The following is a 57,671-nucleotide window of genomic DNA, read 5'->3' on the forward strand; positions in this document are numbered from 1 at the left end:
TACCTTATCGTAGAACTCATTGCAGGCGTCTGCATAGTTTTCCGGTTCTTGGTAGTCAAGCACCAATTTGCCTGATTGACGGGCGTATTCGATGATGGATTCATCTACTTTTTCACTGTTCTGAATTATTCCGTCGGAATAATCAACAGCAAGTTTGCAAAGAGTAGCGTAATCTACCGGTTCTTTCAAATCGCCTAAGTCTTTCTTTGAAAGACCTTTCAGCATCAACTTTGTTGCAAAGTCGTCGCTAAGCGTATTCTTGAAGTCGTCTTCATAAACAGAGAAAACTACCTTGGCATCGCGGAAAGAAGGTTCATCCTTGTAGGCCTTCTTAATATAAAGAGGAGCCAAAGCCGTCATCCAACCATGACAATGGATAACATCCGGACACCAGCGAAGCTTTTTCACAGTTTCCAGTACACCACGTGCATAGAAAATGGCACGGCTGTCATTATCGTCGTATTCCACGCCATTTTCGTCCGCTGTCTGCATACGGTTTTGGAAATAGTCATCGTTGTCGATGAAATATACCTGCATGCGTGCGGATTGGATGGAAGCAACTTTTATAATCAGTGGGTGGTCAGTATCGTCGATAATCAGGTTCATACCGGAGAGGCGAATCACTTCATGCAGCTGGTTTCTGCGCTCGTTGATATTTCCCCATTTGGGCATAAATGTTCTGATTTCACGGCCTTTTTCTTGTATCGCCTGTGGAAGGTTTCTACCTATATTGGCCATTTCGGATTCTGAAACGTAAGGTGTAATCTCTTGAGTAATAAATAAAACTTTATTCGCCTTTGTCATAATAACGATAGTTCACTATAATATTCTGCAAAGATACGAAAAAAAAGACACATTAAATAAGATATTCTTTCTTTATGTGGCAAATATTAGTTTATTTTGCAGAGTTTTTGCAAACGAGTAAAACATAAACCAATTGACGAAAATGAAAATAGTGCACACTATCAAGGACTTACAGGCGGAATTGACTGCCCTGAGAGCCCAAGGTAAAACGGTGGGACTGGTTCCTACAATGGGTGCTTTGCATACGGGACATGCATCTCTGGTAAAGCGCAGCGTAAGTGAGAATGGTGTAACTGTAGTGAGTGTTTTTGTAAATCCCACACAGTTTAACGATAAGAACGACTTAGAGAAATATCCGCGTACGTTGGATGCTGATTGCAGCTTATTGGAAGAATGTGGGGCTGCATTTGTATTTGCTCCTTCCGTAAGTGAAATGTATCCCGAACCGGATACCCGCCAATTCAGCTATGCTCCATTGGATACGGTGATGGAAGGTGCGTTTCGTCCGGGACATTTCAACGGTGTTTGCCAGATTGTCAGCAAGTTGTTTGATGCTGTGCAGCCGGATAAGGCATATTTCGGCGAGAAGGATTTCCAGCAGTTGGCGATTATTCGTGAGATGGTTCGCCAACTGGGATATAAGTTGGAAATCGTAGGCTGTCCGATTGTACGCGAAGAGGACGGACTGGCATTGAGCAGCCGGAATAAGCGTTTATCTGCACAAGAACGTGAAAATGCTTTAAATATTTCACGGACATTATTTAAAAGTCGTAACTTTGCAGCCACTCACACAGTGGGCGAAACGCAAAAGATGGTGGAAGATGCGATTGAAGCCGCTCCGGGTTTGCGCTTGGAGTATTTTGAAATCGTAGACGGAAATACATTGCAGAAGATAAATAGCTGGGAAGATACTTCTTATGTAGTAGGATGCATCACCGTATTCTGCGGAGAAGTCCGGCTGATTGATAACATTAAATATAAAGAATAACTAAAAAAGACGAAACCTTATGATGATTGAAGTGTTGAAGTCGAAAATTCATTGCGCACGCGTCACAGAAGCGAATCTGAACTACATGGGTAGCATCACGATTGATGAAGACCTGCTGGATGCTGCGAACATGATTCCGGGAGAAAAAGTGTATATCGCTGATAATAACAATGGCGAACGCTTTGAAACCTACATTATCAAAGGTGAACGCGGTTCGGGCAAGATTTGCCTGAACGGTGCTGCTGCCCGTAAGGTGCAACCGGATGATATTGTCATTATCATGTCCTACGCATTGATGGATTTTGAGGAAGCCAAGTCGTTTAAGCCGGCTGTTATTTTTCCCGATCCTGCGACGAACAAAGTAGTAAAGTAAGAAAGTATCTCTGATGTTTTAATAATAAGAAAATCCCCGTTTACTCGATGTAGACGGGGATTTTCTTATTTGTCTTTGGACTGAAAATCAGCCCGTGTATCGCTTTACTTCGCTTGTAATTGCTCATTCATGGCAGCAGCAGCCTTGCGGCCGTCTCCCATAGCGAGAATGACAGTAGCTCCACCGCGAACGATATCGCCACCCGCGTAAATCATAGGAATAGAAGACTCCATGTTGTCATTGACAGTAATCGTTCCTCTGCGTCCTACTTCCAATCCCTTGATGGAGCTTGGAACAATCGGGTTGGGAGATACCCCGACGCTTACGATTGCCAAATCAATATCAATCGTTTCCGTCGCACCGGGAATGGCCACGGGACTACGACGTCCGGAAGCATCCGGTTCGCCTAATTCCATCTTTTGCAGAATGACCTGTTTAACGCAACCTTGTTCGTCAGCGATATATTCGATAGGATTATGCAATGTCAGGAATTCGATTCCCTCTTCCTTGGCATGTTTCACTTCTTCGATACGTGCGGGCATTTCTTCTTCCGAACGGCGGTAGATAATCATGGCACGTTCAGCTCCCAGGCGTTTAGCCGTACGAACGGAGTCCATAGCAGTGTTACCACCGCCAATCACAGCTACGTTCTTACCGAAAGCTACCGGAGTATCAGAGTCTTCGCTGGCAGCATCCATCAAGTTGACGCGGGTGAGATATTCATTGGAAGACATGATATTGATAGAGTTTTCTCCGGGGATATTCATAAAGTTGGGCAGACCGGCGCCGGAAGCCACGAATATACCTTTGAAACCTTCTTCTTTCAGGTCTTCTACGCTGATAGTCTTTCCTACGATGCAGTCTTTGACGAAGTTGACTCCCATCTTGGCGAGGTTGTCAATCTCTACATCTACAATCTTATTAGGCAAACGGAATTCAGGGATACCATATTTCAATACACCGCCAATTTCGTGCAGCGCTTCGAATACGGTTACATCATATCCAAACTTTGCCATATCACCGGCAAATGCCAATCCGGCAGGTCCCGAACCGATAACAGCTATTTTGATGCCATTCTTATCTGCGATAACAGGAACGGAAATCTGTCCACTTTCGCGTTCGTAATCGGCTGCAAAGCGTTCGAGGTAACCGATAGCTACCGGTTGCTCTTTCATCTTCAGATGAATACATTTGGATTCACACTGTTTTTCCTGCGGACAAACACGGCCGCAAACAGCCGGAAGTGCACTTGTCTCTTTCAGTGTCTTGGCAGCTTCGAGAAATTCTCCACGTTCAATGTTCTTGATGAAACGGGGAATGTCTATACCTACCGGACAGCCTTCCATGCATCCCGGATTGGCACAATCCAAGCAGCGTTTAGCTTCTGTAACCGCTTGCTCTGCTGTCAAGCCTTGGTTTACTTCCTCTTTGCGGCTATGTGAACGGTATTCCGCGTCAAGTTCGTTCATCTCGACACGGGGAATAGCCGTACGTTCTTTCGCTTTCATTGATTTACGCAATTCCTGTCTCCAGGCAGCGTTGCGACTCTTTTCGTCGATTTCCTTGGTAGCTTCACATTCGGGCTGTAACTTATTCATTTCTTCGCGCTCGATTTTCTTGAACGCACCCATGCGTTTCAGCATTTCGTCGAAATCTACCTGGTGACCGTCAAATTCAGGACCGTCTACACAAACGAATCTAGTCTTTCCGCCTACGGTGATGCGGCAGGCGCCACACATACCCGTTCCGTCCACCATGATGGTATTTAACGAAACATCAGTCGGAATCTCATATTTTTTAGTCAGCAAACAGACGAATTTCATCATGATGGCGGGACCGATAGCGAAGCATTTATCAACCTTCTCACGTTTGATAACTTCTTCCACACCTTCCGTCACCAAACCTTTGCGGCCGTATGAACCGTCGTCTGTCATAATGATAACTTCGTCAGAGCTTTCGCGCATTTCTTTCTCCAGGATGATAAGGTCTTTGTTACGTCCTGCCAGTACGGTAATCACACGGTTGCCGGCAGCCTTCAAGGCCTGTACGATGGGGAGCATCGGAGCTACACCTACACCACCACCAGCGCAGACTACTGTTCCGAATTTCTCAATGTGTGTAGCTTGTCCGAGCGGACCTACTACGTCGGTAATATAGTCACCCTCATTCAGTTCACAAAGGCGGGTAGAAGAAAGCCCGACTTCCTGTATAACCAAAGTAATAGTGCCCTTCTTCAAATCGGAACCAGCGATAGTCAAAGGCATACGTTCTCCCTTTTCGCCTACACGTACAATGACGAAGTGTCCGGCCTTACGGGATTTAGCAATTAGAGGAGCTTCAATTTCAAATTTGAATACTTTCTCAGAAAAGCGTTCTTTGCTAATGATTTTGTTCATTATCTAATTAATTTGTTGGTTTTATTACGTAACTGCTAGCAGAATGTTATAAATTTCGGCAAAGATACGGCTTATTTACGAAAAACAAAAAGAAAAGCCACTCTTTTGATGAGTGGCTCTCCATATATGAGTGATTATCCCTGTTTATTTCGTTCTGATTTTGTATCCGGCTACTCCGTAATATAGGATAAACAGGAAACAGGGGAGACACAGCCAGTAAGCCTGTTGCGGAGTGGCTACGTCTTTCAGCCAACCATAAAGGGTGGGAACAACAGCGCCACCAAACATAGCCATAATTAATAATGATGAACCTGCCTTGGTAAATTTGCCAAGGTCTGCCATTGCTAGCGGCCATAAAGCCGGCCACATCAATGAGCATCCCAAAGCCATAAACGAAATGAAATAGATAGAAATATGGCTCGGAGTGAGTACTACCAGCAATGAACCGATAATAGCCAAAATGGAGCAAATCTTCAAGGCTGTTGCCTGACTAAGATATTTCGGGATAAAGATAATACCGCAGATGTAACCGATAACAATGCCGATAGGAGCAATCCATGCATAATTGGCAGCACCTTCGAGTCCGAGTTCTTTAGCGTAATCGACCAACGTTCCTAATGAAACTGTTTCAACGCCTACATAAAGGAATAAAGCCAGACAGCCTAACAGCAAATGTGGAAACTGAAATACGGACGTTTTCCTGGCAGCATAGGAGCTAGCGTCGGTTTTTTCGTCACTTTCATCTTCTCCTGCAGCTTTCACTTCGGGTAGCGGCGCGAAGAAAGCCATGATGCCCAAAGCAACAAAAGCACAAATGATGATGATAAACGGCTTGTTCAAGTCTTCGATACCAATCAAGCTGACATCTTTGCCTAACAGCCATACGATGAAGATGGCAGGAATAGGCCACGCCAGTTTGTTACAGATACCCATTATACTGATACGTTTTGCAGCACTGTCCAATGGTCCTAAGATGGTGATATAAGGATTGACTGCTGCTTGCAGATACGCATTGGCGGCTCCACTAATGAAAGATGCCAACAGGAATAATGGGAAACTCTCCTGAGATGCCGACAAGATGAACAGGTAAAATGCCACAGCAAAAATAAAGAAAGACAGTGACATGGTGCGTTTGTAACCAATCGCCTTGATAGTAAGTCCGGCAGGATAGCCGAATACCAAAAATGGGATAAAGGTTGCGGCAATAATAAGATAAGAAGCGGTATTCGATATTCCCAGTGATTTTTGTAATACGGGAACTAACAACGAATTAATACCTAATGCGAAACCAATCGCGAAGAACATAATGCCGATGAATGTCAAAGGCAGTACGAAACTCTTTGTGTTTTTTGTCATGGGGGTAAATGTGTTAAAAGGTTATGTAAAAAACTCCTGTAAGAAGAGGAACTTCCTGATTCTTACAAGAGTGAAAATTTCTTTTTTTTAGTCTATGATGTCGAAACCGCAGTACGGAACCAATGCTTTCGGAATTCTGATGCCTTCCGGAGTTTGGTTGTTTTCGAGTAAAGCGGCAACGATACGTGGCAATGCCAGTGCCGAACCGTTCAATGTGTGGCAAAGTTCGGTTTTCTTGTCTGCATTGCGATAACGACATTTCAGACGGTTCGCCTGATAAGTATCAAAATTAGATACGGAGCTTACTTCCAGCCAACGTTTCTGTGCTTCGGAATATACTTCGAAGTCAAAGCAGAGCGCAGCGGTAAAACTCATATCGCCGCCACAAAGACGAAGGATACGATACGGAAGTTCCAGTTTCTGCAACAGACCTTCTACATGATTTAGCATTTCCTGGTGAGACTGCTTGGAATGTTCCGGCTTGTCGATACGGACTAATTCTACTTTAGAAAATTCGTGCAGACGATTCAGACCACGTACATCCTTACCATAAGAACCGGCTTCGCGACGGAAACATTGCGTATATGCACAGTTCATAATCGGCAATTGTTTATCTTCCAGGATTACATCACGATAGATGTTTGTAACGGGAACTTCTGCTGTCGGAATCAGATATAAGTCATCTACTTCGCAATGATACATCTGTCCTTCTTTGTCGGGAAGCTGTCCTGTACCATAACCGGAAGCGGCGTTGACAACTGTCGGTGGCATGATTTCAGTATATCCTGATTTGCGTGCTTCGTCCAGGAAGAAATTGATAAGTGCACGTTGAAGTTGCGCGCCTTTACCTTTATATACGGGGAAGCCCGCACCTGTGATTTTAACTCCCAGGTCAAAGTCGATTAAGTCATATTTCTTAGCCAGTTCCCAGTGGGGGAGTGCGTCTTTGGGAAGTTCGGTTTCCATACCCCCCATTTTTTCTACGACGTTGTCATCGGCGCCTATACCTTCGGGCACTTCGTCATAAGGAACATTAGGGATTGTATAAAGTACATTCTGCATCTCAGTAGCAGCCTGTGTCATAACGGCGTCCAGTTCCTTGTTGCCTTCTTTCAGTTCGGCGACGCGGGCGCGTGCAGATTCAGCTTCTTCTTTCTTGCCTTCTTTCATTAATTGTCCGATAGTGCGCGAAAGCGAGTTAACCTCTGCCAGGTTTTTATCTAATAGGTTTTGTGTGCTACGTCTCTTGTCGTTTAGAGCGATCACTTGATCGATTGTTTCTTTTGCATTTTTGAAATGCTTCTTTTCCAGTCCGCGGAGTACCGCCTCTGTGTTTTCTGTAATTTGTTTAATGGTAAGCATATTTATACTTTTTATGAAAAACCGTTTTTGAGTCTACAAAGATAGATAAATAAAACAAATGATATTACATATATGCTATATTTTGGCAATAATAAGGATGGAAAAAATGAAAAATATTGCAGAAGTGTAATATGTAAATGTTAAAAGAGTGTATGCTTATCGAGTAATGAAGGTGATTGTGATAAAAAAGAAAGATAAAAAAGTAGAAGGGTAAAAAAGAAAGGAGATGCAATCCTTTGGATTACATCTCCTTCTCTTAAATATTTTCAGTTGTGCAATTATGCTTCAGTTGCAGGAATGATAGAAACAGATCTTTTGTCTCCTTTGCCTACTTTGAAGTTAACTGTACCATCTACTAAAGCGAAAAGAGTGTGGTCTTTGCCCATTCCCATGTTTTCACCCGGGTGGAATTCAGTACCTCTTTGACGAACGATGATGTTACCTGCTTTGCAAGCTTCGCCACCAAATATCTTAACGCCTAATCTCTTACTTTGTGATTCGCGGCCGTTCTTAGAACTACCGACACCTTTTTTATGTGCCATTTCTTCTTACTTTTTAAAATGATTAAGCTACTACTTCTGTAATTGTTAATTCAGTAAACTGTTGACGGTGACCGTTCAGTTTTCTGTGACCTTTTCTTCTTTTCTTGTGGAAGATAAGAACTTTGTCGCCTTTAACCAAGTTTGAAACAACCTGGCAAACAACTTTCGCGCCTTCTACAGTAGGAACACCTACAGTTACGTTTCCGTCTTTGTCTACCAAAAGAACTTTTTCAAATTCTACTGTTGCGCCGTTTTCTGCACCTTCAATGTGGTGAACGAACAATTTCTGACCAGCTTCTGCTTTAAACTGCTGACCGTTAATTTCTACAATTGCGTACATCTTATATATAATGTATAAGTTAGCTCCGGCGGGTGGTCTTTAATCACTTAAAGAGCTCTTTATCGAACCCGTTGCGGAATAATCGGGCACAAAAGTACTATTTTTATTCAATCCAAACAAATGTTTCCGCTCTTTTTTTAATTGTTTTGGAATACTTCTCCCTCTTCCTAGGGTTTAAAATGCATTTTCTCTTTCAACCTATCACCTGATGGTTCAAATCATTCATTTATAATACTTTGACTGGTGATAGGTTGTGTTTATAACCTATCACCTCATCTATCACCTATCACCCGTTCTTTCATCTCTCCTAATAGACCTGTCGATCGATTGCTTATGAGTTTCTACTTCTTCATGGCTAGGTGTCGAATGTTTCATTACTTGGAACAAAGTGTTTCATGCCTTGAAACTATTAGTTCCAAGTAATGAAACATTTAGTTGCAAGGCTTTGAAACTCTAGTTTCAAGCGTTAGAAACTAAAGTGTCTAGGCGGGGAAACTAAAGTTTCTTGCTTTTGGAACTCTAGTTTCAACCAATGGAACTGAAGTTTCAGCGTAGGAAACTGTAATTTGAGTGTAGTCTTGCGACTTTTCCTAATGCACGGGGTGTTGATTGTCCTATATCTAAGTCAAGAAAAAGGCTATGTTTTATCTTTGTACAGTGTGATTGTTTTAAAAAAAGATAGTATATTTGCAATACCTAACATTCTACCTCGCAAGCGGTGAATCTGCTTCAGATTCGGTAGCAGGCATTTTTATGTCTGCTGCTGTTTGGTGATATGCGGTTTCGTACCCCCGTGGGGAGCATCAATGTGCCCCCAGCTTGCGAGAGTGTTAGGTAACGGGTCAGGCGGAACCGCTCTTTTTTTCTGCCTATTTAATACCTTATTATTATGGATACAGAACACACAATGTGTCCCAAAGCCAATCCGACAGATACTGTCGTTGACCAATCTGCTGAATCTCTTTTGATAGACTCTATTTCGTCAGAAGAGATGACCGCTCTAAAGGCTTATTTTGAACGTTTAGCTCAAGAAATGCTTTCCTCTTCCCGATGTAAACTTAACTCGGGCGATGATTTACCCCACTATCTTTTTCGTAAACTAGAAAAATCAAAAGCATTATTTTCTAGCTTGGAACTTCCGTGGGAGCGTTATATTCCGATACTTTATCAGGCTTTTTCGCTCTATTTCATCCATATGAACGAACCGAATACCCGATTGAAAGCACTGAAACTTACTTCAGAACTGATGTCCGCCGTGGTTCTCTTATCACAATCCGGTCGATTGATAAACCAATTAACTACTTTTTGCCATGAAGAGTCCGAAATGTTGAAGAAGTGGATGGATGAAAATAAGAAGTAATTCATCTAATCCACTTTTTGGGTATTGCTATATCATTTATTGGATGTAAACAGGTCATTTATCAGCTGTTAATACTTGGCTTCTCAGCTATTAATACTTGGGATGTCAGCTATTAATAGCTGAGATGATAACAGTTAATATCCTGTAAATCTGATTTCTATTGTTCTAAAATCATGCTAAGGAGGATTTGTGGTATATGGGGGCAAAAGTTGCTCCCATAGCTGCTCTCATGGTTGCTCTCATTACTGAAACATTGATGAATAAAGGGATTCAGGCAAAATGTGGGAGCATGGGAGCAAAATCGCTATAAACTTTTTTTCGTAAGTGCAGGAGAGTCGAATTGTAGTCTATATCAGTCCATAAGCCAGTTACGGAAAGTTAGTGCGAGATTTATAGATGCTGGGTATAGAAGATAATGAAGAAGAGAACTCAAACGAGAAAACAAGTAAGATGTTTGTTATTATGGAGTAGAAACATTATTTTTGTATTCTATAATGTTTTAGATATGGAATTTGTAGATCGGATAGAAGAACAAAAACGTCTCCAAAAAGCGTTGAACGGTGAGAAAGCTGCATTTGTCGTTGTATATGGCAGACGCAGGTTAGGAAAGTCTACCTTGATAAAAAGAGTGCTGACTCCAAATGATGTGTACTATATGGCCGACCAAACGGAACGTGCGCATCAAATCAGCTTGCTTGCCAAAGAAATCGGCATGGTAATGCCGGATTTTGATAAGGTGGTATATCCCGATTGGGAAGCATTACTGACTGCTCTTAACCATCGGACTCAGGAGCGCTTTTCACTCTGTTTGGATGAGTTTCCATATCTGGTTAAGAGTTCTCCCGAACTTCCTGCCCTGTTGCAAAGATTGATAGATTCTCGTAGCCTGAAATATAACTTGATTATTTGCGGTTCTTCCCAACAATTAATGCAAGGGTTAATACTTGATGGTAGTGCCCCGCTGTACGGACGTGCAGACCAAATGCTAAAACTATCTCCTATACATATTAAATATTTACAGGAAGTATTGCATTCGGATGCCGTGAGTACGGTGGAAGAATATGCTGTGTGGGGAGGTGTACCCCGTTATTGGGAACTGCGGTTGCAGGATGACGGCTTGCAGGAGTCGATAGCTTACAATATTCTCAATCCGTTGGGTACACTGTACGAAGAACCAATCCGTCTGTTTATGGATGATATGCGGGATGTGATTCAGGCATCGACCCTTCTCTCTGTGATTGGGAGCGGCGCCAACAGATTATCGGAAATTGCCGCACGCCTGGAAAAGCCGGCTACTCATTTGTCCGGCCCATTAGAGAAACTGCGCCAACTGGATTTCATCGAACGGGAGATTCCTTTCGGTGAGAACCCCAAGAATAGTAAGAAGAGCCTGTATAAAGTAAGTGATCCGTTTATGGATTTCTATTTTCACTTTGTGGTTCCCAACCGTTCGCTGATAGAACTCGGACGTTCCGGTTTTGTGACGGATGTTATCCGTTCGCAATTCTCCCGTTATGTATCTGCCTGGTGGGAAAAGCTATGCCGCCAGGCTGTCAGTGGCGGAATGATCGGCGGAGAGATGTACAACATTGCCGGGCGTTGGTGGGGCAATGTATCGAGGGATGAGGCTATCGAACTGGATGTAGTGGCGCAGAGTATGGATGGCAAAAGGCTCTTGGTAGGGGAATGTAAATGGACGGAAGGGGAAGACGCGGACAGGCTGATCTATGAACTGACTGCCAAAGCCCGGAAACTCCCTTTCCTGAAAGAACAGGAAATAGTTCCGGTATTATTCTTGAAACAAAAGCCGCTTCGTGAAAGTGACGCTTTGGTGATGACACCCCAGCAAGTTATTGATGCCATCGGTTAAATAATAAATTGAAGTTTCGCAAGTGGCTCAACTTGTATCTGAGGCCTTGTCAACTATCAATTCTAAAGCAATTTATTTACTTGTTGGGAGTGTAGGTATAATTATAATAAGTCGGACAAATTGCTCATAATCATCCGATGCGGATAAGCTCGAAGTTCTTCTGCGGTAGTCATCCCGTTGAGTACTCCTGCAAAATCCACTCCTGCATTCCGGGCAGTTTCCGCGTCTACGGTGCTGTCTCAGAGTGTCATAAAAAAATCATGCTAAGGAGAATTTGTGGTATATGGGAGCAACATTTGCTCCCATAGCTGCTCTCATGGTTGCTATCATTACTGAAACATTGATAAATAAAGGGATTCAGGTAAAATGTGGGAGCATGGGAGCAAAATCGCTATAAACTTTTTTTTTCGTTTAGAATTATATTGAAGGCATATTCTAAGCTCAATGATAAGGATAGCATCCAAAGAACGGATGATTATCCAATAGAGAGTGAGCCTAATTTTTTACCTATGTCTTGTATTGCTGAATTTAATATATCAAGTTCAGATTCTTTGAGACAGTAAATTTTTCCCCTAACAGGACTTCCGTTAATGCGTTGACTAAGCCATGATGCACTTTTTCCGAAATAGTTCTTTGCAATGTATTTTAATGATACTATTTCACTGATTTCTTTAACTTGTGCTTTAATAGATAACATGCGCTCAAGTTTTGCATCAACTATCTTAATTTCGTTTTCAATGCAGTCTAATTCTCCATTCATATATTTAATAATGAATTCTCTTTCTTTAGAGCTATTATACTTAGCTCTAATTTCTCTAGCTTTCTCCAAACTGGCATCGTCTTTCAATGCACTCATTTCTTTCAATTCTTTCAATAGTTCTTCCATATGATTCATAATTTATCCCTTTCTACAAGGGGGGGATTATTTAATCTTTCAGTAACAGTTCTCTCTTTTTTATTAATTCTGTGAGTTGTTCAAGCAGTTCATCCGTCCTGGGATTTGGATTAATACCTAAGACTTCGCACCTATCTCTATATTGCTTAATGGCGTACTTGATTCTAAAAATCTGAAAATTGATCTCCTCAAGTTCACCTTTCTGATTCTCCATTTTTCGTGTTTTTAATGATATTCTTGTTCCTTTTGACCATACAAATATACGCATAAACATTTCTTTATGCAAGATAACGCATAAAGAAATGTTTATGTAATAACTCTTTTTATAAATTCCTGTTATGAGAAATGAGTCAGATAGATGAAGGGTGAACTAAATCTCCAAGATTTTCCATAATCACCCGATGCGGATAAGCTCGAAGTTCTTCTGCGGTAGTCATCCCGTTGAGTACTCCTGCAAAATCCACTCCTGCATTCCGGGCAGTTTCCGCATCTACGGTGCTATCTCCGATATACAATGTTTCTTGTGGCGTACTTCCCAAATGTTCCAAAGCAAACCGTACCCCTTCCGGTGAAGGTTTCGCAGCTTTTACATCTTCTCCGCCTACTATAATATCAAGGAAATCTTTTGGCAGATATTCTTCGAGGAAGCTCAATATCCGAAAGCGATATTTGGTAGAGATGATTCCAATGCGGGCACCCCGTTGCTTCAACTCTTTTAGGGTGGATAATGTGTCGGGGAAGAGACGTGTGTTTACATTCATATGAACATCGGCTTCTTTTCTGTATTCCTGTCGGAAGGCTTCAAGTTGTGCCGGGTCGGTAACTCCGGTGAGAATACTGAAAGATTCTTCCAGTGTTTTTCCAATAGTGCGTTTGATAGCTTCATCGGTGACGGTTAAATACTGGTGGCGGGTGAGCACAATTCTGAAACACTTAACGATACCACGTGACGAATCGGCTAATGTGTAGTCGAAATCGAATAAATAGGTTTTGTAATTCATTGGGAAAACTTTTCAGCAAAAGTACTAAATACTTTTCTTATTTTACTGGTTCTACTCTTATTTCACAGGTTCTACCGTATATCCTTGCTTTTTTAGTAGGTTTAATAATCCTTTATTGCTGGGAAGATGCAGGGCGCCGACAGCAACAAGAGTCGGAGCGGCCTTCATGATAGCCGGTAGTTTTCCTGCCCATGCCTTGTTGCGGTTATAAATCAAGGCATCTTCTTCACCGGGAGTCGAGTCGCATTGGTTGCCTTTGCGTTCTTCGCTGAGTCGAAGCATTTCATTTAAATCCTGTTTCATGTAAGCGTTGGTGAGTTTCTTCAGGTTTTCCACTTCAGAGTCGATGTTATTAAGCGTACACATCAACAGTTGTGCCTGACGTTGTAGTGAATAGCCGTTGAATAGTAGGTTGAATTGGAACTCCGCAGTTTCCAGGCCGTCTACTTTCTTACCGTTCTGCGTAGCTTGAGACTGGAAGAAGGTGTCGAGTTGTTCCTGTGGATTGAATTTGCCAATATGTTTCACGTAAGCCACCACTACTACATTGTTCAACAGAAAGGCAGGTTTTAGTTTGGGGGCTGTGCTTAAATCTATCATTAGGTTTTCTTTGCAGAATTTATTGGCAGTTGCAAAATCTTCCGGTGACAGGAGGGTGGTTAGCGTGCTGTCATTGGCAATCATCATGGCTTGCTGCATCTTCTGCATGGTAGCCGGCGATTGCATTTCGGACATTTTTATCTCCCCATATACCTGTTGAGTTTCATTCAGTGCTTTTTTGAGTCCGGCAATGCTGTCCATGATGCTATATGGTGCCAGGTGATGTGTACCTATAATATAGGAAGGTTGGTTTATTCCGTTACCTGATACTTTCCATAAAAGCTGTGCATTTGCGCTGAACGCTACACAGATAAATATTACTGCTCCAATAAATGACTTCATAATGTGTGGTTATTTAGAGTTGATGATTGGGTGATTAACGCATTCTTCCACCGCTTATCCAATGCCTGCTGTAATAATCTTCGCCCAGCCGGCTGACGATTACTCCTTTGCTAGTGCTGGAATGAATGAACTTCCCGTTCTTCAGATAGATGCCTACATGGGCTACTTTCTTTTTGGAACGGTTGCTGCTGAAGAATACCAAGTCACCTTCTTTGAGGTTACGTTTGGCTATTTTATTGCTTTTGTCTTTCAGTTCTTCCGAGTTTCGCGGCACTTGGATACGATAAACTTTCCGGTATATTTGATAGACCATGCCTGAACAGTCAGTTCCTCTTTTTGAGTCTCCGCCACCACGATAAGGAGTGCCTATCCAGTCGGCAGCTTCCAGGTAGAGTTTATGGTTATCTTCAAGATTAATATCTACGCCTAATAGGATAGAAGCCCGTGCCAATCCCTGGTAATCCAAACGAGGGGCGGACGTGCGGCAGGAGCTAAGAATGGCGGTCAGTCCTACCAGTAAGAATATTAGTTTGAATTTTGCTTTCATCATCTGTACTTAACTTATAAACAGCAAAAGTAATTCATAAATAGTAAATCGTAACTTGTAAATAGTAACTCCCCTTACTCTTCCACATTGAAATAAGCTTCGAGCTCTTTCTCTGCTGAATTATCCTCATTGATAATGTCACGGATGATAATCCCGTATTCCAACAAAGCAATTCGCGGACATACATCTACCGTATGATTCAGATTATGGCTGGAAATGATAACCGTTGCCTGGTGTTCTTCATTATACTTTTTGAGCAGATGCTTAATGATAGATTGCGAACTTGGGTCGAGGAAATTGAAAGGTTCGTCCAATATCAATAATTGCGGATAATGAAGCATGGCGGAGATGATGCCGATTTTTTGCTTGTTACCCGCAGAGTAGTTGCGGATTAGCTTCTTGTTTCCGATTACTTCTCCGTTCATGAAACGTTCGAAAGGAACGAGACGTTCGTCCACTTCTTCTTTCTTCAATCCGTACATCTTTCCGATGAAATAGAAATATTCTTCCGGGGTAAGATAGTCAATCAGAAAACCATCGTCGATAAAAGCACCGGTAAAGGCTTTCCAGTCTTCACTTTGGCTGACGTCGATGTCGTTTATAATCACTTTTCCATCGTCCGCTTTCAGTAAATCCAGCATCAATCGGAAGAGAGTCGTTTTACCTGCACCGTTGTTTCCTACCAATCCGAGCATATCGCCTTGATTGATTTCGTAGTGTTCTATGTCTACGGCAACCTTCTCACCGAAATTCTTTTTAAGTTTGTCAATGGTAATCATGATTTTCAATGTTTATATAGTTAATGCCCATGAATCTATTGGCGACTGTCTCTGAAACCTTCCATGTTTTCATACCGGCGTTTCATAAAGCGACGATATACATTCTTTATCCATAAGGGAGACGTCAGGGTAAATCCAAGACCGATAGCCAACAGGATAATATAAGTAACTGTTTCGCCTAAAAGTGCATTTAATATACTGTATAAGATAAGCGGCACACCGAAGGCTCCAAAGTTAACCAACATTTGTATGGCGCTGTTGGTTTGGCGGCTGGTCACTTTTTCGTTCAGCGTTACTGTCTGTTTATTGTAAACCGCCAGTTGGAAGAAACAAAAATAGATGAAGCCGATGGTATAGAAAAACCAGGCGAAAGCGCCTAGTAGTGTTAGCTTATTCATGACAATAGCAGGAATCATTAATATAAAAGGAATGATTTCGGCGATACTGTATGTGTAATATTTAGCTTTCAGCAGGCTCATTATGGATTCTTTGCGAGACATCAAGCCGTCAATGTAGTTCCCTTCGAACGACATAATCTGCGAAAGGATAATCATGCCGAACACGGCGAAGTTATAAACACAGATAAAAGAAGTCATGAAGTTGCCGTCGTAGACACTGGAGAAACTAAGTGCGACGGAGAAGGCTACGACTACAATACCGACGCTGCGTAGCGAACCTTTGCATCGGCGATTACGTAAAAGCATTTTCAGTTCCAGTCTCATGTATTCGCCAACTTCTCCGTAACGTTCGAAGAATTTATATTCGGATACATGTTTGATTTGGCTATCATCTACTTTTGCTAACTCTGCATAGATAAGCCCGGACATAATCTTGCGGTTAATCAGCCATAAAATGACGATGACAAGTATAGTGCCGAGAAAATAAAGAATGTTTCCCTGGATATATCCATCGCCCAAGTCCATAAAGAAATAGAAGAGCGGGCTATCTTTGGGAATAAAAAGAAGGCAGCCTATTCCACCGTAGAAAGCGATGGGCAATAGAAGCCACCAAATACGTTCGTTGATGAGTGTGCGGCACAATAAGTACCAGTAATTGTTAGCAAGAATCAGCAGCAAGATACCGATAAGATAGGTGATGACACCGAGAACGCCAAAGTACTTGGTAATGGTAATGAAGGAAAAAGGGACAAAGAGAAACAACCAGAACAGGTTGAACAGGCTAAGTCCGGAGCGGATAAGTAAGAAGTCGATGACACGATTTCGTTTAACCGGCAGCAAGAGGTAAGGTTTTACCTCTTGCGTCGGTGTTTTTTGAAACGGAACACGCATCAGGAAGTCGAGTGCCAGGATAAATATCAGGACGACAGCGTTCATTACATGATATGGTTCCCGGTTGGGAACCATATCTGAAAATCCGAACGCGAACGTCGTACCGAAGAATATCAGGTAACCAGCCCAAAATGCGCCCATGACATAACCGAGTATTTTAGCTACTTTGTTCTTTTCATACATCGGATGCCGTTTGGCGGCGAGCCTTCCATGTTTGCGTAGTTCGTTGAGTATCATCATTCTGTTGATATACTAGAGGAATATTATTTGCTTTCTTCCGGCATGGTCATAATGACTTGAATTTCGTTGTTCTGTTTCAGCAGTTTGGCAAGGAAATCCTGGACTTCTTTGGCTGTGATGCTGTTAATCAACTTTTCATAGTCTTTTGTATTGTCGACACCGGTATAGAAGAATTCGTCCAGATTATTGAGCCAGTAGCCGTTTTCTTTCTGAGCGTCCTTGTACTTCTTCAACATATATTCTTTAATCTTCTGCATATGTTCGGCAGACGGGCCTTCTTTAGCCATCTTGTTCAACTGTTCCACAACAACGGCAGACAATTTTTCTGTCTTGGCAGGGTCAGTCTGGAATACAATCTGAAGAGCAAGTTCTTCTTTCGGATATTTGCTAAGACTTCCGTTACAGTTCACGCCGTATGTACCGCCTTCTTTTTCACGGATTTCTGCTGTGTAAACCATATCCAAAGCCTGGTCGAGGAAGCTAAGCAGGATGTTGTTGCGCAAGTCATATTTGCAAGTGCCGCTGTAAAGGAACATGATGGTAGCCATCGGAGTTTCCTGTTTCTTGGCAAATTCATTCTTATATTGTCCTTTGCGGATATACATCTTGTTATCCTTGAAAGTCTCTTTACGGTTGATAGAAGGCAGGCTTCCCAAATATTTGGCAATGGCCGGTTTCATGGATTCCAAGTCTACATTTCCTACCAAGTAGAAAGTGAAGTCGCTTGCATCTTTGAAGCGGTCTTTGTACATTTCGAGAATACGGTCGTAGTTGATTTGGTCTACCATATCTTCTTTCATTCGGATAGCACGCGGGTGGTTGCCGTACAATGCGCTGGTCACTGTGTCGCTGAACGCTCTCATCGGGTTGGCGTCTGCATTCTGAAGTTCTGCTTTCAGACGATTCTTGTAAGATTCGAATGCTTCGTTGTCCTTACGCGGAGAAGTGAATGTCAGGTAAGTAAGCTGCATCATAGTCTCGAAATCTTTCGGAGAACAGCTACCGGAGATAGTTTCAGTCGTATTACCGATACCTGAACCCACAGACGCGCGTTTTCCGGCAAGAGCTTTACCCAGTTCTACTTTGCTGAAGTTACCGATTCCACCTACGAGGGCTACACCGTTTAATTGAGAAATATTGATGATTTCTTCATTCGGGAATACGCTGGTACCACCGAAACTTACACCCTTCATCACAATTTGGTCAGCTTTGAAGTCAGTCGGTTTCACATATACCGTCACGCCGTTGGAAAGCACTAACTTAGTAGTACCGTAGATTTCTCCGGCTTTTTCAGATACGATTTTTCCACCTTTAATATCTTCGGAGATAAGCGGTTCGTTGGAAACCTTATCTTCATAGGGTTTCAGGTCGAATGTCTTCATCTCTTTCAGTAAAGCAGCGATTTCTTCCTTAGTAGGATATTTCACGCCTTCTTTGTCAGGGCCGGCAAGCAGAACCACTTGGTTGTTGTCCGTGATTAGCTGTTGCATGAGTTGGTTGACACCTTCTACCGGGATATTCGGAGCCATTTGTTTGGAAAGCATATATTCAAAGTCGATGCCCGGAATCGGTTCTTTATCGAGGAAGTTGTTCACATATTCGTCAACGTATGCGGCGCTCTTCGTTTTTTCACGTTCGTTGTAAGCGGATTCTACACTTTGCAGATAGTTAGCGCGTGCGCGGTCATATTCAGTAGCTGTAAATCCGAAACGGCGTGCGCGTTCGGCTTCTTCCAATACGGTTTTCATAGCCAGGTCGATACCGTCTATTTTACTGCTTGCGCTAAGGCTGAATGCTTCTTTAGTCTTGGCAAGGAAGTAGTTTCCATATCCTACACCTGCACTGGTGAAAGGAGGGTTGGCTGTCTGACGAATTTCGTTCAAACGGTTGTTCAGCATATTCATAGCCATGCTAAGCATATATTGGGTAGCATAGTATGCAATGGTATTCTTCATTGAATCGGGAGTAGCATCTTGTTTGAAGAAGATGTTTACGGAAGGATTCTTCACCTCTTTGTCAGTACCGATGTAGATAAGCGGTTCCTGGTTGTCAGGCACCGGATAGTAGATACGTTCGGCAGGATTTACCGGAGCTTTTACGTCTGCAAAAACTTTCTTCAGTTTAGCTTCAATCTCGTCTACGTTGATGTCGCCGACAATCACAATACCTTGCAGGTCTGTGCGATACCATTTTGAATAATAATCGCGAATGTCCTGATAAGGGAAGTTGTTGATTACGTCGATGCTTCCGATAGGCATACAGTCGGAATATTTGGCATCCGGATACATGGTAGTCTGCGCGTCTGTCATGATACGGAGCATACCGCTGTTACGGCTTCTCCATTCTTCACGGATAACACCACGTTCTTTGTCGATTTCCTTGTCGGCAAGGTTGATGGCATTAGACCAGTCGTGAAGGATAAGCAGGCAGGAGTCTACGACGTTGACATTCTCTGTCGGTACGTTGCTGATATTATAAACTGTCTGGTCGACGCCGGTATATGCATTCAGGTTCGTTCCGAACTTGATACCTTTGGTTTCGCACCAGGGCACGATACCCAATCCGGTGTCGTCACCCGGGAAATGTTTTGTTCCGTTGAAAGCCATGTGCTCCAGGAAGTGAGCCAAACCGCGTTGTTGCGGTTCTTCGAGAATAGAACCTACTTTCTGGGCGATGTAGAATTCTACCCGTTTCTCCGGGAGTGCGTTGTGTCGGATGTAGTAAGTAAGCCCGTTGTCCAGCTTGCCGATACGGACATTCTTGTCCACGGGCAATTGTTGCATGGGTTGTGCAAGGACGGACTGGAAATTGCAGCATATAACAAGAACTGCAATAAATAATCCACGTAATAAATGTTTCATGTTCTATTTAATTTAAATAAATGTTTCTGAGTAATTTGTCGTTGTATTTGGTTGCAAATCACAAATAGACAGGAAAAAACGTTATTTTATAGCTTCACGTATGCGTACTAACTTAGTAAGCAGGCCTTCCAACAGGTCTAATTTGAGCATATTGGCACCATCGCTCTTGGCTACGGCAGGATTTTCATGTGTCTCGATGAAGATTCCGTCAACGCCTACGGCTACGCCTGCCTTGGCAACGGTTTCTATCAGTTGAGGCATTCCGCCGGTCACTCCGCTGGTTTGGTTGGGTTGTTGCAATGAGTGAGTGACATCCAAAATAACAGGATAACCGAATGTCTGCATTTCGGGGATACCGCGATAGTCGACTACTAAATCCTGATAACCGAAAGTTGTTCCGCGTTCGGTTAGCATCACTTGTTTATTTCCTGCTTCCACCACTTTGTCGGCAGCAAACTGCATCGCCAGTGGGGAGAGGAATTGTCCTTTCTTGATGTTAATCGTCTTTCCGGTCTTGGCGGCTGCAACCAGCAAATCTGTTTGGCGGCAAAGGAAAGCCGGAATCTGAAGAATATCCACATATTCGGCTGCCATTTCAGCTTCTTCCGCACTGTGAATATCGGATACGGTAGGAACTCCGAAGGTATCGCGTACTTTTTGCAGTACTTTCAGCGCTTTTTCGTCGCCGATACCTGTAAACGAATCCAGGCGCGAACGGTTTGCTTTGCGGTAAGACCCTTTGAATACATAAGGAATCTGCAATGCTTCGGTGATTTTCACCACTCGTTCGGCAATACGCATTGCCATCTCTTCGCCTTCTATTACACATGGGCCAGCCAACAGAAAGAAGTTGCCGGCAGGATTGTTTTTAAGTTCTATCATTTTTTGATACTATTATAAGTTTATTTCTTTAGGCACGGATTACACGGCTCTTGCTGTTTCAGATTAACTAGAAACCGTGTAATCCGCGTAATCCGTGCCTTAAATTATCAGTTGGGAATAATAAGCGTAGTCTTTTCCGGTAGCACGCCCACTTCCAGGGGGAAATGCTTCGGCAATAAGCGTCCGTCCAAATCCACAGAAGCATTTTGTGCCCGGAGTACTTTCACTTTCTTCGTCCGGTAGCTTTTCACTACTTTGTGATTCAGGATTCTTCCCTGAATCAGCATCCACAGACCGGAGATGATTTGAAGAAATTCAGGACGGTAGATTACGGAAACGTCCAGCCATCCATTGTAGGGAACGGCACTCGGAGTCTGTCCCCAGCCCCAGGCACTGCCCACACATACCGTCATGATACGTCCGCGGATATGTTCGTCATTGATGCGTAGGTGCATCCTGTATAGTTTCCGTTCAAATATAAGTGAGAACAGGGCAGCGACATACGACAGGAATTTCACTCCCCAAAAACGTTTCGTCTGGTCGGTGATTTTCACGATTCGCGCACCCAGTCCGATATTGACGGCATTGAGGAAGTAACGACGCTGATGCTCTTTTCCATCATAGAAATTACAGTATCCTACGTCTATTTTCTTCAACCGGTGATTGATGATGCAGTCTACCGCAGGTTTATATTCAGTGCTGAGTCCCCAGTATCTGGCGAAGTCGTTTCCAATGCCGTTCGGGATAAAACCGAGAGCGATATCATTTTTGTCTTCGGCATCGGATAGCATAATACCGTTGATGGCATCGTTCAAAGCCCCATCACCGCCCACAACGACAATCGTGCGATAGCCATTGTTTGCTAAAATCTTGGCGAGACGTTCTACTGAGCCGAAACCTTCGGATTGCACATAGTCATAGTCAACACCTTTGCTGTCCATGTACTCCTTGATTTCTTTCCAGCGCTTCTTTACCTTTCGGGTACCGGCTTTCGGGTTATAAATCACACCCCATTTCTTCGGTTCTACACTCATATCCGTATTTCTATCCTACTGTATTAAAAATCTCACTATAAATTACTGACAAAGATACTAATTCCCTTCCAGTTTTTCTTTTACAAAGGCTATCTTTTCTTCCATCGGCAGTTCGGCACTCACCCAATGGATGGTAAATCCTCTTCTTTCCATACCGCGAAACCAGGTCATTTGCCGTTTGGCAAACTGATGGATGGCTATTTCCAAACCGCTGAACATCTCTTCATAAGTCATTTTACCTATGACATAAAGAGTCAGATATTTGTATTCCAGCCCGTAGTATATCAAATCATCCGGCGCGATGCCTTGTTCAATCAATCGCCGTACTTCGTCCACCATGCCTTCATCCAAGCGTTGCTTCAGTCTCCGGGTAATCTTCTCACGCCGCAACTCCCGGTCAATATCGACACCGATAATAAGGCTGTTCAACTCCGGAAACTCCCGTTTGGGCACCGGATTGGCAGCATAATATTCCTCAATCTCTATCGCACGGATGGCACGTTTCACAGTATCTACGTCGGTAGAGTTGTGCAAGGCTTTATATTGACCCAATATTTCCGTCAATTCTTCGAGCGAATGATTCGCCAAACGATCTCGTAATTCCGGATTCTCAGGTACAGGCATGAGCTTGTATCCTTTCAGAACGGATTCGAGATACATACCTGTCCCTCCACATAAAACGGGGAGACAGCCTTTTTGTTTGATTGATTCGTAAGAAATCAGGAAATCGCGCTGATATTCAAATACATTGTATTTATATCCGGGCTCGGCAATATCAATCAGATGATAAGGGATTGTGCGCCCGTTTACCGTATAATCAGCCAGGTCTTTTCCTGTACCGAGGTCCATTCCCCTATATATCTGACGGGAATCGGCACTGATAATTTCCGTGTTGAGTTCATAGGCCAAGGCAGCGGCAAAGGGAGTTTTACCCGAGGCTGTGGGCCCGAGTATGGCGATTAAATCATAGTCCGGCATAGCTTCATTCTTTTATATCTGCAAAATTACGAAATATTTTTTACCCGCTTGACATTCAATTGCTTTTTTATCAAGATTAGGGGGCTGGAAATTTGCAGAACTATGTTATGTTTTAAACAGCTATTAATTAATCGTCTGTACTATCCGGCATACTTTTCCGTTCTTATCCACCCCCTCTATGATTATATCTTCCGGTGCAGTACTGTCCGGAGTATAATATTCGATGGTTGCTTTTCCTTCTGTATTCAGTTGCAGTGACGGATTCCAATAGATAGTACTTCGCAAGTCCGAACGTTGTGCATCCTTCTTTTCGGGAGTATCATACGTAGGCTGATAGAATTCAACAGAATCACTATAGCCCAAAGGAGTATATGTAATGATACCTTGTGCAGGTCTTGCAGGAAGGTCTTTCCCGGTTTTTAAGGTGATAACGATGGCGCCGGCCGAACCGCGGGAACCTAATATTGCCGCATCTGCTCCACGAAGAAGACTCAGACTTGACATATCGCTGGTTTGTATCATAGACAATATCTCGTTGTCGTCTTCGTAGACAACATCGTCAATAACAATGACAGGTTGTTCGGGATTGTTCCGGATATGTATTTCGTTTCCATTGGTCACACTGACTCCCGGAAGTCTGCTGACTGCATCAAAAGCTGTATGCGCTCCGTAGTTTTCGAGCTTATCTCCCTCGATAGTGTAGGTGTTGATTCCACCGGTATAAATACTTTCAGAACGGGGCTTGGCACGGCTTCCTGTGATAAGCACTTCTTTCAGATTGTACACTCTCATTCCGCCTTCCATATAATACTGGTCGCGGGTGTTGAGTAAATAGTCTTCCATAAAGGTTGCTGCTCCGTCACGGAAAGGGGATTTGTGGGAGGCCACAGGATATTTGGGAGTGTCGATTTCTATATCTACTCCGGCAAATCCTCTTTTGGTACGTGCCTGAACTAGGAAAGTTGTACTGTCTCTGAAAGATGTATTCACGATGAATTCTCCTTTCTCGTCCGTAGTAGTGGTGGCGATGATGTTCTGTTTGGGAGCTAACACACAAATCGGTCCTTTTTTCACATTGCTTCCGAAGAAACCTTTGATTCGTCCGCTGATGGTTTGCCCATTTTCCATGTAATTGGTGAGGTTTAATGAAGGGACAGTCAGTACGTTCTTGATGTGATGTCTGCGCCATCCGTGAGTCATCATCAAGAAGTCCAGTGTGCGTAAGGTTCTAAGGTCCTGACGAAGAAAATAAAATCCGGGGTTTTCTACATAGCCTTTCAAATCGGAAGTCAGCAGAAGATTTGATACGATATTATCTGCAAGAGAATCAGGCTGGATGCTTCTTCTGTCGGTGATACTGATAGAGAAACTACCTTCTATGGGGGTGCCGTTAGTATCTTTTGCGGAAATTTGAAGAGATACTTTTTCTCTTTTTCCGTATGCAGGTCTGTCGGGAAGGATTTGCCATTGATGAGGATTCCGGTCGGGCACAAAGACTAGCCGTTCACTGAGTGCATTACCTTGTTGGTCGATTAGCATAAAATGGGTAATGCCTGCATTGAACAGGCTATCATTCATTCTGCCGAAAGTCCTGTCAGCGCTGATGGGTTGAAGAATAGCCAGTCTGCCACGGGTGTGTGCTATCAAAAATAGCTTTTGAGGCCATTCGGTAGCTTCTGTCTTCTGAATTTCATAGCGTATCTCTTTTTTGTAGTGCGTCATGGAAAGTCCGATGCCTTTGGATTCTACAGCAGGCAGGTCGAATCGCTTGCTGATGCCGTCATCAGTCTTGACGATCACATAATAGGAATTTCCATTGATTGGATTTAACGTAAAAACTCCCATGCCATCATGTTCCGAACGGAGGGCGGTTAATGTATCTCCTTTGGCGTCGTACAGGAAGCCTTCTATTTCTTTCGAAAAACCGTCTGTGCCCTGAACTTTAAAAGCTATATTCTGATGAGTGACAGCCAGTAAAGCGCCACCTTCCGGGAAGAATTTGATGTCGAAGTCTTTGTTGAATGAAGGCAGGTAGAAAGTCTTTTTATAAATATATTGCGGGTCGTCAAATTCGACTTCGAACTGACGGGTTGCGGCAGGCTTTAGATCCGGTAGGGAGATAGAAATCAGCCCGTTTTCGTCTGTCTTTCTTTTACCCTTATCTTTTACTTTTCCATTCTCGATGTAGCGATAACGGACGGTCGTATTTTTAAAGGCTTCCTGGGTATTGCTCGTAAATTTAACTTTAGCGGTATAATGTGTCTCATCTTCCTGTTGGTATTCAATAGTTGAAACGATGGTATTGTCGATTGAATTACCAATTTTCAGATTATGTGAATAAAAGAATTCCGGTTCTTGGTTGAGCATCCAGTTGCTGTATGCCCGTAGATAATAATCCCCGGCAGGAAGAGTAGGAGGAAGCGTGAAAGCATTTTGAAAGCCTAGAGAATCCCGGCGGATTTTTCTCCGTTCCACGAGAGAGTCGGAACGATTGATTAGTTCAGTAATGATAAAGTTGCTTTGCGTATTATCCTGATGCGTAGCTGCATTTACCAAATATCCTTTGAACCATATTTTCTCTCCGGCTCCGTAGAAGGGCTTGTCGAGATGCAAGTATAACTTTTCCTGAGGAATTTGCTCCAATATCTTGAAGTGAGCAATAATCGTATCCTGCATATTTTGCGCGGATGCGGATAACGAGGAGAAGCACAATAACATTCCGATAAGGAAAGCCATTGAACTTTTATCCATAAAAAACGTAGTTTTGCTTTTCATATGCTATATGTCTTTGTGAAAACTGCGTAAAAATACCACTTATTTCGAAATCGCAAAAAAGATTTGTCGAAACAATACTGAATGTGTATGATATTACAAGCTTTAGCGAGTATTTTACATTTATGATTTATGCATCCATATGGAAAGAACCTTTCTCTTGACTGCCAATATATTGACAACCGATACGACGATAAACAGCAGGATTCCCATGCTGACAGCCACCCATAACGTTCCTGTTTCCAGTTGCGGGAAAAGTAACCGGATGCTGTCTATGTAATAACCGCGTAGCCAGCAAACTAATCCGATGGACAGGACGAGTACGATAACATTTAGTCCAACTGTGAGTAGCTGGTAAGGCAATGCCACTCTGTTGGGGCTGTATCCGATTAGCAACAGGCTTTCCAGCTTGGTCGTATTTTTTTGTAGCAGTAAGAAAATACTAAGCATCAGGATATAGAATGAAAGGATACTGATAAATAAACCTACTCCCAGTACGATGCCTACAATAAGACGGAGAAAATAAGTTGTTTTTCCGGCATCCAGTTTTCCGTCTTCCGTTTCGTATCCTTTCTTTTGAAAATAACTGGCGATGGAAGAATCTGCCGGATTACTGACTTCAATAATCAACCGGGCAGGCTGCGCTTCCGCGTTCGGGGCAAAGTTTTCATTGGCCCATTTCATGAAAGATTGAGGAACGAGAATCGTATTCAGACGATTGGAGAAACCGACAATGTTTCCTTTGTACTGTTCTACCCGTCCGTTGCCACGCATTATAATATCCATTTGGATAAGCCCCATCAATCCTTCCGATAGTTTGGGCAGGCTGCGGCTTTGGGCAAAACCGAAATTATAAAGATTCAGATAGTTGCGCGGGATGATAATGGGGATGGTATGGGTTTCTTCGTCGAAATGCCATTTGTCGAGTTTGATATCGACAAATTCGTCGGGAACGGATTCGAAAAACATATCAGTGGAAAGATGAATACCTGCTTCCCGCATTCCCAGTCCTGCAGAGACTTTGAATTGAGACGGTGTGAAAGCTCCTATTGTTTGGGTGAATGGCTGTTTTTTCAAGTCTGCGATGTCTTCGGAAGTGAACGTATTGTTCTTTCCTGCAAAAGAGCCGAGAGTACTGATTTTCTTTGTAGCTATGATGAAATCCTGTTTCATAAAGCTATCTCCTTCGGTAAATACAGGAATGACATCTTTATAAAACTGCACACTGAGCAATACAATCATCATTCCGAACAGATTGGCTAAAAAGAAACCGGCCAGTTGACCGATACTGATATGTTGGCGGAGAAGTTTCCAGACAAGAGCAGACATTTTATTTACGATTTTACAAGTTACAATTCTAGGTACTAATGCTTATATTAAATTCGTCACAGCTGTAGGATATGATGATAAGGCAGCTCTATATGTTTACCGATAGAAGTTGCGATTACTCCGGATTCTTGCTTTTCGACTTCGGCAATGATGAGCTCACCCATGATACGACTATTGTCATCATCCAAATGACTGATAGGCTCATCCAAAAAAAGAAAATCGAACGGTTGGCAGAGTGAGCGGATAAAGGCGACACGCTGTTGCTGTCCGAAAGATAGTTTACCGGCTTTGACGTTTATCTTATCTGCGATACCCAGTTGCTCGAAGAATGCTAGGATTTCCTTTTTCTTCTTGCAGCCGGTAAGGTTATTCTTTAGTTGCACATTCTCAAGAGCGGTAAGTTCGGTGAAGATGCGTAAATCTTGAAAAAGCATACTCAATGAATGCTTACGCAGGTCGACCCATTGCTTCACGGAATATGCTTTGATATTGGTTTCATCGAAATTGATAATCCCCTGATAGTCGTTGCGATAGCCATAGATATAGCTGCACAACGAAGATTTTCCGGTACCGGAAGCGGCTTCAATCAAGTACATTTCTCCTTTCCGGAAGAAAAGATCCTGATGCCATACATCTGAAGTCACCGAATTACGGTCAGCAAACACTTGGGGAAGTGTTTGCTGTAGGTGAATACTATTCATACCGTTTGTTTACAGATTATTACATGCCGGCAAATTGCTTGGCAAAGTCTACAATTTGTTTGAGGGCATTCACGTCTTTGTCTTTCAGGCAGAGGTCGATTTCGCTGACTTCCCCTTCCGAACTCATAGACATATAAGATACTTTGTTTGCCAATTCCAGATAGGTCTTCACTTCTTTACCACCGAAACCTGCCAACATTTTAACAACCGGAAGTTCAATTATTGCTTCGGCGTTGATAGCAAGGAAAACAGTTTTCCCCTTCATATCCGATGCGTAAGGAGCTTCCTTGATAGACTTGTCTGCTGCCTTACCTACGTTTTTGTAGAGTAATTCATCGTTGGTTGCATACATTTGTTTGTCTTTGATTCCGAAGAATACATTCATACCTCTTGTTTTGTAGACATACTCGTCTTTGCCAAGTACCAGAATGTCTTCTCCTCTTTTCAAGCCCAGAGATTGCTTGTTCTTATAGATAGCTTCGAGTGCATTTCCGTTCTTTACATCTGCGTATAGCATAAATGTCGGAGCGCTGTTCATGGTTACGTTAATCAGCCCGGCAGAAATATCGCCGTTGAACGAACTGAACAGTTCTTTCACTTCATCTGCTTTAGCGATAGATATCGTGTTACGGAATTCCTTGTTTTCGCTTAACAGGCTATAAAGTCCTTCTCCTTTTACGCCTACATTGAAGAACATCAGTGTAGAAGCAGGGAAGTATTTGACAAAAGTGCCATTGGCTTTTCCAAATGACTCCATTTGCTTTTTTAACAGTGCTTTTACAGCTTCGTTTTCTGTATAGTTTTCACTCTTGAGGGCAATCTTTCCTTTTTCAAAATTCAATCCGCCTACGATAGTAATATCTTCCGGTTTCACTTCAGTAGGTAAGCCCATGCTCATCTGACTGCGGTAGGTTGCAGGGATAGCTGTCAGAGAAGCAAAGAAGTTAATGTCACTTTTCTGTTTTTCCATTTTTTGGAAAGCGCCGGATTTCACGATACTATTGTCTGCTGTCTGTTTCATCAGGGCAGTGATGCCTTCTTTGGCTTTATCTGTTTGTGAAGTGCCGTTTACAGTGACAATTATTACAGTAGAGCTGTTGAAAGCAAGCAGACTACCGTTCATTGTTGTGAAGCTGTAACCATCGGCTTCGCTGACCGGCTGGCAGATTTGTTCTTTAGCCATCACATCCAGTGAAGCATGCAGGTTATCCTCGTTGCTCACTTTACCTACGACGGCAGGATATGGGAAAGAAGATGAAGAGAATGCATAGAACGGGGATTCTACATCAATACCCGATTCACCGGGATTCTTCATCACTTTTTCCAATTGTTGGAAAGTAGCAGCATTCATTCCGCTTTTCAGCGCTTCCAATACTTTTTGTTTGGCAGCTTCATTCTCTTTATCATCCAGTCCTGCTTTGGCGGCAAGAGACTTGAGGTTGATAGAAGCGACTACCGAGGCATCAGCCGGTATCACGTTAGTGTACTCTGATGTCTTGGAACATGCAGCCAGGAAAACAATCAGTACTGCCAGTACCGAGAGTCGTGAAATCATTTTCTTTGCCATACTTATGTTATTTAAAAGTTGTATAATCATTGATTCTGACGGTTTCTACAGTTATTGGTTTTGCAGATTCAGCGTGTGGCAGGCTACCAATGCCGCTGTTTCTGTACGAAGCCGTGACTTGCCCAGGCTGATGGGAACAAATCCCTGCCCGATGGCTTTCTTCACTTCCTCTTCACTGAAGTCTCCTTCGGGGCCTATCAGTACGAGTGCGTCTTCTCCGGGTTTCAGGATATTCTTCAACATCGGTTTCTCGCCTTCATAACAATGGGCGATGAACTTTTGTCCCTTGAAATCCCGGGTGATAAACTTATCGAAATCTGTCATTTCATTCAGCTTGGGCAACCGGACTTTGAGTGATTGCTTGATTGCCGAAATGAGAATTTTCTCGATTCGTTCGGTCTTGATGACTTTGCGTTCCGAGAAACGGCAGTTGAGGAAAGTTAATTCGTCAAACCCTATTTCGGTGGCTTTCTCTGCAAACCATTCGTTACGATCCATATTCTTGGTCGGTGCCATGGCGATATGGAGATGACAGGGCCAAAGCGGTTCCTGAAATATCGTTTCCTTGATGGACACCTGGCAACGTTTGTTGGTTGCAGCCGTAATTTCTGCTTTATAGAAATTTCCCTTGCCGTCGGTGAGGGTGATTTCATCTCCGATACTTAACCGTAGGACACGGGTGCAATGCTGCGCCTCCTCTTCGGGAAGTTCCTTGCTCTTTTGTATATCGGGAGTATAAAATACGTGCATAATAATAGTTACTGATTTTTATTTCTTGAATTGATTTGATCCCGTATCTGTGCGGCCAGTTCGTAGTTCTCATCTTTGATAGCCTGCTGCAATGCCTCTTCGAGAGAGATGGAAGTAGGAGCGGAAGAACTGTGTTCTTCTTCGGATGCTTCGTCATCATCTGTTTCTTCGGAGCGATTTCTTTCTTCGGCAGACATCCTCAGGCATTCCTGTTCAAGGATAGATTCATAAATTAGAATTGGGCAGTCTGCACGCACTGCCAGGGCTACTGCATCCGAGGTGCGTGCGTCGATACGTATGATTTCCTCTTCTTTTTTAAGGTAAATATAGGAGTAAAAAATACCATCTTTAGCTTTGTAGATTAACACACGTATCAGGCTCGCTCCCAATACAGTGAGACTTGTGGTGAACAGATCGTGTGTCAATGGGCGGGGTGTCTTGATTCCTTTCAGATACAAAGCGGTTGCTTGGGCTTCCGCCGGTCCGATGATGATCGGCAATTGCCGTTCACCGTCCACTTCGCCTAATAGCATAGCAAATGCGCCTACTTGCGCCTGGCTGTTTGTGATATTTATAACTTGTAATTCTACCTTTTTGTCCATTGTTTTTCTTACTTAATTTGTTTGACCCTCTCGCTGGTGCTTGTACTTAAATACCAAGGCAAACAGAATACCTATGACGAGTGCATACGCTGCGAATATCAGCCATATGTCTGTCCATTCACGACTTATCAGTTTACCGTCGGCATATACGGAGTATGCATCTACTACAGCACCGCTGGCATATCCGCCGATGATTGCTCCCAATCCGTTGGTCATCATGAAGAATAACCCCTGCGCACTGGCGCGAGTGGACGAACTGGTTTCCTGTTCAACAAACAACGAACCGGAAATGTTGAAGAAATCAAAGGCCATGCCGTAAACGATCATGGAAAGGATAAGCATCCACAGTCCGCTGCCCGGGTCTCCGAAGCCGAACAAAGCAAAGCGGAATACCCATGCGAACATACTGATTAACATTACTTGCTTGATACCGAAATGTCTCAAAAAGAAAGGTATGGCGAGAATGAACAGTGTTTCGGACATTTGTGAAATGGATAACAGGATTACGGAATGTTTCACCCCAAAGGATTCTGCAAATTCCGGAATACTGGCAAAGCTACCCAAAAAGAGATCGCCGTACGTATTAGTAATCTGTAACGCTGCCCCCAAAAGCATAGAGAAAAGGAAGAAAATAGCCATTTTCTTTCTCTTGAACAGCACCAATGCATCCAATCCGAAAGCGGAAAGCAAGGATTTGTTTTCCGACTTAGTAGGCCGGCAAGCCGGGAGGGTGAAAGAATAGAATCCGAGTAGTAATGCAGATGCGGCACCTACATAAAGCTGCGCACTCGAATTTTTGAATCCGGTAAGATCTACCGCCCACATGGCACAGATGAAACCGATTGTTCCCCATACACGGATAGGCGGGAAATCTTTGATAAGGTCGCACTTATATTGTTCCAGGGAATTGTATGATACAGTGTTGGCTAGTGATAAAGTTGGCATATATACCAACAGGTTGAGCAGCATAGCCCAGTACATTTGATCGTAAGTGGTTGCTGTAGAAGCATAAAAGAGACAAGCTGCTCCCGCAATATGGCAAAGTCCGTATAAACGTTCCGCATTAAACCATTTATCGGCAATAATACCGATAATACCGGGCATCACCAATGAAGCGATACCCATAGTGGCAAAAATGGCTCCGATCTGCCCACCTTCGAAGTGGAGTTCTCTACCCATATAACCACCTAGAGATATTAACCATGACCCCCATACAAAGAATTGCAGGAAGTTCATAATAATCAAACGAACTTTTATACTCATGACTTTTTTAATTTGTGTTTCTCTTTTATTGATAATAGATGCAAATATAATATTTTCATTGAATAGGTGGACAAGTAATTCGATAAAAAGGGGATAAAAAAGGGATAAATGCGAAGAAACGGAGAGATTTGCAGTCGAAAAAGTGAGAGGTGGGGGTATAAAAAAAGAAGGCTATCTATCCCAGACAGCCAATCTTTGTTAACCTTAAATCTAATACCATGAAAAACACAGTGCAAAGATAAGAGGTTTTATGTTATACAACATAATGTTTTGCTATAAATCTTTTGTTTGTTAACTCTAATTAACTTTGATGCTTCCGGTTTTCTGTTAATGCATCCCTGTCTAACCACGGCAAAATGCTCTTTTATCCGAATGGAAACCCGGCTCCAGCGCCTCGCTGGTCGCTGGTCACTGGTTGCTGAGGCTATTCTACGTAAAGAACAAGACCTTTTAGGTATTCACCTTCGGGATGGTAGATGTTTACCGGGTGGTCGGCGGGTTGAGTTAATTGGTGTAGGATGCGTACGCTGCGTCCTGACATGGCGGCTGCGGTAAATACAGCAGTGCGGAAATTATCCTTGCTTACTACTTGTGAGCAAGAGAAAGTGAACAGGATGCCGCCCGGCTTGATTTTCTCGAATGCTTTGGCATTCAATTTCCTATATCCTTGCAATGCATTTCGCAACGCATCTTTATGTTTTGCGAAGGCAGGCGGGTCGAGGATGATTAAGTCATACTGGTCGCCCATGCGGTCAAGATACTTGAAGGCGTCTTCGGCAAAAGCTTCGTGGCGAGGATCGCCTGGGAAGTTCAGCTCCACATTCTTATTCGTTAAATCAATAGCCTTGGCAGAACTGTCAACAGAGTGAACGAGCTTTGCACCACCGCGCATGGCATAGAATGAGAACCCGCCGGTGTAGCAGAACATATTCAATACCGAACTGTCTTTCGAATAACGTTCCAGTAAAGAGCGGTTTTCGCGCTGGTCTACAAAGAATCCCGTTTTCTGACCCTTCAGCCAGTCCACATGAAACTTCAGACCATACTCTTGTGCGATATTATCACTGCTTCCACCTTTCAGAAAACCGTTTTCGGGGAAAAGGTCAGCTTTAAAGGGAAGTGTTGTTTCTGATTTATAATAGATATTTTCAATCTTATCACCCATCACTTCGGATAAGGCTTCGGCGATTGCCATACGGTCTACGTGCATTCCTGCCGAATGTGCCTGCATGACAGCGGTCTTGGCATAAACATCAATTACCAATCCGGGGAGATTATCCCCTTCGCCATGTACAAGACGATACGTGTTGTTGGTCGGATTCGTAGCGATGCCGATGCTGCAACGCATGTCATACGCTATTTCCAGTTTACGTTTCCAAAAATCGTGGTCGATAGGTTCCTGACGGAAAGAAAGTACACGTACGGCAATACTTCCGATTTGGAAATGCCCTTCGGCGATAAATTCTTTTTTTGAGGTGTATACTTCTACTACTTCACCTTCTTCGGGTTCTCCGTCGAAACGGGAGATTGCACCGGAGAAAATCCAGGGGTGAAATCTTTTGAGAGACTCTTCTTTGCCGGGTTTGAGGTATACTTTATGCATGTTTTTAGTGATTATTTTTTTAGTGATAAGTGATTAATCATTTGGCGAAAGTCTGTTGAGGGCATTCTTCCTTTTCTTCGGGAGCTATTTCGTAATTGCCCGTTTGCTTCAGTTCCTGCAATAGGTTGTAGATGTTAAGGCAAGCCCAGGCGTCGGTAGCAGCATATTGCTTTTGTCCGTCGCTTAACACATCGGCTTCCCAATTGGACAGGCGTTGTGATTTGGAAATCTTTTCCTTGAACAGGATTGCGTAAATCTTTTGCAGGCTTTTGTCCTGAATGCCGAACTGACGTACATAATCTTGCAACTCAATGCAACTCTGCTGGTTGAAAGGCGCACGCTTGTGCAACATCATAAAGTCGTCTTTTAGTGAAAGACCAACTTTAATCACACCCGGATTTTCCAATAAGTCGACTAGTGGCTGTGTTAATCCGGTCATGTTGAGACGAAACAAAAAACAACATTCCTCGGACGAAACCTGAAGGAGTGCAACTTTATGCGATTGTCCTTTGGTGAAGGAAGGGCGCGTTTCGCTATCAATACCTATCACAGGTCTGGATTGCAGATAAGCAACTGCTTTTTCCGTTTCCGCTTCCGATTGGATAACATGGATTCGTCCCGGAAAAACAGTTTTCGGGAGTTCCTTTAATTCATCTTTATCTATGGTTCTTCTTACAATCATTTTTATTTATTCATCGTGGTGACAATGGCAACCGTCTTCGTGACAGTGGCAATCGTCATCGTGGCAATGGCAGTTGTCTTCTTCACAACAATTGTCGTCATCGCTTGGTTCGTAAAATCCTTCTTCATTGTCCCCTTCCTCTTCTTCTTCCTCCTGCTGGTTGTACTTCACGTCGTGGAGTGCGCGCAGTGTGTTTACCAGCTTCTGTCCCCATAACATTCCGAAGTTCTCCTGGCAAAGAGCCAATGAATCGTTCATCGTTTCGTTCAATCCCAGTTGGAAAACGAAGATAAAATCCTTGATATCCTGATAAATATCCGCCAAGTCTTCCGAAATGGACTTTTTGATAGGCTGGTCGCTATAAACCATATCTTGTACGAATACGTCCAGGTAATCATCTTTGTCGCCCATCATTTCCGCAAGGTTGATGCGCAGAATCTCGTAGATTTCCTCTGTTACATACGTTTCGAGTACTTCATCCCCGATAGTCTCACATTTCGGGAGCATAGATGCTTTGAGATAGAGTAGGGGAAGTATTTTCAGGGATGTATCAACGAAGTCGTTACGCTTCATGCGTTCGGCACGTTCGAGGAACGCGCAAAATTCGGCGGCTACCGTTACGAACTCAATTACATTCTTATCAAATATCGTTTGGCTTTCTTTTTCCATAATCAGCATTGATTTGAAACGCAAAGGTAAGAAAAAGGATTGAATGAGCGTAGCGCTCGTTATTTTTTTATTATTTTTGCAGCTTAGATTGTGATTCCAGTTTTATAAAAAGAATAAAAGACTCATGGCAAAGAAGAAATTAGATAAGGAGACAGAACGCACTCCCTCTTCCCCAAGTAAATTTGTTGCAATATTTAAGAACGAAACCGTTCATTTTGTCATCGGACTGATGTTGGTCATCTTTTCCGTTTATTTATTGCTGGCTTTTTCCTCGTTCTTTTTCACGGGGGCAGCCGACCAAAGTATTATCGACAGTGGAAATCCGGCTGATCTGTCGGTCGTCGATAATCATGTGAAGAACTATGCAGGCTCACGTGGAGCACAGTTGGCCAGTTATCTGATTAATGACTGTTTCGGTATCTCTTCTTTCTTTATCCTCGTCTTTTTGGCGGTGGCGGGATTGAAGCTGATGCGTGTGCGTATCGTCCGCCTGTGGAAATGGTTTATCGGATGTACCTTATTGTTGGTTTGGTTTTCCGTATTCTTCGGATTTGCTTTTATGGATCATTATCAGGATTCTTTCATCTATTTGGGCGGTATGCATGGATACAATGTCAGCCGATGGTTGATTTCGCAGGTAGGTGTGCCCGGAGTATGGATGATTCTGTTGATAACAGCCATCTGCTTCTTTATATATATCAGTGCACGCACGGTTATCTGGTTGCGCAAACTCTTCGCCTTAAGTTTCCTGAAACGTAAGAAGAAAGAAGAAGAGGAAACATCTCCGGTCGGAAATGACGATCCGGAATTTACAACTTCTCAACCGCAGGAAGTCGAATTTAATCTGAAACGGACTTATAAGCAGACGCCGCCGGCGCCTGTGATGGATATACAAGCTGAAGAACCCGAAGAAGAAGATTATCCGGTGAACCAACCGGAAGCGGAAGGGCCTTCTTCTCCATCTGATGAAAGTGAAGGAGTAACTATGGTGTTTGAGCCGACTGCTTCCAATTCAGTTCCGTCAGTACCGAAAGAAGCTGCCGAGGAAGAAGAGCCCGGCTTTCAAGTGGAGCCGGCAGCTACGGAAGAAGAATATCAGGGACCGGAAATGGAGCCTTACAATCCGACCAAGGATTTGGAAAACTACCGGTTCCCTACTATCGACCTGATGAAACATTTCGAAAATGACGACCCGACGATTGATATGGATGAGCAGAATGCGAATAAAGACCGTATCATCAATACATTGCGTAGCTTCGGAATTGAAATCAGCACGATTAAAGCGACCGTTGGTCCTACGGTAACTCTGTATGAGATTACACCGGAACAGGGTGTGCGTATCTCCAAGATTCGCGGATTGGAAGATGATATCGCATTAAGCCTTTCTGCTGACGGTATTCGTATTATTGCTCCTATACCAGGTAAAGGAACCATTGGTATTGAGGTGCCGAACAAAAATCCGAAAATCGTTTCCGGTCAAAGTGTTATCGGAAGTAAGAAATTCCAGGAATCCAAATATGATTTGCCTATTGTATTGGGTAAGACGATTACAAACGAAGTCTTTATGTTCGACCTTTGTAAAATGCCGCACGTGTTGGTGGCAGGTGCAACCGGTCAGGGTAAGTCTGTTGGGTTGAATGCGATTATTACCTCCTTATTATATAAGAAACATCCGGCTGAACTGAAGTTTGTCCTGGTTGACCCGAAGAAAGTAGAATTCAGTATCTATTCGGTAATTGAAAATCATTTCCTTGCCAAACTTCCCGACGGTGGCGAACCGATTATTACAGACGTAACCAAAGTGGTGCAAACCCTGAATTCGGTTTGTGTGGAGATGGATACCCGTTATGACCTCTTGAAGATGGCACACGTGCGTAATGTCAAGGAATATAATGAGAAATTTGTCAACCGCCGTTTGAATCCCGAAAAAGGACATAAGTTTATGCCGTATATCGTAGTCGTTATCGACGAGTTCGGTGATTTGATTATGACGGCCGGCAAAGAAGTGGAACTCCCGATTGCCCGTATTGCCCAGTTGGCGCGTGCGGTCGGCATCCATATGATTATCGCTACACAGCGTCCGACTACGAATATCATCACGGGTACGATTAAAGCCAACTTCCCGGCTCGTATCGCCTTCCGTGTATCTGCAATGATGGACTCCCGTACCATCCTTGACCGTCCGGGTGCAAACCGATTGATTGGTAAGGGAGATATGCTCTTCTTGCAGGGAGCCGATCCGGTACGTGTGCAGTGTGCCTTTATCGACACACCGGAAGTGGAGGAAATTACGAAATTTATTGCCCGTCAACAGAGTTATCCTACCCCGTTCTTCTTGCCCGAGTATGTGAGTGAAGATAGCAGCAGTGAAGTAGGGGATATTGATATGGGACGTCTTGACCCGCTGTTTGAAGACGCTGCGCGGTTGGTGGTTATTCATCAACAAGGTTCTACTTCATTGATTCAACGTAAATTTGCAATCGGATACAACCGTGCCGGTCGTATTATGGATCAATTGGAAAAGGCCGGTATCGTAGGTCCTACTCAAGGAAGCAAGGCGCGTGATGTTTTGTGTATCGACGACAATGACCTTGAAATGCGTTTGAACAATTTGCAATAACCGTACGTTTATTAATCAAATGAGAAAGTACATTTTTAGTGTTTTAATAGCTTTACTGTCATTGCCTGTGATTGCTCAACAACAGCAGTCGCAGGCTAAAGCTGTTCTTGACAGGACGGCCGAGGCATTTCGGAAAGCAGGCGGTGTGAAAGCCGATTTTACTGTAAAGGCTGTGACGAATGGTTTGACGGAAGGGTCAGAGAATGGAACTATCCAACTGAAAGGGGAAAAGTTCGTTTTGAAAACTACCGATATGGTGACCTGGTTTGATGGAAAAACTCAGTGGAGCTATGTGGTAAAGAATGATGAAGTGAATGTCAGCAATCCGACTCAAGAGGAATTGCAGCAGATTAATCCCTATACGTTCCTTTATATGTATCAGAAAGGATTCTCTTACAAACTGGGAACAACGAAAACGTTTCGGGGAAAAGCGGTTTGGGAAGTCATTCTGACGGCTAAGGATAAGAAGCAGGAATTGGAACGCGTCACTCTTTTTGTGACGAAAGATACTTATGAACCTCTGTATATTCTGCTCCAACAACGCGGCCAGCAGACACGTAATGAAATCACCGTTACGAGTTATCAGCCCCGTCAGAATTATGCGGATAGTGTTTTTACCTTTGACAGAAAGCAGTATCCAAGTGCGGAGATTATAGATTTGAGATAAAATGTTATTGAATAACAAAACAATAAAGGTATAATAAAATGGCAGAAATAGAAAAAGTTAAGTGCCTGATTATAGGCTCAGGACCTGCCGGATACACGGCAGCGATTTATGCAGGACGTGCCAACTTATGTCCGGTGCTTTATGAAGGATTACAACCCGGTGGTCAGTTGACAACGACTACGGATGTAGAGAACTTCCCCGGTTATCCGGAAGGAATCAGCGGTCCGCAGTTAATGGAAGATTTGCGTGCTCAGGCTAGTCGTTTTGGAACGGATGTACGTTTCGGTATCGCAACGGCGGCAGATCTGAGCAAGGCTCCTTATAAGATAACGATTGACGGTGAAAAAGAAATTGAAACGGAATCATTGATTATCGCTACCGGAGCTACCGCAAAGTACTTGGGGTTGGAAGATGAAAAGAAATATGCCGGAATGGGTGTAAGCGCTTGCGCTACTTGTGACGGATTCTTTTATCGTAAAAAAATCGTAGCTGTTGTCGGTGGTGGTGACACTGCTTGTGAAGAAGCGATTTATCTTGCGGGCTTGGCATCAAAAGTATATCTGATTGTTCGTAAGTCTTTCCTGCGTGCGTCGAAGATTATGCAGGAACGTGTGATGAAGCATGAGAAGATTGAAGTTCTTTTCGAACATAACGCTGTAGGTTTATATGGTGACAATGGAGTAGAAGGTGTGAACCTGGTGAAACGTTGGGGTGAATCTGACGAAGAACGTTATAGCTTGCCTATCGACGGTTTCTTCCTTGCTATTGGTCATAAACCGAATGCTGATATATTCAAAGATTATATTGATACGGACGAAGTGGGTTATATTATCACAGATGGTGATAGTCCACGTACAAAAGTGCCCGGGGTCTTTGCAGCAGGTGATGTTGCCGATCCGCATTATCGTCAGGCTATTACTGCTGCAGGAAGTGGATGTAAGGCCGCTATTGAGGCTGAACGTTATCTTTCTGCAAAAGGAGTTATCTAAAAAGAAATCATCGGATAACTTTTCCGGTTATTATTAAATAGAAGGAGAGTAGATTCTGAGAGTCTTCTCCTGCAAGAATCGCTTAAATCTTCCCTAATGAGTGTGCTTTGGCTCATGAACTTGGGGGGAGATTTAGGCGATTTTATTGTAAGTCTCTTCGCTAATCGTCTTATATGTGCTTTTGTTAACCGCAGGTCGCATACTGGGAAGTATGCGGTTAGTATCCATGCAAATTATTCTTATCCTATATTATTTTTACAAGTAAATAGAGCTTTGATGAAAAGATTGATGTGTCTAATCTCCTATTTATTAGTTTGTTTTGACTTATTATGGTTTGTTTAATCTGAATGTCTCATATTAATATTATAATTTGTATTGATAAATTATCTATGATTATCTTTGCTTCCTTCCTTGAATTTTAACATATAATTTATTGCATATTTGCTTATAGTATGTATATTTGTGGCGTTAAGCCTTGATAATAGGCGCAAGGCGAAAATTTTAATTAATTTCGAATGTGTTGTTGATGCTACTGTTGGCTGTGGTGTTCTTGGTTTTTGTGTGGTTTTGGATTATTGCATGTAAATATAATAGAATATTGTTTGTTTATAACTTTTAATTTTAAATTTATTACTTAATGAAAACAAATCTGAATCGCAAAGGTTTCTGCCTGCTTTTTAGCTTTTTGTTACTTGCAAGTGGTGGGAGTGTATATGCATCCGACTCTCATACTGTCAGTCAAGTACAAGGCAATGTAATCAGTGTTTCCGGTACTGTAAAAGATACCAAAGGAGAAGCTCTGATTGGTGTAAGTGTAGTAGTGAAAGGTTCTACTAATGGTACGGTAACTGACCTGAATGGAAAATTCTCTTTAAAAGTTTCCATGGGTGATGTTCTTGAATTCTCGTATATTGGCTATGCCAGTCAGTCTGTGACGGTAGCTAATGCTAATCCTTTAAACATTGTATTGGATGAAGACACCGAAGTACTGGAAGAAGTTGTGGTAACTGCTTTGGGTATCAAGCGTGCTGAAAAGGCGTTGACGTATAACGTTCAGCAGGTAAAAGGCGATGAACTGACCGCCGTAAAGAGTTCCAACTTCATGAGCTCATTGGCTGGTAAGGCTGCCGGTGTGCAGATTAATAACAGTTCATCCGGTCCCGGTAGTGGCGTAAAAGTAGTGATGCGTGGCGCTAAGTCTATCAGTCAGAATAACAATGCGCTGTATGTGATTGATGGTATTCCGATGTACAATGTCAATACGTCAAGTAGTGGAGATTCAATGAACTCACGTGGTAGTACGGAGTCCATTGCCGACATTAATCCGGATGATATTGAAAGTATGTCGTTATTGACCGGTCCTTCCGCTGCTGCCCTTTATGGCTACGAAGGTGCTAATGGAGTAGTGCTCATTACTACCAAAAAAGGACGTAGTGGTAAGACTAGCCTAAGCTACAGCTTGAGCGCTACATTCAGTAACCCTCTGATGATGCCCGAGTTTCAGAACAAGTATGGTAACATGACTGGTGAGTCGGACAGTTGGGGTAATCCTACGGACTATCGCTATGATCCTTCCGGATTCTTCAACACAGGAACGAATATCACTAACTCTGTAGCCCTCTCTACCGGTAATGACAAGAGTCAAAGTTATTTCTCTGTGGCTGCCACGAATGCTACGGGTATCTTGCCCAATAATGATTATGACCGCTACAACTTTACATTCCGTAATACTGCCAACTTCCTGAACGATAAGTTTATCTTAGACACCAGTGCCAACTATATCATTCAGAATGACAAGAATATGATTTCTCAGGGATCTTACATGTCTCCGTTCCCAGCTCTTTATCTGTTTCCCCGTGGTGAAAGCTTTGACGATGTCGCCACTTACGAACATTTCGATCCGTTGACAGGTGCAACAACGCAGTTCTGGCCTTATGGTCAAATGGGACTCGACCAGCAAAACCCATACTGGACAATGAACCGCATGAACCGTGAGACGGAAAGAAGACGTTATAAACTGGCTGCCAGTCTGAAATATAACATCATGGAGGGACTGAATGTGCAGGGACGTGTCAGCATTGACAATACAGAAAACATCTTTACTGAAAAATTCTATGCCGGAACATTGGCTACATTCTCCGGGGCAAAAGGGCACTATAAAGAAGATATCCGTCTCTATCGTCAAACTTATGCCGATGTGATGGCTAATTTTAATAAGACGTTCGGAGACTTTAATATCGTAGCCAACGTTGGTGCCTCTATCAAGGACACCCGTATGAAATCCAGTGTAATAACCGGAAATTTGGAACTTGTGACTAATCATTTTACGATTGAGAATCTTTCACGTACCAATAATTATAAAGTAGAAGCTGATGGTTCGAAACGACAGACACAGTCTGTTTTCGCTAATGCAGAAATCGGTTGGAGAAGCTTTCTTTATTTAAGTCTTACAGGGCGTTCGGATTGGGATTCTGCATTTGCGTTTTCCGACAGAGGGACTAAACCTTTCTTCTATCCCTCAATAGGTCTTTCCAGTATTCTGAGTGAAGTCATCAAACTGCCTGATTGGTTCACATTCTTGAAGGCTCGTGTATCTTATACTTCTGTGGGTAACTCATACGATCCGTATATGACTAAAGTACGTTATGAATACGATCCGCAGAATCATGCATATAAGGTGATGTCGCACTATCCGAACTCTGACCTGAAGCCGGAAAAAACCAATTCTTTCGAAGCAGGTTTGAATATGCGTTTCTTTGACAACTCGCTGAACTTTAACGTCACCTACTATAACTCGGACACTAAGAATCAAACATTCTATGCGCCACTTCCTGCAAGTTCCGGTTTTAAGGACGTGGCTATTCAGGCAGGTAGCGTACAAAACCAGGGTATCGAAATGACACTGGGCTATGACAATGATTGGAAAGATTTCGGCTGGAATTCTAACTTGACATTTACATACAATAAAAACAAGATCAAATCATTGGCAAATGGCGTGAAGAATCCTTATACTGGCGAGCAGATTCAGATGGACTTTGTTGAAAAGGCGCGTCTGGGTAGCGGAAATGCTCCGACATTACGCTTGGTAGAAGGTGGTTCTATGGGTGACATTTATACCAACCGCGACTTCAAGCGCGATAACAATGGTTATATCAGCCAGGATGCTAAAACAGGTCTGCCCACTATGGTTGAAACAGAACATCGTAAGATAGGTTCCGTGCTGCCTAAGGTTAATATGGGTTGGAGAAACTCATTCACATACAAAGGTTTCCGCCTGAACGTATTGTTGAGTGGACGTTTTGGTGGCAACGTAGTTTCCGGCACGCAGGCGTTCCTCGATCGTTTTGGTGTATCAGAGTATAGTGCGAAGTTACGTGATGCCGGTGGTGTAGTGATTAACGGACGAACCATTACCGCCAAGGATTATTTGGGCATTGTGGCAGCAGGTTCTGGTGAAAGCGATTTCTATGTATATGACGCTACCAACATTCGTTTGCAGGAAGTAAGTCTGGAATACACTATTTCCAGAAAGAAACTGCATAATATTGCTGACGTTACGTTGGGTTTAATTGGAAGCAACCTTGCCATGATTTACTGTAAGGCTCCGTTCGACCCCGAACAGGTGGCATCGTCTACCAGCACATTTTATACAGGTGTGGATTATTTCATGCAGCCTAGCTTAAGAAACATAGGTTTCAGTCTAAAAGTACAATTCTAAAAAAGGAAAGAATTATGAGAAAAATCAATATAATCAAGACTGTAAATGCAGTAACCTTCGCGTCATCACTGTTACTTGCTTCATGTACAGGAAACTTTGATGATTTAAACACGCATCCCACAGATGTTTATGATGACCAGATGACCGAGATAGAGAAGGTCGGTTCGGTATTTCCCGTGATGACTTATCTGCTGAATCCGCAGCAGGAAAACAATAGCCAGATGACCGAGCAGATGGTGGGTTCACAGTATGGCGGTTATTTCACATGTACCAATAAGTGGAACGGTACTAACTTCAGTTCGTTCAATCCTCAGCTTAACTGGGTAGATACTCCTTTCAAGGATCTGTTTACGGATTTCTATCCCAACTTCCTGAAAGTGAAAGACCAGACTGGAGCTTCCGGAGCAATTTATGCCTGGGCTTCCATTATTCGTGTAGGCGTGATGCTTCGCGTAGCCGACACGTATGGTCCTATCCCTTACTCACAAATGGGGCAGGGTGAATTTGCCGTAGCTTATGATGATGTGAAAACACTTTATCATAACATGATTGCCGACTTGACAAAGAGCATCGAAGTTCTCTCCGGTGTAAGCGGAACCTCAACCACATATGCAGACTATGATGTCATGTATCAGGGAGACTTCAGTAAATGGGTGAAATATGCCAACTCGTTGAAGCTACGTATGGCAGTGCGCATCGCCGGTGTGGATACGGAATATGCCAAACAAGTGATGGCTGAAGCTATTTTGGGTGGCGTGATTGAGTCCAATAGCGATAACGCTTATCTGAAGACTACCAATAACCCGTTCCGTCTGGCTTCTCAAAGTTGGGGTGACTTGACTCTTAATGCTACGATTTCCGCCTATATGAATGGCTATAATGACCCTCGTATCGGCAAATACATGACAACGTCCAAACAGAATTACTGTGGTGCACGTATGGGTAACAACAGTGATAGTTTCAAGAATAATTATGGTCAACCGGAAATTTATGGATCAGGTGCGAATTATTCAAAACCTGCATTTGAAAGCAACTCACCGATGCCTGTATTCTATGCTGCTGAAACTTATTTTCTGAAAGCCGAAGCTGCTTTGCAAGGCTGGATTTCCGGCGGAGAAGCTGCCGCTAAGGGGTATTATGAACAAGGCATCCAGACCTCTATGGAGCAATATGGTGTGAGTATAGGTAATTATCTGTCGAGTACAGACAAACCGACTGGATTCGCTGATGAGATAAATAGTGGCGATAATTATACATTTACAGAGGCCACAGCTTCCGTATCTTGGGAAGATGGAAGCAACAAACTTCAGAAAATCATTACTCAGAAGTGGATTGCCAACTATCCGATCGGTTTCGAAGCCTGGAATGACTTCCGCCGTACGGGTTATCCGGAAATGGTTCCGCCAAAGAATAATTTAAGTTCAGCCGGTTATATCGGAACAATTGATAACAAACGTATGGTGCGCCGGTTGCCTTATCCTTCTACGGAAAAGGACAGCAACTCTGCTAATGTAGAAGCGGCAATCTCTATGCTGGGTGGACCAGACAATGGTAACACAGATTTGTGGTGGGCTAAATAGAACTAATCTTTTATAATTATTTCAAGAGTATGAAAATGAAAAATATCAAAACTATAGGATTTGCATTTGTGGCTGCGCTGTCTATTGCAAGCTGTACGGATGTAGAATCTATCAATGACGTTGACTTGAACGGAACTGTCAAGACGGATGAATACTATGCCGCTTTGCGCGAGTGGAAACAGACACCGGGGTTGCCACAGGTGTTTGTATGGTTCGACAGTTGGACAGGTGTTACACCTACGGGTGAAACTAGCTTGCGTGGATTGCCCGACTCAGTAACAATTGCCTCCAACTGGGGTGGACACCCGAAATTTGACCTGACTCCGGAGAGAAGGGCCGACATGGAATATGTACAGAAAGTGAAAGGTACAAAAGTTGTGGTAACGTTGTTCTCACAGAGCATTGGTGATGACCTTCCGGATAAAGAGATTTATCATACGGCAGGTACCAGCCGGGATCCTGAAGTGGTACGCCCTGCCATCAAGGCTTACGCGGAAGACCTTTATAGAGCTTGTCTGGAATGTGGCTATGATGGTTATGACTGGGACTATGAACCCGGAGGAGGAATGGGAGCCGGTCAGCTTTGGGCTAACAAAGTACAAAGAACCGTCTTTGTAGAGGAACTTTCTTATTGGTTCGGACACGGTGCTATGGATCCTAATCGGGATCGGGGTGACCGTCCTATGCCGGAAAAACGTCTTCTTTTCTTGATTGACGGTGAAATTGGTGTTCGTACCGGTATGGATAAAGAATGGCTCTCCTACTATGTAGACTATTTTGTTCTACAGGCTTATGGCGGAATGTCTGATTGGAGAATGGAAGGAGTGTTTGACGATATGGATGACTGGATTCAACAGGGAATCATCACTCCTGATGAAATTGTTCGAAGAACCATCGTAACCGAGAACTTTGAGTCTTATGCCAGTACCGGTGGAGGTTTTCTGACTACAATGGCTAACTATATTTATAAAGGAACGTATAATGTGAAGGGAGAGACGGTTAACATCGACCAGCAAATTGGCGGTTGTGGTCTCTATCGTTGTGGATTCGATTACAATCAGGGCAAGGGAGATTATGACGGTTCTCCGGAATACTATTTCTTGCGTCGGGGCATCACTACTCTCTATAGCATCTACTATGATCGTCTGAATGGCACCGCCAATGACAGCGAGGAAAAATAATAACGGTTAAACGAATCTTATAAGCATAAAAGTTATGAAATATATCTATTTGTCAAGTCTTATAATTGCAATGTCGGCATTCCTGTTTATGGGATGCGACAATGCAGATTACAAAGCGCAGGGAAATAGCCTGTACATTGCAGATGCCGCCGGTACCGCCAAGGCTACAACAATCACTATGGATGGTGGTGCGGATATCAACGTTACAGTGCGCCTGGCTCAGAAGCTCGGGGAAGATGTAGAAGTGGAAATCGGATTTACTCCGGAAATACTTACAGGCTATAATGCCAACAATGGTACGGAGTATGAAGCACTGCCTGCGGAACACTTGCCACAGGGGGCTACGGTTACTATTCCTGCCGGTGAAATTAGTGCCACTTTCCAGTTGCATATAGATGACTTTACTACAAATGGCATCACTTATGCCGTTCCTTTGACATTGGGTAATGTGATAAAAGGTAATGTTACAAAGTCTGCTGCACAGGGTAGGTTTATCTATGTACTATCCAAGCCGTTGAATGTTTCTGTTCCTGTGATGAAACCCGTTGGTTCAGATAAGGCGGAAACGGATCCGGAAAAGGATTGGGGCGCTGCTGTAGAAACCTATACATTGGAAGCATGGGTACGCATGAGCTATCTCAGTAGGAATAATCAGGCAATATTCAATGTTCGTGCCAATAATGAACTTTATATTCGTTTTGGTGATGCCAACTCTCCTTACAATTATTTGCAGGTTAAAGCGCACGGTGACGGTGGAACGGATACGGCAAGAGACTGGAATATTAATGAATGGTATCATGTAGCCATTGTATATAACGGTAGTGAACTTATTATTTATCGCAACGGAATACGCATAGCGGGAAAACAAGTTCCTGTACCGAAGGGTGGAATGATAATCAATGGTTTGCAGATGATTAGCAGTGGCTCTTCATGGTTCCGTGCTGAATGCGCTATGAGCCAGGTGCGTTTGTGGAACTATGCCCGTTCGGAAGCTGAAATTCAAAATAATATGTTCTTCGAAGTAAACCCGAAAAATCCGAACCTGATTGGTCTTTGGCCGTTGGATGAGGGTGACGGCAACACGTTCAAAGACGCTACCGGACAAGGACGCGATATGACTGCGGGTGCAGGTCTTATCAGACGTTGGGAACATAATGTTCGCTTCGATAAAAAATAAAGGACTTTTTTGCATAATAATGTGGATTAGGTATTGGTAAATACACAAAGGAAGCCCCGGTTTATTCAAGTATCCGTAAGAATACGAGGTAATGCTGGGGCTATTTTTGTGCTCTTCAAAGTGATGGCTTTACCTACATTTCCAATATATTGATTATCATGATAGATAACTGTAACCAGGTAGAAGAAAAATTTTCAGTGTTTTTTTTAGAAAACTATTCTAAAATAAGAAAATACGCTTATGGATTACTAAAATCAGAGTGTGATGCAGAAGATGTAGCACAGGAAGTTTTTATCAAACTTTGGGAACAACAAGAAGTGTGGGTGAATAATGAGAGGAAACTCGATGCCTATCTTTTGGTTATGACTAGAAATATCGCTTTGAACATTCTCAAACACCAACGGATAAAACAGGAATACCGTGACCGCTTTGTACAAGAGTTTACATCATATGAACGAGCGGATAATGATAACTTTTGGGCGGATATATGCCGGCGGGAGATACTGCAGAATATCCGTATCAAGCTGGAAACTCTCCCGAAGCGAAGAAGGATTATATTTAAGCTCAGTCGTTTTAAAGGGAAAAGCCATAGAGAGATAGCATCCAGAATGAACATTTCCATCCATACAGTAGAACGGCAAATATATCTGACACAAATAAAACTAAGAGAAGTTTTGCTACTCGTTTAACTCCAGGTAAAGTTTGTTTTTCTAGTGTTACAAAAAAGAGACTGACCTCATATTTATCGAGACAGTCTCTTTTTTATTTATTGATTAGCTTTGCTTAATAAGCTTCAATTTCATCCATCCACAATTCGGCAGGAATGATTGCCGGACCATTGTTCTTTTCAAAATCAATGCCGTTGCGCAACTTGCCACCATTCTGTATTTTCACTTTCAGGAACGTAGCCTGTGCCGGTTCAAATTCGATAGAATCAGTGAAAGCAATTCTTCCGGTTTGCGGATAATCATGTTTCAGTTCTTTCTGTGCTACCTGTATATAATGTTTTCCGTCAGCTGAAACTTCTACGGCAACTCCGCCGGCAGGAAGCATCCTCATAGCAGGATTGAATAAAGAACCGAAGACAACTTTGTTTACTTGTGTCGGCTGATTCAGATTAACAATGAATTCCAGATCTTTGCCTTCAGTGATGGCGAAACTGCTCCACGTATTATAAGAAGCATTGTTACCCCGTTTACCATTCGTTAATCCGAAGGTAGTCTTGTCAGCTCCCATCACATCATTCTCATCGAATATATCGCCCGTCCATCCCATCTTATAATTGACAGTAAACGGTTTTCCCGCTAATAAATTACCATACAATGGCTTGTGGGTGACTTTATCCAACATCTTTCCATCCTTGAAAGCAGCAGCTTTCAAATCAATATTCCCTTCGAGTACGAAAGGCTGTTCGTACAGAGTGGAAGTTGAAGTCGGTTCGCTGCCATCCGTAGTGTACCGGATTTCAGCATTCGGGTAGAAAGATTCCAATAATACCATTAATGGACCGTTTTCGTCTGCATGCGTATTTACGTTTACATTGAAGAAGTTGAGACAAGGCTTTGTATCCAACACTTCCAAACGTTCAAATTCGGTAACCATACGTTTGCAAAAATCTTTCCAGTCCTTGTTGGCATCCAGTGTCCAGCCTGTTTCTGCAATAGCCATAGCACGTGGGAAAGCCTGATAATCCGTACGGTCGGAGGTTTTCATATACTCTCTCCAAAGATTTCCCTGCATACCAATCACATGTTTCTTCACCAACTCGTCAGCATCGTCCGGGACAGGGTTATAGCTATATGTCTTTTTCAGAGTCGTATATCCGCCGATGGTAGTCGGGGCGATGGCCGGGTCTTCCTGGTAGAAATCCAGATAAGCATACGGCATCGGAGTCATAATGGCATTATGTCCCGCTTTGGCAGCGTTCAAACCACCTTCTACACCACGCCATGACATTACGGTAGCATTCGGTGCCAAACCACCTTCCAGTATTTCATCCCAACCGATGATGTTACGTCCTTTGCCGTTCAGGTATTTCTCCATGCGGGTAACGAAGTAACTTTGCAGTTTGTCTTCTTTACTATGCTTCACTCCGTCCACTTTGCTCGGAGTCACATCGTCCTTCAAACCTAACTGGCGGATTAACTGCTGGCAGAAAGCACTGTTCTTCCAGGCAGTCTTGGGACATTCGTCACCACCGATATGAATGTATTCGCTGGGGAACAACTCAACTACTTCATCCATCACCCCTTCGAAAAACTTGAAAGTCGTTTCGCTTGGACAGAATACTTGTTCGAATACGCCCCATGTAGGAGATACTTTATACGTCTGTGTAGAATCACAAGACAACTCAGGATAGGAAGCAAGGGCAGCCAACGCATGTCCCGGCATTTCTATTTCGGGAATAACATTGATATATTTGCTTGCTGCATAAGCTACTACCTCTTTGATTTGCTCCTGCGTATAATATCCACCATGCTCCTCTCCATCAAAAACTTGCGGATAGTTCACAAAATAATAGTCTACCAACGTCTTTTCACGCTTGGAGCCTATTTCCGTCAACTTCGGATATTTCTTGATTTCGATTCTCCAACCCTGGTCGTCTGTCAGATGCCAGTGGAAAGTATTCATCTTGTTCATGGCCAGAAGGTCGATGAACTTATAAATATAGTCTATCGGTACATAATGACGGCAAACGTCCAACATCAGTCCGCGATAAACAAAACGGGGAGCATCTTCTATCTCTACGGCAGGAACCGACCAGTTGGCTTTTTTATCCAGTTGTTTACCGTAGACAGCGGTAGGAAGAAGTTGGAAAAGAGTTTGCACTCCATAGAAAAATCCATTCGGTTGAGAGGCGGTCACTGTGATGAGATTGGGGGTAACAGACAGTTTATAGCCTTCTTGGGGCATACCTTCCTGGATAACGAAACAAATAGCTTGTTTGCCGTCTGCGCTATCAGCTTCTTTCAAAGAAATTCCTGCTGTCAGCTTCAACTGTTCGGCCAAACTATTGGCAATGTTTTTCACTTCGGGAACATCGTGTGGAACAACCAATTTTACTTTGTTATTCAACTCGAAACGCCCTTCCTTCGGGAGCATTTGATTGGGCTTGGGAACGATGTTGTACTCGTTCGCCACTTCTTTTGTCTTTTGGCAACTGGGGGTCATCATAAGCAAAGACAAAAGAAGAAGAGAAATACTTTTCTTCATGGTCAATAATGTGTGTTAAGTTATAAATAGAATTGACACGACAAATGTACTCGTTTAAATGATAAGTTCCAATAATATAGGAAATAAAAAAGCCGGGACAATGCCCGGCTTTTAGTGAGAGGTTCAGAGTTTTTTTTACGTTTTGTGTTTTTATTTAAGAAGTTGTTCTTCGATGATTTGCACATATTTCTCGGGAGTAGCACCTACTTCAACAATCGGTTTTCCACCTACCGGAATAAAGAATAGGGTAGGCAATGCCTTCACGCCGAAATGATTGCATAAATCTTTCTCTTTGTCTGCATTTACTTTATAGAATACTACTTTTCCCTTATATTTCTCAGCCAATTCTTCCATTTTGGGAAGCAGGCGCATACAAGGTCCGCACCAGGTTGCCCAAAAGTCGATTACGACAGGTTTGTCCCCATTATAAACAAAATCATTGTTTTTCTGATAATCAAAAATATGTTCCAAGAAGAATTGACGGGTAATCGGATTCATTTTACCATCCTCTACTTTCACTTCCGTGATTTTTGCTTCCGATTCGGGAATAGGAGCCAGGTCGAACGGTTGAAAATAGATTTTCTGATGAATGTAGTCGATGGATAAAATGCCATAATCCAATAATTTATTGCCTAGTACGGAACGTTTCAGGGACGGATTCTTAACCGCCGAAGCATTCTCTATCTTTGTTTTTACAAACATGGTTTCCGGCAGAATCAGGCTTTCTTCTTCCTGTGCGGCTTCTTTATATCCATAGGATACTTTCTGCATCGTTCCTTTCGGATACAAAGCACTCCATTCGCCAAACTCCTTATCAGTAAGATGAATCAATCCGTCATTCCAGGTATCCAGGATGAACGAAACCGTTTTTCCCAGAATCGTTATCGGACATACAACGCCAAAACCCGTAATCAATTCAAAGTTCTCCCGATGATTCAGCTTCATGTAAGAAGGGCGGTAAGGTTGTGTGATAGTAATTCTTTTCCGTTGCATATCAATAGTCAGGACAGAGGTGCGGAACACGGCGGAGTTCAGGACACCCATAACCCCCAACTTGCGCAGATAAGGTTCATCATTCAGAATAAACGCAGGTACATTACTGTTGAACGTATTATTGCCGATAGCCAATGTTCCCATCTCATAGATTTCTCCTACCGGTACATCTTTGAATACAAACTCCTGATAACTACTGAACGTGCCTGTTTTCTCTGTGTTGATGCGTAGTTTCTTGATAGCTTCGGGAAGTAAGGCATTGTGTCCGGCGAGGTCGAGGACAAAGTCCGCAGTCTCCCCGTTTACAGTAGCATTCACAATAATCTTCCCATCCGTAATTTTAAATGGAATGACCTCTGTCATTGTATTCTGCGTTTGCGCTTGAATACCTGTAGTTATACAGAACGCAAACAAACAGAAATATATCTTTCTTATCACTTGTCCCATACTTATTCTGTTTAAAGTTTATTTCTCTTTTCTGATTTCGATTTTCTCCTCCCGGTCGTCTTTCCTGATAATGATATAACCGCTATCATCGGTGATAGCATTCATTATCTCTTCCACAGCCATCTGACTCATAGGGCAATCTTCTAAAGAAGTTCCGTTGATATTAATCACCTGATCGCCGAAAGCCACTTTATCTTTTATGCTGTCCCATACCGTAGTGATTTCAAATCGCTTGTTACGTGGTAATATACTAACATTCCAAAGGGATGGAGCACCACCCATATCGACTTTCTCTTCTTCAAACGGGAAGAAATAGAAACGTCTGCGCATATAGTCGATAATGACTTTGCCATATTTCAGCAAATCCACTCCGATGATTGTTGTGCTCATTATCGTTGTGGTGCTACCCACATTCGTGAATTCTTTTCCCATAATACGAATAGAAGGAATATTCACCTTTTTAATATCTACCGGTTGTCCCAGCCCTGTGATACCGGCAGCTACGATGCCATATGCGTGGTTAGTGACCTGCATTCCGGAAACTTTGGCCAATTTATTATAATCTTCCGTTGAATAAAGCAGAAAACCACTTGCGCCGGTATCAAACAATACCCTCAAATCATTTTTACCCAACCGGACATTAATAATGGAATGATGCTGTGTATCATTAACAAAAGGAACGCCGTCCGTCACTTTCAGCCCTTCAGGGCGATATGGATAGTTGATAACCATGATTTTTGAACGGGAGTCGAACGTTACGACTGATTGTCCGAAAGCATCTCCTCCCAGAATACCGACCACTCCCAATTCCGTGAAAAAAGGATTCTTGGGGAATACCATCGTTTTCAACTGCCGGATAGTATAGTAGTTTCCGATGGATACATCCCGCAGGTTCGCTTCCTGATAGCTGGCTCCTTGTGCATTCATATCTGATATATTCATATATCCCGCAGCAGTTGCCTTCATTTCGGTGACTGCGTCATGCATCGTTCCGGTCTTTCCACCCGTATCTACAATGTATTTCGCTTTAACGCCATTCACTGTGACAGGAATAATAATTTTCTCCCGGATGAATTCATAAGGGATAGTGTCGCAAACCTTATTTTTGATTTGCGCCGTTATGTTCTGCCCGCAGATTAAAAACAATAGCAGCCATAAGCCGGTCAGTATTGCTATTCTTTTCATGTTATTCTTTATTTACTGATTTTCTCCGCTTCCAAAACAGCTTGATAAGCATTCACGATACCCCCTGAAATACATAAATCATCGAAAAGAAATAAATCCTGTGAATTCTTGTTTTTGACAAGGATTCCTTTTTCTACTTCTACTCCTTTGCGTGAAGTAACGCTTTTCAGCAGGATGTCACGAATCTGCGTTCCCGTCAGTTTAGGGAAATAAGTCTTTAAGAGAGCCGCTACTCCGGCCACTGTGGCAGAGGACATTACTTCACCGCTTCCCGTCTGATACGTATCTCCCATATAAGAAGAATAAATATCAGTTCCCGGAGCATAAATATCCAAGGATGTGGCTCCATAATTCGTATTCAGTACCGGATTACCTTTCTTGTCCGATGAGGCAACCACCATCAAGTTAGTCAGTTCTCCGTCCTTCGTCATTTTCCGGTTCGGAAAGAATTCTTCCTTATCCATATCCGTAGATAAGTCCCATACGGGAACTACCACTAACACTCCTTTTTTCTCCGCTTCCTTCAATGCATCTGCCACCCATTGTTTCTGTTCTTCGGGATACAGCGAATTCTGTTCGGGCAATAGGATAACATCCGCGCCATGATTGACTGCATAACGGATGGCGAGTGCCATATCTTTGAGAGATGGTTCTCCCACTCCCGGGTGAATACGCAAAGTCATGATTTCAGCGTTATCGGCGATACCATTCATGCCGATTCCGTTATCACGTTTGGCCGCGATGACACCGGCTTTCATTATACCTGTTGCGGCATCTGAAGTCAGTAGTACATTGTTTCCATAATGAATATCATTAATATCCAGAGGATTATCACCTACAATCTCTTCCCGGCTGTTTTTGCTATATTTCTTTAATGCGTTTTCGTAGGAAGCTTTAGCTGTTTCTATACTTCTCTTCCCCATGTTTTGATAGACATGCTCCCATTTATCCGTTTTATAGATACTGAAAGCATAGGCGGCAAGAACGAAAGTCACTTCAGAAAGACTGTCTTTCTCTGCTTTCGGATCATAACAAGTCTGAAATTCGGTAAGAGTTAATTCCTTTCCCGGAAAACGCTGTTTCATATCCTTATCAAACTTATCGAAGTATTCGTCCATGACATATGACAGTTGTAAACCGCCATATGCGCCGGCAATTTTTGATTCCGGTATTACTTTATGACGATAATAGTTGTACTCATTCATATTTTCCGGTGCAGGAGTTTCTTCACGCTTACCATTGACAATCTTATAAAACTTTTTTCCATCAAAGATAAGGTCGGCGTATTTATCTTTCAGACGAAAGAACTCACGATCCCCTTCACGTGTCAGAGATTCCATCACTTGTCCATCTCTGCCACCGATGAAGTTCCAACCGTTGATATCATCTACCAATCCATTCTTATCATCATCTTTCTGATTTAGTTTTTCTTTTCTGTTTACCCATATATTGTGTTTCAGGTCTTCGTGGTCTACATCCATACCTGTACCGATTAATGCAACAACCGGTCTTTTTTTCGCTTTCTTTTTGTTGGCATTCAAGTATTCATAAGCCTTGTTTACTTCAGCTCCATATACACCGTCCCGGTCGAAAGAACAGTTAAACCAATCCAGTTCAGATTGGCTCTTTTGTTTCTCTGCCTTTTGCTGTACGAGCTGAGCTGATACTGCTGCGCTGATAAGGCAGCATACGATAGAAAATATAAATTTCTTCATTGTACTATTGAGTATTAATATGATGATATTCTTTTATTTGCGTGCGTTTAAGATAGCCTCCCGAACCTGTTCGCCCCTTATGTTGCGTGCCAGTAGCTTGCCTTCTTTATCAATAACTACCAGAAACGGGATAGAATAAAATCCGTATGCCGATTGAAGAGTACTTGGAGCTTTGGAACTTTTAGGGAATCCCTCTTTGTCCCAAAGCATAATCCAAGGAAGTTGTTCTTCATCCACCATTTTTTTCCATTTGGCTTCACTGTCGTCCAGTGAAACACTGACAAATTCCAAATCATCCGCTTTTAGTTCATTATAGATTTTCAGCAGACTGCGCATTTCTTTGCGACAAGGACCACACCAGGAAGCGCAAAAATCCAAGACGACAATCTTTCCCCGTAAATCTTTCAGACTCACATTCTTTCCCTTGTCATCTACCAATGTGAAATCAGGACATACAGCTCCGACGATTCGATGGGAGAGGACTTCCACTTTATCCACCAACCATTGGGCAGATTGTGAGTTCCGGCTTTCGTCAGGTATCATATCCAATAACATTTTATTCGATTGGTAATCACTAACATTGGCTAAATAAGCCAGAGCAGCCGCCATACCGGGGGTGAGTTTTCCTTTCGCTGAATCCGGAATAGTTGCTTTACCCGAATTAGACTCTGACGGTAGATAATCCTGTAAAGCAAGGAAAGTATCAATACCTGTGAAAGATAATGAACTTTTCTGCGGATTCTGTGAATCAAAATACCCGTTGATGATCACCGTGTTGTTTTCCAGATAAATCTTTTGTTCTGTCTCACCCAAATAGAGCACGTAAACATCAGGCACGATTGTTTTTTCTTCGGTACTGAATGTTCCGTCCTGGGGTATCGCACAGCTCATCACTACGTTTCCTTTCAAGTCTTTCACCTGTAGGGTAGTAGGCTTTAAAACTTTGATTTTACCTTTTATCTGCAGGCCGCCTGCTCCCCATGCGCATGTAGCGCATAGGAGAAACAGCATAAATAATATATTATTTTTCACAGGTTTCATTTCATTCTTATTGTTAATAAGGCGTTTTTAAGGGAGAATGGCAGGAGGAAGCTCCGGATAAGGAGTGATATTCCAAGTTGCCGGCCCTTCAGCAATAGCATTCAGGTCGAGATTATATTTCTCCTTCATGTACTTCTGTACAAGGTCAAATTTCTCTTTTGTAAAAGGATACTTGCTTGAAGGAAACATTTCTTCACGTTCTTCCTTCGTGAAACGTATGGATAATTGCACATAGCCAAGGAATGTTGCCGCTGCTGCGGTAGGGGCTGCTGCGGGTTTAGTGTAATTACCATTAGCTGTATTAATTTTCCCCGGATACCCTCTGTTCAGATAGTAGTTCGGTTTGAGCTTATCTTCGTCATAGTCGGTGATAACCAGTCGGGTACTGTGGTCAAATCCGGTATCAAATTCCGTTGGCATTACAATATTCCCTTTTCCGATAGCTGCTGTTATCACATCATTTATAATAAAGCAACGGCGTATGGCGTAACTTGTTTTGTCTTCTGTCAGCGGACTCATCCATGCGATAAGAGGATCCTTTTGGGATGCTCCTACATTCTGTCCCCAGAAACAGGTGAGCCAACAGTCCATCATGGCTAAATCTCCCTGGCTCTTCATCGGATTATAAAGAGTCGCTGTAGGGAATGTCCATACATTATGAAAATTGAATGCAAGATACCAGTACATGGGAAGTATCTTCTCTGTTATTTTCGGATTCAGATAATGAAACACATGCTCTTTCATGAATTTGACATAAAATTGCGTCATTTCATCGTTGATACATCCTGTTCCATGATAGGTTATCATTCCTGTATTCCCCCCAATCCAGCTTTTAGTAAAATCCTGGTCTAAAATATCTTTGTAAATCAGTCGCACTCCGAATTCATTGTAAATATCAATGATGTCATCATCCCAACTATTATCTCCTTGTGGAAATTCAAAACGTCCCGCATTGCCGGAATCTGAAGCTGTAATCGGGTCTTCATCATAGCAGGAAGCCAATGTTAAGCAGGCAATAAAGACCCATATATTATATATTGATTTCATATATTTATCTTTTTATAAAAAAATGAATACTGTCAGTTAGTTCACTCGTTTGGGAGCCAATGGATTTTGTTCCAACTTAATGTTCTTATCCATGATTGCTTTGGAGAGTGGCATTGTATAAGACGGGTCGTTTTTCGTCAAAGTATACGTATTCCCATTCCACTTATGAGTGAATGAAGGCATCCCATAACGGCGTAAGTCGAACCAGCGTTGTCCTTCAAAGCAAAGCTCTTTTCTACGTTCATCGCGAATCATGTTTACCAATGCTTCTCCGGTCAATCCGGAAATGGTTGTGTAAGTAGCCGGTGTGTAGCGCTTTTCGAGCAGTGTATTCATGGCACTGATGGCTTCTCCTTCGGCATTATCCAAGGCAGCAGCTTCCGCTAGATTCAGATAGGCTTCCGACAATCGGAACGAGAGCGCAAAATATTCATTGGAACTTACCGGAACAGAATTGCTTGTCTTATATTTCCCATAAGGCAGATACGAATCATAAAATGTATTCTTATTAGGATCTTTTGCGTTTACCAGTATTTCTCTCACAATGTATAAGTCCTTGCGCAAGTCTCCGGCTTTGAAGCTGGATAATAAAGTTTCTGAAGCATTGAAGGCTCTTCTTGTCGTTTTGTCACTGCTGTTGGTCAGGTAAGTTACATATTGGGAAACGAGATCCTGAATACTGCCATACGCCCAAATAACTTCGGGAGAAGTGTAACTATTGAACTCATAGTATGGATCTTTAACTGTGGGATCCGGTAACGAAATGCCGTTAAGGTCAAGAATACTAAAGTTCCAGTCATTGATTACTTTACCGGCATACTTTCTGGCTTCCGACCAGTTTTCCATATAAAGATACACGCGGGATTTCAACAATTCCACCATCGGCAGACTAACTAAGAAGTTCGGTTGGTACTGGTTGGCAACCGGTACCGTCAAGAATAAACGTTCGGCTTCGTTGAGATCATCTATAATCTGTGTATAGACTTCTTCTACTGTGTTACGTGTCATCATAACATTACTTTCTTCGCTCATTTTACTATCCAACTTTAACGGTACGCCCAATGCTGCCTTATTATAATTATAAGGCGCGCCGTAATAGTTGACCAGCAGATAATAATAGAAGGCCCGGAGTCCTAATGCCTGCGCTAGTACATAGTTTTTTTCTTCCGTTGTGCCGGCAACATCATCCATATAGTCTAATACTGCATTTGCTCCCAAAATGTATTTGTAAGTTCCTTCCCACACATTGGGTATATTCACATATCCTATCTGTGGCATGGCTATGAACATATCAGATTGCCAGCTAAACATATATTCCAAT

46 protein-coding genes and 1 pseudogene (2 of these 47 running past the window's edge) are annotated in these 57,671 nt (G+C 42.8%); 12 read left to right on the forward strand and 35 right to left on the reverse strand.

Features of this window, described 5'->3' with window-relative positions; all coding sequences use genetic code 11:
• Nucleotides 1-804 carry the 5' portion of a glycogen/starch synthase gene (locus HC965_RS18905; protein WP_191032907.1) on the reverse strand. Its footprint begins 39 nt before the window's first position, so the window shows 804 of its 843 coding nt (coding positions 1-804); it begins with the start codon at nt 802-804; its stop codon lies off the left edge, out of view.
• Nucleotides 805-946: 142 nt separating this feature from the next.
• Between HC965_RS18905 and panC the strand changes: the two genes are divergently transcribed.
• The gene (gene panC / locus HC965_RS18910) at nt 947-1,792 is read left to right on the forward strand and encodes a pantoate--beta-alanine ligase (protein ID WP_191032908.1); all 846 of its coding nucleotides are present in this window, start codon (nt 947-949) and stop codon (nt 1,790-1,792) included.
• A 19-nt stretch (nt 1,793-1,811) separates the two neighbouring features.
• Nucleotides 1,812-2,165 (forward strand): aspartate 1-decarboxylase, encoded by a 354-nt coding sequence (gene panD / locus HC965_RS18915; RefSeq protein WP_004301789.1) that lies wholly within the window; start codon nt 1,812-1,814, stop codon nt 2,163-2,165.
• A 104-nt stretch (nt 2,166-2,269) separates the two neighbouring features.
• On the opposite strand, the gene HC965_RS18920 is transcribed toward panD, so the two are convergent.
• The 5 genes from HC965_RS18920 to rplU form a co-directional block, all read right to left on the reverse strand.
• Entirely contained in the window at nt 2,270-4,561 is a 2,292-nt protein-coding gene (locus HC965_RS18920; RefSeq protein ID WP_191032909.1) for a bifunctional dihydroorotate dehydrogenase B NAD binding subunit/NADPH-dependent glutamate synthase, read from the reverse strand.
• A 144-nt stretch (nt 4,562-4,705) separates the two neighbouring features.
• Nucleotides 4,706-5,917 carry a glucose/galactose MFS transporter gene (gluP, locus tag HC965_RS18925; RefSeq protein ID WP_191032910.1) on the reverse strand — a complete coding sequence of 404 codons (1,212 nt, stop codon included), beginning with the start codon at nt 5,915-5,917 and terminating at the stop codon, nt 4,706-4,708.
• A gap of 87 nt (nt 5,918-6,004) precedes the next feature.
• Nucleotides 6,005-7,279 (reverse strand): serine--tRNA ligase, encoded by a 1,275-nt coding sequence (gene serS / locus HC965_RS18930; RefSeq protein WP_191032911.1) that lies wholly within the window; start codon nt 7,277-7,279, stop codon nt 6,005-6,007.
• A 278-nt stretch (nt 7,280-7,557) separates the two neighbouring features.
• Nucleotides 7,558-7,821, reverse strand: coding sequence for a 50S ribosomal protein L27 (gene rpmA / locus HC965_RS18935; RefSeq protein ID WP_191032912.1), 264 nt, complete (start codon nt 7,819-7,821; stop codon nt 7,558-7,560).
• 22 nt (nt 7,822-7,843) lie between these two features.
• A complete protein-coding gene (gene rplU / locus HC965_RS18940) occupies nt 7,844-8,161 on the reverse strand; it encodes a 50S ribosomal protein L21 (RefSeq protein WP_191032913.1) in 318 nt (105 codons plus the stop codon).
• A gap of 889 nt (nt 8,162-9,050) precedes the next feature.
• Between rplU and HC965_RS18945 the strand changes: the two genes are divergently transcribed.
• The gene (locus tag HC965_RS18945) at nt 9,051-9,521 is read left to right on the forward strand and encodes a hypothetical protein (protein WP_191032914.1); all 471 of its coding nucleotides are present in this window, start codon (nt 9,051-9,053) and stop codon (nt 9,519-9,521) included.
• 505 nt (nt 9,522-10,026) lie between these two features.
• Nucleotides 10,027-11,391 (forward strand): ATP-binding protein, encoded by a 1,365-nt coding sequence (locus HC965_RS18950; protein WP_191032915.1) that lies wholly within the window; start codon nt 10,027-10,029, stop codon nt 11,389-11,391.
• Between the two features lie 101 nt (nt 11,392-11,492).
• Here HC965_RS18950 and HC965_RS18955 read toward each other — a convergent pair.
• From HC965_RS18955 to HC965_RS19060, 22 genes and pseudogenes are all read right to left on the reverse strand, one after another.
• A pseudogene (locus tag HC965_RS18955) lies at nt 11,493-11,630 on the reverse strand (HAD family hydrolase); the annotation flags it as partial.
• Nucleotides 11,631-11,866: 236 nt separating this feature from the next.
• Complete coding sequence (locus HC965_RS18960; protein WP_191032916.1) at nt 11,867-12,277, reverse strand: DUF5053 domain-containing protein; 411 nt, start codon at nt 12,275-12,277, stop codon at nt 11,867-11,869.
• A gap of 40 nt (nt 12,278-12,317) precedes the next feature.
• Nucleotides 12,318-12,500: a hypothetical protein gene (locus HC965_RS18965; protein WP_191032917.1), complete on the reverse strand. Its 183-nt coding sequence runs from the start codon at nt 12,498-12,500 to the stop codon at nt 12,318-12,320.
• 136 nt (nt 12,501-12,636) lie between these two features.
• Entirely contained in the window at nt 12,637-13,287 is a 651-nt protein-coding gene (locus HC965_RS18970; protein ID WP_191032918.1) for an HAD-IA family hydrolase, read from the reverse strand.
• A 57-nt stretch (nt 13,288-13,344) separates the two neighbouring features.
• Entirely contained in the window at nt 13,345-14,229 is an 885-nt protein-coding gene (locus HC965_RS18975) for a TraB/GumN family protein (protein ID WP_191032919.1), read from the reverse strand.
• Nucleotides 14,230-14,263: 34 nt separating this feature from the next.
• Nucleotides 14,264-14,776: a C40 family peptidase gene (locus HC965_RS18980; RefSeq protein WP_191033162.1), complete on the reverse strand. Its 513-nt coding sequence runs from the start codon at nt 14,774-14,776 to the stop codon at nt 14,264-14,266.
• 74 nt (nt 14,777-14,850) lie between these two features.
• Complete coding sequence (locus HC965_RS18985; protein ID WP_191032920.1) at nt 14,851-15,555, reverse strand: ABC transporter ATP-binding protein; 705 nt, start codon at nt 15,553-15,555, stop codon at nt 14,851-14,853.
• A 35-nt stretch (nt 15,556-15,590) separates the two neighbouring features.
• Entirely contained in the window at nt 15,591-17,084 is a 1,494-nt protein-coding gene (locus HC965_RS18990; RefSeq protein WP_191032921.1) for a DUF5687 family protein, read from the reverse strand.
• A gap of 23 nt (nt 17,085-17,107) precedes the next feature.
• The gene (locus HC965_RS18995) at nt 17,108-19,945 is read right to left on the reverse strand and encodes a pitrilysin family protein (RefSeq protein ID WP_191032922.1); all 2,838 of its coding nucleotides are present in this window, start codon (nt 19,943-19,945) and stop codon (nt 17,108-17,110) included.
• 81 nt (nt 19,946-20,026) lie between these two features.
• Entirely contained in the window at nt 20,027-20,827 is an 801-nt protein-coding gene (gene kdsA / locus HC965_RS19000) for a 3-deoxy-8-phosphooctulonate synthase (RefSeq protein ID WP_191032923.1), read from the reverse strand.
• 107 nt (nt 20,828-20,934) lie between these two features.
• On the reverse strand, nt 20,935-21,861 hold the full coding sequence (locus HC965_RS19005) for a diacylglycerol kinase family protein (RefSeq protein ID WP_191032924.1): 927 nt from the start codon (nt 21,859-21,861) through the stop codon (nt 20,935-20,937).
• A gap of 57 nt (nt 21,862-21,918) precedes the next feature.
• On the reverse strand, nt 21,919-22,839 hold the full coding sequence (gene miaA / locus HC965_RS19010) for a tRNA (adenosine(37)-N6)-dimethylallyltransferase MiaA (RefSeq protein ID WP_191032925.1): 921 nt from the start codon (nt 22,837-22,839) through the stop codon (nt 21,919-21,921).
• 123 nt (nt 22,840-22,962) lie between these two features.
• The gene (locus HC965_RS19015; RefSeq protein ID WP_191032926.1) at nt 22,963-25,614 is read right to left on the reverse strand and encodes a TonB-dependent receptor plug domain-containing protein; all 2,652 of its coding nucleotides are present in this window, start codon (nt 25,612-25,614) and stop codon (nt 22,963-22,965) included.
• A gap of 120 nt (nt 25,615-25,734) precedes the next feature.
• The gene (locus tag HC965_RS19020; RefSeq protein WP_191032927.1) at nt 25,735-26,940 is read right to left on the reverse strand and encodes an ABC transporter permease; all 1,206 of its coding nucleotides are present in this window, start codon (nt 26,938-26,940) and stop codon (nt 25,735-25,737) included.
• Between the two features lie 56 nt (nt 26,941-26,996).
• Complete coding sequence (locus HC965_RS19025; protein ID WP_191032928.1) at nt 26,997-27,641, reverse strand: ATP-binding cassette domain-containing protein; 645 nt, start codon at nt 27,639-27,641, stop codon at nt 26,997-26,999.
• Between the two features lie 19 nt (nt 27,642-27,660).
• Entirely contained in the window at nt 27,661-29,208 is a 1,548-nt protein-coding gene (locus tag HC965_RS19030) for a DUF4836 family protein (RefSeq protein ID WP_191032929.1), read from the reverse strand.
• 51 nt (nt 29,209-29,259) lie between these two features.
• On the reverse strand, nt 29,260-29,958 hold the full coding sequence (locus tag HC965_RS19035; protein ID WP_191032930.1) for a 16S rRNA (uracil(1498)-N(3))-methyltransferase: 699 nt from the start codon (nt 29,956-29,958) through the stop codon (nt 29,260-29,262).
• 8 nt (nt 29,959-29,966) lie between these two features.
• Nucleotides 29,967-30,560 carry a bifunctional nuclease family protein gene (locus tag HC965_RS19040; RefSeq protein ID WP_191032931.1) on the reverse strand — a complete coding sequence of 198 codons (594 nt, stop codon included), beginning with the start codon at nt 30,558-30,560 and terminating at the stop codon, nt 29,967-29,969.
• A 12-nt stretch (nt 30,561-30,572) separates the two neighbouring features.
• Nucleotides 30,573-31,823 carry a nucleoside permease gene (locus HC965_RS19045; protein ID WP_191032932.1) on the reverse strand — a complete coding sequence of 417 codons (1,251 nt, stop codon included), beginning with the start codon at nt 31,821-31,823 and terminating at the stop codon, nt 30,573-30,575.
• A gap of 424 nt (nt 31,824-32,247) precedes the next feature.
• Nucleotides 32,248-33,426 carry a class I SAM-dependent rRNA methyltransferase gene (locus HC965_RS19050; RefSeq protein WP_191032933.1) on the reverse strand — a complete coding sequence of 393 codons (1,179 nt, stop codon included), beginning with the start codon at nt 33,424-33,426 and terminating at the stop codon, nt 32,248-32,250.
• 37 nt (nt 33,427-33,463) lie between these two features.
• Complete coding sequence (locus HC965_RS19055; protein WP_191032934.1) at nt 33,464-34,108, reverse strand: 3'-5' exonuclease; 645 nt, start codon at nt 34,106-34,108, stop codon at nt 33,464-33,466.
• 6 nt (nt 34,109-34,114) lie between these two features.
• A complete protein-coding gene (locus HC965_RS19060) occupies nt 34,115-34,777 on the reverse strand; it encodes a DUF5063 domain-containing protein (protein WP_191032935.1) in 663 nt (220 codons plus the stop codon).
• 124 nt (nt 34,778-34,901) lie between these two features.
• Here HC965_RS19060 and HC965_RS19065 point away from each other — a divergent pair, with 124 nt between their 5' ends.
• From HC965_RS19065 to HC965_RS19100, 8 genes are all read left to right on the forward strand, one after another.
• Nucleotides 34,902-37,397 carry a DNA translocase FtsK gene (locus HC965_RS19065; RefSeq protein WP_191032936.1) on the forward strand — a complete coding sequence of 832 codons (2,496 nt, stop codon included), beginning with the start codon at nt 34,902-34,904 and terminating at the stop codon, nt 37,395-37,397.
• A gap of 19 nt (nt 37,398-37,416) precedes the next feature.
• Nucleotides 37,417-38,064, forward strand: a complete 648-nt coding sequence (locus HC965_RS19070) for a LolA-like putative outer membrane lipoprotein chaperone (RefSeq protein ID WP_191032937.1) — start codon at nt 37,417-37,419, stop codon at nt 38,062-38,064.
• Between the two features lie 38 nt (nt 38,065-38,102).
• A complete protein-coding gene (gene trxB / locus HC965_RS19075; protein WP_191032938.1) occupies nt 38,103-39,053 on the forward strand; it encodes a thioredoxin-disulfide reductase in 951 nt (316 codons plus the stop codon).
• Between the two features lie 637 nt (nt 39,054-39,690).
• On the forward strand, nt 39,691-42,771 hold the full coding sequence (locus HC965_RS19080) for a TonB-dependent receptor (RefSeq protein WP_191032939.1): 3,081 nt from the start codon (nt 39,691-39,693) through the stop codon (nt 42,769-42,771).
• Between the two features lie 14 nt (nt 42,772-42,785).
• Nucleotides 42,786-44,351, forward strand: coding sequence for a SusD/RagB family nutrient-binding outer membrane lipoprotein (locus HC965_RS19085; RefSeq protein WP_191032940.1), 1,566 nt, complete (start codon nt 42,786-42,788; stop codon nt 44,349-44,351).
• 35 nt (nt 44,352-44,386) lie between these two features.
• Entirely contained in the window at nt 44,387-45,532 is a 1,146-nt protein-coding gene (locus tag HC965_RS19090; RefSeq protein WP_223854946.1) for a glycoside hydrolase family 18, read from the forward strand.
• A 34-nt stretch (nt 45,533-45,566) separates the two neighbouring features.
• Nucleotides 45,567-46,709: a LamG-like jellyroll fold domain-containing protein gene (locus tag HC965_RS19095; protein WP_191032942.1), complete on the forward strand. Its 1,143-nt coding sequence runs from the start codon at nt 45,567-45,569 to the stop codon at nt 46,707-46,709.
• Nucleotides 46,710-46,867: 158 nt separating this feature from the next.
• Entirely contained in the window at nt 46,868-47,398 is a 531-nt protein-coding gene (locus HC965_RS19100) for an RNA polymerase sigma-70 factor (protein ID WP_191032943.1), read from the forward strand.
• A gap of 94 nt (nt 47,399-47,492) precedes the next feature.
• Here the strand turns inward: HC965_RS19100 and HC965_RS19105 are convergent, their stop codons facing one another.
• From HC965_RS19105 to HC965_RS19135, 7 genes are all read right to left on the reverse strand, one after another.
• Nucleotides 47,493-49,922, reverse strand: a complete 2,430-nt coding sequence (locus HC965_RS19105) for a beta-N-acetylhexosaminidase (RefSeq protein WP_191032944.1) — start codon at nt 49,920-49,922, stop codon at nt 47,493-47,495.
• 150 nt (nt 49,923-50,072) lie between these two features.
• Entirely contained in the window at nt 50,073-51,362 is a 1,290-nt protein-coding gene (locus tag HC965_RS19110) for a thioredoxin domain-containing protein (protein ID WP_191032945.1), read from the reverse strand.
• Between the two features lie 18 nt (nt 51,363-51,380).
• Nucleotides 51,381-52,547, reverse strand: coding sequence for an aspartyl protease family protein (locus HC965_RS19115; RefSeq protein WP_191032946.1), 1,167 nt, complete (start codon nt 52,545-52,547; stop codon nt 51,381-51,383).
• Nucleotides 52,548-52,555: 8 nt separating this feature from the next.
• Nucleotides 52,556-54,262, reverse strand: coding sequence for a S8 family serine peptidase (locus HC965_RS19120; RefSeq protein WP_191032947.1), 1,707 nt, complete (start codon nt 54,260-54,262; stop codon nt 52,556-52,558).
• Between the two features lie 33 nt (nt 54,263-54,295).
• Complete coding sequence (locus HC965_RS19125) at nt 54,296-55,303, reverse strand: TlpA disulfide reductase family protein (protein ID WP_191032948.1); 1,008 nt, start codon at nt 55,301-55,303, stop codon at nt 54,296-54,298.
• 27 nt (nt 55,304-55,330) lie between these two features.
• Nucleotides 55,331-56,350, reverse strand: a complete 1,020-nt coding sequence (locus HC965_RS19130; RefSeq protein ID WP_191032949.1) for a hypothetical protein — start codon at nt 56,348-56,350, stop codon at nt 55,331-55,333.
• A 36-nt stretch (nt 56,351-56,386) separates the two neighbouring features.
• Nucleotides 56,387-57,671: the 3' portion of a RagB/SusD family nutrient uptake outer membrane protein gene (locus HC965_RS19135; RefSeq protein ID WP_191032950.1), read on the reverse strand. 260 nt of this gene lie beyond the right edge of the window; only the last 1,285 of its 1,545 coding nucleotides appear in the window; its start codon lies beyond the right edge, outside the window; its stop codon occupies nt 56,387-56,389.

Source organism: Bacteroides sp. GM023 (genome assembly GCF_014750685.1).
GTDB lineage: Bacteria > Bacteroidota > Bacteroidia > Bacteroidales > Bacteroidaceae > Bacteroides.

Excerpts from the sequence above, each read along its gene's own strand:
- HC965_RS18990 (WP_191032921.1), bottom strand. The coding sequence starts at position 17,084 with ATGATGATACTCAACGAACTACGCAAACATGGAAGGCTCGCCGCCAAA.
- rpmA (WP_191032912.1), bottom strand. The coding sequence starts at position 7,821 with ATGGCACATAAAAAAGGTGTCGGTAGTTCTAAGAACGGCCGCGAATCA.
- rplU (WP_191032913.1), bottom strand. The coding sequence starts at position 8,161 with ATGTACGCAATTGTAGAAATTAACGGTCAGCAGTTTAAAGCAGAAGCT.
- HC965_RS19025 (WP_191032928.1), bottom strand. The coding sequence starts at position 27,641 with ATGAATAGTATTCACCTACAGCAAACACTTCCCCAAGTGTTTGCTGAC.
- HC965_RS19015 (WP_191032926.1), bottom strand. The coding sequence starts at position 25,614 with ATGAAAAGCAAAACTACGTTTTTTATGGATAAAAGTTCAATGGCTTTC.
- HC965_RS19005 (WP_191032924.1), bottom strand. The coding sequence starts at position 21,861 with ATGAGTGTAGAACCGAAGAAATGGGGTGTGATTTATAACCCGAAAGCC.
- HC965_RS19080 (WP_191032939.1), top strand. The coding sequence starts at position 39,691 with ATGAAAACAAATCTGAATCGCAAAGGTTTCTGCCTGCTTTTTAGCTTT.
- gluP (WP_191032910.1), bottom strand. The coding sequence starts at position 5,917 with ATGACAAAAAACACAAAGAGTTTCGTACTGCCTTTGACATTCATCGGC.
- HC965_RS19120 (WP_191032947.1), bottom strand. The coding sequence starts at position 54,262 with ATGAAGAAATTTATATTTTCTATCGTATGCTGCCTTATCAGCGCAGCA.
- HC965_RS18975 (WP_191032919.1), bottom strand. The coding sequence starts at position 14,229 with ATGAAGTCATTTATTGGAGCAGTAATATTTATCTGTGTAGCGTTCAGC.
- panC (WP_191032908.1), top strand. The coding sequence starts at position 947 with ATGAAAATAGTGCACACTATCAAGGACTTACAGGCGGAATTGACTGCC.
- kdsA (WP_191032923.1), bottom strand. The coding sequence starts at position 20,827 with ATGATAGAACTTAAAAACAATCCTGCCGGCAACTTCTTTCTGTTGGCT.
- HC965_RS19115 (WP_191032946.1), bottom strand. The coding sequence starts at position 52,547 with ATGAAAAGAATAGCAATACTGACCGGCTTATGGCTGCTATTGTTTTTA.
- panD (WP_004301789.1), top strand. The coding sequence starts at position 1,812 with ATGATGATTGAAGTGTTGAAGTCGAAAATTCATTGCGCACGCGTCACA.
- HC965_RS19030 (WP_191032929.1), bottom strand. The coding sequence starts at position 29,208 with ATGGCAAAGAAAATGATTTCACGACTCTCGGTACTGGCAGTACTGATT.
- HC965_RS19040 (WP_191032931.1), bottom strand. The coding sequence starts at position 30,560 with ATGGACAAAAAGGTAGAATTACAAGTTATAAATATCACAAACAGCCAG.
- HC965_RS19055 (WP_191032934.1), bottom strand. The coding sequence starts at position 34,108 with ATGATTGTAAGAAGAACCATAGATAAAGATGAATTAAAGGAACTCCCG.
- HC965_RS19130 (WP_191032949.1), bottom strand. The coding sequence starts at position 56,350 with ATGAAATCAATATATAATATATGGGTCTTTATTGCCTGCTTAACATTG.
- HC965_RS19105 (WP_191032944.1), bottom strand. The coding sequence starts at position 49,922 with ATGAAGAAAAGTATTTCTCTTCTTCTTTTGTCTTTGCTTATGATGACC.
- HC965_RS19045 (WP_191032932.1), bottom strand. The coding sequence starts at position 31,823 with ATGAGTATAAAAGTTCGTTTGATTATTATGAACTTCCTGCAATTCTTT.
- HC965_RS18950 (WP_191032915.1), top strand. The coding sequence starts at position 10,027 with ATGGAATTTGTAGATCGGATAGAAGAACAAAAACGTCTCCAAAAAGCG.
- HC965_RS18970 (WP_191032918.1), bottom strand. The coding sequence starts at position 13,287 with ATGAATTACAAAACCTATTTATTCGATTTCGACTACACATTAGCCGAT.
- HC965_RS18995 (WP_191032922.1), bottom strand. The coding sequence starts at position 19,945 with ATGAAACATTTATTACGTGGATTATTTATTGCAGTTCTTGTTATATGC.
- miaA (WP_191032925.1), bottom strand. The coding sequence starts at position 22,839 with ATGCCGGACTATGATTTAATCGCCATACTCGGGCCCACAGCCTCGGGT.
- HC965_RS19125 (WP_191032948.1), bottom strand. The coding sequence starts at position 55,303 with ATGAAACCTGTGAAAAATAATATATTATTTATGCTGTTTCTCCTATGC.
- HC965_RS19020 (WP_191032927.1), bottom strand. The coding sequence starts at position 26,940 with ATGTCTGCTCTTGTCTGGAAACTTCTCCGCCAACATATCAGTATCGGT.
- HC965_RS18960 (WP_191032916.1), bottom strand. The coding sequence starts at position 12,277 with ATGGAAGAACTATTGAAAGAATTGAAAGAAATGAGTGCATTGAAAGAC.
- HC965_RS19110 (WP_191032945.1), bottom strand. The coding sequence starts at position 51,362 with ATGGGACAAGTGATAAGAAAGATATATTTCTGTTTGTTTGCGTTCTGT.
- HC965_RS18980 (WP_191033162.1), bottom strand. The coding sequence starts at position 14,776 with ATGAAAGCAAAATTCAAACTAATATTCTTACTGGTAGGACTGACCGCC.
- HC965_RS18920 (WP_191032909.1), bottom strand. The coding sequence starts at position 4,561 with ATGAACAAAATCATTAGCAAAGAACGCTTTTCTGAGAAAGTATTCAAA.
- serS (WP_191032911.1), bottom strand. The coding sequence starts at position 7,279 with ATGCTTACCATTAAACAAATTACAGAAAACACAGAGGCGGTACTCCGC.
- HC965_RS19100 (WP_191032943.1), top strand. The coding sequence starts at position 46,868 with ATGATAGATAACTGTAACCAGGTAGAAGAAAAATTTTCAGTGTTTTTT.
- HC965_RS19035 (WP_191032930.1), bottom strand. The coding sequence starts at position 29,958 with ATGCACGTATTTTATACTCCCGATATACAAAAGAGCAAGGAACTTCCC.
- HC965_RS18965 (WP_191032917.1), bottom strand. The coding sequence starts at position 12,500 with ATGGAGAATCAGAAAGGTGAACTTGAGGAGATCAATTTTCAGATTTTT.
- HC965_RS18985 (WP_191032920.1), bottom strand. The coding sequence starts at position 15,555 with ATGATTACCATTGACAAACTTAAAAAGAATTTCGGTGAGAAGGTTGCC.
- HC965_RS19090 (WP_223854946.1), top strand. The coding sequence starts at position 44,387 with ATGAAAAATATCAAAACTATAGGATTTGCATTTGTGGCTGCGCTGTCT.
- HC965_RS19050 (WP_191032933.1), bottom strand. The coding sequence starts at position 33,426 with ATGCATAAAGTATACCTCAAACCCGGCAAAGAAGAGTCTCTCAAAAGA.
- HC965_RS19070 (WP_191032937.1), top strand. The coding sequence starts at position 37,417 with ATGAGAAAGTACATTTTTAGTGTTTTAATAGCTTTACTGTCATTGCCT.
- HC965_RS18945 (WP_191032914.1), top strand. The coding sequence starts at position 9,051 with ATGGATACAGAACACACAATGTGTCCCAAAGCCAATCCGACAGATACT.
- HC965_RS19060 (WP_191032935.1), bottom strand. The coding sequence starts at position 34,777 with ATGGAAAAAGAAAGCCAAACGATATTTGATAAGAATGTAATTGAGTTC.
- HC965_RS19085 (WP_191032940.1), top strand. The coding sequence starts at position 42,786 with ATGAGAAAAATCAATATAATCAAGACTGTAAATGCAGTAACCTTCGCG.
- HC965_RS19065 (WP_191032936.1), top strand. The coding sequence starts at position 34,902 with ATGGCAAAGAAGAAATTAGATAAGGAGACAGAACGCACTCCCTCTTCC.
- trxB (WP_191032938.1), top strand. The coding sequence starts at position 38,103 with ATGGCAGAAATAGAAAAAGTTAAGTGCCTGATTATAGGCTCAGGACCT.
- HC965_RS19095 (WP_191032942.1), top strand. The coding sequence starts at position 45,567 with ATGAAATATATCTATTTGTCAAGTCTTATAATTGCAATGTCGGCATTC.